Source organism: Ferruginibacter sp. HRS2-29 (assembly GCF_024343615.1).
Lineage (GTDB): Bacteria > Bacteroidota > Bacteroidia > Chitinophagales > Chitinophagaceae > Ferruginibacter.
Genome location: NZ_RJUB01000006.1, coordinates 57,672 through 110,752, shown reverse-complemented (window position 1 = coordinate 110,752; position 53,081 = coordinate 57,672). Strand labels below are relative to the sequence as shown.

The following is a 53,081-nucleotide window of genomic DNA, read 5'->3' as shown; positions in this document are numbered from 1 at the left end:
GAATTACGAAGTACGAATTACGAATTACGAATTACGAATTACGAATTACGAATTGAAGGTCGCACGATCAGAATTCGGACTTAGACTTAAGAGAACGCCATTCGTAATTCGTAATTCGTAATTTACAGCGACGCTGTCAGCGTATCGTCGTTCCAATCGTTATTCAGCAGCATAACCTTTTCAATCACTTCCCTCACACATCCTTTTCCGCCATTGATATAAGAAATGTACTGGCTGATATTTTTTACTTCCGTAGCCGCGTCTGCAGGGCAGCAGGGAAGCCCGGCGAGCTTCATCGGCGCCACATCCGGCACGTCATCGCCCATATACAACACCTGCGACCAATCCAGCTGATGCTCCGCCACAAAGGCTTTCAGCACCTCCTGCTTGTTTTTTACAGTCATGTGGATGTTGGTGATCCCCAGCTTTTCGAGCCTTGCCTTTACGGCATCGGAAGTGCCCCCTGAAATAACAAGTATGTGATAACCTTTTTTTACCGCAAGTTGCAGCGCATAACCATCTTTAATATTCATTGTCCGTGCCATCTGGCCATCATTCAGCAAAATGAGCGAACCATCGGTCAATACGCCGTCGACATCCAGTACGAATGCTTTGATGAGCTTAAAATTGGCGAGAACATTCATAGTGAATGGTGAATGGTGAATGGTGAATGGTGAAACTTTCGAAGTTTTTCACAAAAAAGTCAAGTTTAAAAATCCGCCAACTTTTGTTTCAACCTACAACCGGAAGAATTCTTAATTCTTAATTCTTAATTACTTCTGAGCATCTCTCCACTCATATACCCACGTACTCTGGATCATTTCCAGGTGGCCTTCGGTACTTTCTTCCGGCTTGCCGGCAAAATGAGGAAGTTCCAGCACCCACTTGTGCAGGTCGGTGAAGCGGATACGATAGATCTTGCTTTCATCGAATGAGTCGCCGAATTTTTCGTATAACTTGATAGCGATATCCTCGTAATCGTTCCAGTAAATAGGAGGTTCAAATGTCATGATAGTAATTAATGAGCAAATATGCTGATATGCAAATATGCAAAATTAGAGTGGAAGATTTTTATCTATTTGCAGATCCGCCCATGGGCACATCTGCACCTTCTTTCTTTATTCTCCGAGAAATTGAGTCTGGTCGGGTAAAGTCACTTCGATGTTTCCACTGCCGCCGCTATTGAGGATGCATTGACAGCTCAACCTCGAGTTCAACCTTGGGTTTACCGCCCTGTCGATGAAATCTTCTTCCCTGTCGCTCAGCTCTTCTACCAAATCATCCCCTTTTTCGATATATACATGGCAGGTGCTGCAGGCACAAACCCCGCCACAGTTATGATGTAAATCGATATCGTTTTTTAACGCGACTTCCAATATTGATTGATCTGCTTCTACATGCTCTATAGTGATCGGCTCCAATCCTTTCTGCTCAAACTTAAACGTGATATTGTACATAATGCAAATTTCGGACTGCAAAACTAGTGCAAATTACCAATTAAGGAAAATATCAATTTTATTGTACCGTCTTTTGCGACTGATATTTCCTTTTATTGCCCTCCAAACGATTTTTATTGATACAGAATGGCTATATTGCTATACACCCTCATACAACATTTATTATCTTAATATCCCCCGATGCGACAACCTCATTTTACCTATATACTTATCTTGTCTTCCCTCGCTGCAGGTTTGTTTTTTAGTTCCTGTAAGGGTAAGGAGGAAAAAAAGCCTGATAAACCGGTCGCTTCAAAAAAAGAAGATAAAAAGAAAGACAGCCAGGAAAAACCGGCCGATATTCCTGCAAAGCGTCCGCCCGTGATCAATATAACCGATACGGTGGCACAACGCTTTACCATATTATATGTAAAAGACAGTGCTGTCACCAGCGATCGCATCAGCGAAAAACTGGCGAATATCTACGGTTTCAAATTGCCGGAATTCATTTTAAAGAATAAACTCAGGATCACCGGCAGGCCCGTCGCGTGGTACAAAGCCCAGCAATCGCCCTTCTTTTTTGAAGCCGGTTTACCCATCGACAAAAAACCCGCGAAACTCCCCAAAGGTTTTTTCATAAAAACCATCGGCGGCGATAGTGCTGTGGTAGCCCACTTCTATGGCCCTTACGACCTCACCCCTACGGCCTACGAAGCACTCAACAGCTACTTCAAATCGCACAAAAGAAAGCGTACTGCCCCACCTTACGAAATCTATGTAGGCGAACTTTTTGATAAAAAAGGAAAGAAAATAGATCCGTACAAGGTGCAGACGGATATCATATTTCCATACAGATAAAGGTCAATTACGAATTGATAATTACGAATTACGAATGTGGCACTTTCATAGTAATGATCATTCGTAATTCGTAATTGTCAATTCGTAATTATCTACGGGTTCATTATACTATCCGTCAGCCTCATGTAAGTGGTCCTCAATTTTGGATGCGTGCTCAGCGTGCGGAGATGTTTGTCCAGCGTATGGATATCTTTGCGGACTGCAGGGCCGGTCTGCACTTCCATTGGAGATGCATGTTGGATCCGATGGGCGGTTTCCATGATCAATGGCTTCAAAAGATCAAAATTCACGTGTTCTTTTCCGCAGAAATCTTCCGCGATAGCATATAAATGATTGGTAAAATTGCTCACGATCACGGCCGCCGTATGCAGTTTCAAACGTTCTTCATCAGTGGCTTCGCTGACGTTATCCGACAGGGTCTGGGCAAATTCCTTCAGCCACACACGCGTGCCGTCATTGTTGCCATCTACCAGGAATGGTATCGGAGGTATTTCTTCCAGCTCTTTGCGAAGCGATTGCAACGGGTACAAAACGCCATAATTGGAAGACATTTTTTGCAACACATCCCTCGAAACAGAGCCTGCTGTATGCACCACCAGCTTATTTCCGGTCTGGAAATTAGCAAAATTGTCGGTGAGGCTGGCATCCGTAGTAGCAATAATGAAAAGATCGGCGGTGAGGTCAAATTCGCCGGCAAAATCGGTATAGGTAGCGCCAAATCTGTCTGCAAGCTCCCTGGCATGATTGATATTGCGGCTGATCACCTGCGAGATCACATGGTTATTTTGAGAGATCAACCTGCCCAATATCGTAGCCACATTGCCGGCTCCTACCATAACTACCTTCATAAGTTTATATCTTTGTTTGGATGAATATAAAGAAAAAGCTGGCTTTTTTAGCGATACGGATAAAGTTGAGATTCTTGTCTCTCATCAGTAAACGCCTTGCCGGCAAAGCAGCCTTTAAAGTTTTTTGCACACCTTTTCCTGCCGCAAATAACAACAAAAACAGCATATTCAATAGCGGGGAATCACTTGAATTTACCGTAAATAACACACTGGTAAAGGGTTTTCGGTTCAATAAGGGCGGCAGCAAACGCCTGCTGATCCTCCATGGCTTCTCCTCTACCTGCCGCAATTTCCATTGGTACATTACTACTTTTATACAAAAAGGGTACGAAGTGCTGGCGTTCGACGCCCCTGCGCATGGGGCCAGCAGCGGCAGGCAGGTCAATGCGTTAGATTATAGTGCCATGATACAGGAAACCAACAGGTTATACGGGCCGTTCAACGGTTATATGGCCCATTCTTTCGGCGGCATATCGGTTTCACTGGCATTGGAACAGATACCACACAACGAGATGACCAAACTGGCGCTGATAGCGCCTGCAACGGAGACGGTTTCGGCCATAGATGACGCATTTATCATGCTCAGACTGAAAAGCGAGCGTATAAAGAATGCACTGAAAGATGAGATATTCATACTCAGCGGACATAAGGCGGAATGGTTTTCCATTCGCAGGGCGATGAAAAATATCACCGCGGATGTATTATGGATACACGATGAAGATGATGATGTGACGCCGCTCCGCGATGCGCTGAAGGTAAAAGAAGATGCGCACGCAAATGTGCGTTTCGTGATCACAACAACACTCGGGCACCGGAAAATCTACAGGGATGAAGCAGTAAAAAAACAGGTCGTCGATTTTTTTCAATGGGCATAAGTAGTCAGTTTTGCTACATATATATATGTATGTTCAAAAAATCTTCTGAGCCTTAAAACCCTGATTTTCGCCACTTTCATGTAAAATCTTTTTTAAGTGATTCAAAGAAAAATGTCGATTTTTTATTTTTAAACTAATATTGCATACTTGAATTAATAATTAAGAATTAGGAATTAAGAATGCAAAGCAGTTTTCAGTTCTTGTAATTCGTGTTTAAAATTCGTGTCTTTAACCAATAAAAATTCGTGTAATTCGCTAGAATTCGTGTAATAAAAAATATGGCAAAAAATTTATTGATAGTAGAAAGTCCGGCGAAAGCAAAAACGATCGAGGGTATCCTGGGAAAAGATTTCGAGGTAAAGAGTTGTTATGGCCATATCCGTGATCTGGAAAAGAACGACATGGGGATTGATATAGCCAATAATTTCACTCCTAAATATATTATATCACCAGACAAGACGAAAGTGGTGAGCGAGCTTAAAAGCCTGGCGAAAAAAAGTCAGGAAGTTTGGCTGGCATCGGATGAGGACCGTGAGGGAGAGAGTATCAGCTGGCACCTTGCGGAAGTGTTGAACCTGGATCCGAAGACCACCAAACGGATCGTTTTCCATGAGATCACCAAACCGGCGATAGAAAAAGCGGTGCAGAATCCACGCACCATCAATATGGATCTTGTAAATGCACAACAGGCCCGCCGTGTGCTCGACAGGATCGTAGGCTTTGAGCTTAGCCCGGTGCTGTGGCGCAAGATCGGCCAGAAAGGCGGCCTCAGCGCAGGCCGTGTGCAAAGTGTTGCAGTAAAACTCATAGCTGAAAAAGAAAGGGAGATCAACCAGTTCAAGCCTGTCAGCAGTTTCAAGATAGAAGCTTCTCTTGCAGCAACGGATCTCAATAACCGTACTGTAGCTTTCAAAGCAGAAGGCGGCAAATACAACCAGGCAGAAGATGCAGAAAAATTTCTCGAAAGTTGCGTAGGCGCAAAATATACCGTTCGTGATGTACAGGTTCGCCCCGGCAAACGTACCCCTGCAGCACCTTTCACCACGTCTACTTTACAGCAGGAAGCCAGCCGTAAACTGGGATATGGTGTAAGTAAAACGATGTTGCTCGCCCAAAAACTGTATGAAAGCGGTAAGATCACTTACATGCGTACGGATAGTGTAAATCTTGGCGATACCGCGATGGACGCCATTAAAAAAGAGATCAGCAGCAGCTACGGTGCACAATACCTGCAGGTGCGCAAATACAAGAACAAGAATGAAAGCGCCCAGGAGGCGCATGAGGCCATTCGCCCGACTTACATGGAAAATCATTCTGTGAATGATCCCGAATTGAACCGTTTGTACGAACTTATCTGGAAACGTACGATCGCTTCGCAAATGAGTGATGCGGAATTTGAAAAGACCACTGCAAAAATAAATATCAGTACCAACAACGAAGACCTGACGGCAACCGGTGAAGTATTGAAATTTGACGGGTTCCTCAAAGTATACCTCGAAAGTACCGATGAAGATGATACCGAAGAAGGCGACGAAAGCAGGCTCCCGAACCTCACGGTCGGGCAATCGCTGGATTTCAATCACATGACCGCTACCGAAAAATTCACCAAGCACAGCGCCCGTTACACGGAAGCATCATTGGTGAAAAAGCTGGAAGAACTGGGCATCGGCAGGCCGAGTACCTACGCTCCTACTATCTCCACCATCATCAAAAGAACGTATGTGGAAAAGAAGGACAAAGAAGGGGTACGCAGGGAATACCGGGTAATGAGGCTCAAAGACGATGCGATCAAAAAGATCACTGAAACTGAAAATACAGGAGCTGAAAAATCAAAATTATTTCCTACCGATCTTGGATTGGTGGTAACGGATTTCCTCAATCAGCATTTTACGAATGTGATGGATTATTCTTTCACGGCCAACATAGAAAAAGAATTCGATGAGATCGCCGATGGAAAAATGGTGTGGAATAAGATGGTAGGCGATTTTTATAAGCCATTTCATAACGGTGTAGAACATACGCTGGAAACAGCCGAAAGAGCCGTTGGCGAAAGGATGCTGGGAGTTGCGGAAGATGGGAAACCCATCACGGCACGTATGGGACGTTATGGCCCGATGGTGCAGATCGGCGCTCAGAATGATGAAGAAAAGCCGAAGTTCGCCAAGTTGAAATCTACGCAAAGTATAGAAACCATCACGCTTGAAGAAGCGTTGGATCTGTTCAAGCTGCCGCTGATGCTGGGAGAATATGAAGGCCAGGAAGTTTCCGTGAACATCGGAAGATTTGGCCCTTATGTAAAATGGGGGGAACAATTCATTTCTTTGCCAAAAGGTGAAGAGCCCACAGATGTTGATCTTCCGCGTGCGATACAAGTCATCAGTGCCAAACAAATTGAAGATGCGCCGATTGGATTTTACCAGGATAAACCGATCACAAAAGGTAAAGGCCGTTTCGGCCCGTTCATCAAATGGAACGATCTTTTCATCAATATACCACGTGCTTACAATTTTGATGCGCTTACGCAAAAAGATTGCGATGAGCTCATCGAAAAGAAAATAGAAAAAGAGAGCAACCGCTTCATTCAACAATGGCCTGAAGAAAAGATAGCTATTGAAAATGGCCGCTGGGGGCCGTTCATCCGCTGGGGCAAAAAAATGCTGAAGCTCGGACTGAATGCAGAAAACAAAAAAATGACGGCGGAAGAAGCGGCCACACTCGATATTGAAGAAGTAAAGAAAATGATCGTGGCCCAGGAGCCGAAAGCTTTTGATAAGAAAAAAGCACCTGCAAAAAAATCAGCCGCAAAAAAGGCTGCCCCCAAAAAAGCGGCGGCTAAGAAAGCAGCACCTAAGAAGAAATAGATCTCCCGCAAAGAAGCAAAGAGAAAAGCACAGGCGCAAAGACATGATCTTTGTGCCTTTGCTTTTTTGCGCCTGTGCGTGATTTTAGCGCTGACATCCGGCATCTGATAACTGCAACTTGTTATTGCCAACCAATTAACTTTGCCCCATGAACATCAGTATAAGAAACATACATTCTTCAGACAATGCCTCTCTCGCTGTCATCATCCGCAAAGCGCTGGAAGAATTTGGCGCCAATCATCCCGGCACTGTATATTATGATGCCAGTACGGATGCATTGTTTGAGTTATTTCAACATCCCGGTGCTTTTTATCTGGTAGCAGAAGATGAAGGGATATTTTTGGGTGGAGCTGGAATTTTTCCTACAGAAGGATTGCCGGCAGGCACCTGTGAGCTGGTGAAAATGTATCTTTCGCCAACTGCACGTGGCAAAGGGATTGGAAAACTGCTGATCGATGATTGTCTTGCAAAGGCAGCAGCCATAGGCTATACACAGGTTTATCTTGAAACGATGCCGGAGTTAAAAAAAGCTGTAACAGTTTATGAAAAATTCGGATTCGAATACCTGGAAGGGCCGCTGGGAAATACGGGGCATTTCGGATGCGACATATGGATGCTGAAAAAACTATAAACCCCGGAGGTTTTCGAAACCTCCGGGGTTTGTTTTTGCACGCCTGTGGAAAATTTTAACGTGCTGTTTATTTTTCCTGTACGAAATTGAACCCCTAAACCCGAAAGGAAAACATATTGGAAGAAAACAAAGAGATATCAGCATTATTACATCTCATAGATGATCCGGATGAAGAAGTGTATAATACAGTAAGTGAAAGGATCGTTTCATTTGGGAAAGCGATCATCCCCAACCTTGAAGGGCTTTGGGAAACGATCAGTAATGAAGATACCCAGGAGCGGATAGAACTGCTGATACATCGCCTTCATTTTCGCGACCTCACCGAAGAATTCATTGCCTGGCGGGATGGTGATGCCGACCTGCTGGAAGGTGCCCTGATAGTGGCGAAATACCATTATCCTGATATGCAGAAAGAAAATACGCTGAAAGAGATTGAAAAGATCCGTCGTAATATCTGGCTGGAACTGAATACCTACCTCACTCCCATTGAGCAGATCAATGTAATGAATAGCATCTTTTATAATTATTACAAACAAAAAGGTGTGGAGATCAGTTATGATAGCCCCGACAATTTCCTTGTATCAAAAGCGCTGGAAGCAAAAAAAGGAAATGCCATCAGTAATGGCATCCTATACCTGGTACTTTGTGATCAACTGGATATTCCCATCAAAGCGATCAACATTCCGAGGCAATTCATATTGGGTTATTTCGATCTGCAATACGAAGCGCTGAACCCGGTAAAACATTCTTCGGAAAAAATAAAATTTTATGTGGATGCCCTTACGGGGCAAATGTATTCGCATAAGGATATTGAAAATTATTTCAAGAGGCTGGCCGTGCCGCCGGTGACTTCTTATTTCAGGCCGCTCGACAATAAACGCGTTATACAATTCCTGCTGGAAGAACTGAGCAAATGTTTCGACAACGACCGTAACCATTATAAAATGCAGGAATTATTATCACTTGCAGCCCTACTCGATCCATGATCTATCACGTAACTACCAAAACCGCCTGGGAAGCAGCTTTGCAGCATGGGTTTTATGAAGCACCATCGCTTCATACGGAAGGATTTATCCATAACAGTACCGCGGGGCAGGTTTCGGGTGTGCTTGACCGTTATTATAAAAACGCCACCGGCCTGATCCTTTTGCATATTGATGAAAGCAAACTTACATCGCCCCTGAAATATGAGCTGGCACCTTCGGTGAATGAAGAATTTCCCCATATATTCGGCCCGATCAATCTTGATGCTGTTGTAAAAACAGAAGACATCCGGTAAATTTTCTTGCATATTCATACACTGGAAATATTGATCGTGCTATTTTTGGGATTCATTGGGGTTACTATTTATCTTATTGCAGGAAGAAAATCAATTATAAATAAATCAATATGATCACCTGGGAAGATTTTGAAAAGGTAGATATCCGCGTTGGGACTATCCTTGAAGTAGCGGATTTTGAAAAAGCGAAGAAACCGGCTTACCAGTTGGTGATAGATTTTGGCCAGTTGGGTATCAAACGTTCGTCAGCGCAGATCACGACATTGTATACAAAAGAAGAATTGAAAGGACGGCAAATAATCGCGGTGGTGAATTTTCCTCCAAAACAGATCGCTAATTTTTTCAGCGAATGCCTCGTGCTGGGGGTTTATAATGCGGATAAGCAGGTGGTACTGTTGGAGCCGTCGTTGAAAGTGGGAAATGGGGATAAGATCGGGTAAATGTATGATGTGAGATGTATGATGTATGATATCTTTCAAGCAGAAAATACTTTGTGAAACTGGATTTCGTAACAACCGAAAGAAATCATACATCTCACATCATACATCATACATTTGAGAATTTCTCAAAATAACTCCCCAGCTTCTTAAAATTTTCCCGGTTGATGGTAATGAAATTATTCCGACCTTCTTTACGGCATTCGATAAGTTCGCTATCCGACAATAATTTGATATGATGCGAGCAGGTAGGCTGAGATAAACCTGTAAGCGAAACCACATCGCAGCAACGCAACGAACCTTTTTCCAGTATTTCATGCAGGATACTCATGCGGTAAGGATCGGCCACTGCAGCCATCGCTTTTTCGATAAATCCGGTATCGGCACGTTTTAAAGTAGTCATTTCTGCTGCAAATATAGACCCATTGTGGCTTTGCAAAAACATTTTTGTAATTTTATTATCTTCCATGAACGAAACGATTTTTTATAACAGCCCCTTAGGAATACTCAGGCTTTCCAACAACGGGAATGCCCTCGCCGGGATGAGTTTCGTGCAAACCGGGAAAAATAAGCACCTTACAGATGAAGAAATAAAATTTATATCCCCGCAAACGGGTATCCTGCAAAAATGCATCACCCAACTCGACGACTATTTTGCCGGACGCGAACTGAATTTCGATCTACCGCTTCTCCAACCCGGAACTGAATTTCAGCAAAAAGTATGGGTAGAGTTACAGAATATAAGCCCCGGCAAAACCATCAGTTACCTGCAGATGAGCAAGAACCTGGGAAACGTAAAAGCCATCCGGGCCGTGGGCACGGCCAATGGAAGAAATAATATCGCCATCATCGTTCCCTGCCACCGCGTGATCGGCAGCAACGGAACATTGGTAGGTTATGCCGGCGATCTCTGGCGCAAGCAATGGCTGCTGGATCATGAAGCGAAATTTGTGAATGGGGTGAGGACATTGTTTTAGTCAATAGTGAATAGTCAATAGTCAAATCTTCAAAGAGTATTTAATTTATCAGGTCCACTCTGCGTGAACTCTGTTAACTCATGTTCTCTGCGGTAGAATATCCGTGTGGCTAAAGTTATTGGCATAGAATTAGAACATTCCAACTAAATGATCTACTATGGTAAAAATTTTTATTTCGCTTTTTGCAGTTTCGTGTTTCACATTATCTTCCTGCAACAATCTGCAAACCAAACAAACCGAAACCGTTTCTGCCGATGATGCCGCCCTCAACAAAAAATACCATCTCGATAAGATCACCTTACCGGCCGGCTTTAAAATTTCGGTCTATGCCGAAGTACCGAATGCAAGGAGCATGACACTTTCCCCGTCCGGCATTTTGTATGTAGGCAATCGCGGGGAAGAAAATGTGTACGCGGTGGTGGATGAGAACAAGGATGGCAAAGCGGATAAAGTATACAAGATCGCCACCGGCCTCAATACACCCAACGGTGTTGCGTTTAAAGATGGTAACCTGTATATAGCGACCATCAATTCTATCCTGCGGCTCGACAATATTGAAGCACATCTGCAGGATCCGCCGAAGCCGGTGATCGTGTATGACAAATTTCCGACCGATAAACAACATGGCTGGAAATTCATCGCTTTCGGGCCTGATGGAAAATTATATGTTCCGGTTGGTGCCCCTTGCAATATCTGCGAAAGCAAAGATCCGATCTATGCATCCATCACAAGAATGAATCCGGATGGATCGGCGCCGGAAATATTTGCTCATGGTATCCGTAACAGTGTCGGTTTTTCCTGGCATCCGCTCACAAAAAAATTATGGTTTACTGAAAATGGCCGCGATGAAATGGGCGATGATGTTCCCGGTGATGAGCTGAATACTGCTCCTGACAGCGCTATGCTCTTCGGTTACCCCTATTGCCACCAGGGAAATATATTAGATCCTGAGTTTGGCAAAGGAAAAAACTGCGGCGACTACACTTCACCGGTGCAAGTGCTTGGGCCACATGTGGCGGCCTTGGGTATGCGTTTTTATACAGGTAAAATGTTTGACAGCAGTTATACTAACCAGGTATTCATTGCCGAGCATGGCAGCTGGAACCGGAGCAAAGCTGTCGGTTATAAAATATCGCTGGTGAAACTGGATGCCAATGGAAAATCATTGGGTTATGCCCCTTTTGCAGAAGGCTGGTTGCAGCCGGATGGAAAAGTCCTGGGCCGCCCTGTGGATGTAGAAGTGATGCAGGATGGAGCGTTGCTGGTAAGTGATGACTACAGCGGAGCCGTTTATAAAATCACGAAGTGATTTTTAGTGAATAGTGAATGGTCAATGGTCAAATCTTCGTCTTTTTTTATGAAAACTGGAGTTTTCTATTTCAGAACTTTTAAAAATATAAACTTTCAATTGTGATACACACTTCGGAGATTTAACTATTCACCATTCACTGCTATCAATCTCCTGAAATAACAAACGTTATCGGCTGACGTCTGTAAGCTTCTACTGTGATGCCAAAAAAATTTGCCGGGGTCCATTTTTTTGCTTTTCTAATAATTCGGAGGCCTTCTTCTTCCATTCCATATCCAAAATTTGTTTCTGCAGAAATATCGGTCAGTTCTCCATCCGTTTTTACTTTGAACCGAATGATCACCTGGTATATTCCATTTTTCGCCTTATTGTCTACCGGCACCATAGCATTAAGATTTTGCCGGATATAATTCGTCCATGACCTGTCTCCTCCGGGATATTCTGCTTCATTCATTTTTCGTGTATGTACGGGCGAAGACTTTGTAACTCCATTTGAGTCTGTTATATTCAAAACACCATCTGTGCCTGTAAAGAAGGCGTCATACTTTAACCTTAGAGAGTCATACATTTTATAGGTATAAGTGTTTTTTATGGAATCTGTTAGTTCATAATTCCGCAACATGCCGCTTTTAGTGTATTCATATTTTGCGTAGATAAATTTCACTCCTTCCTTATAAAGGATCGAATCTGTCATACGTCCGGATGTATCAAATTTTTTCCAAACCCCGGTTTCCAACCCTTTTTTATAATCACCTTCCGTTTCAACACGCTGATTGAAATAATAAGAGCGAAAATGACCTTCCATTATATTTAGTGCGGAATCTGTAAAGTGCGCAGTCATTAAGCGACGGCCATTCAATTTGTAGAAAAATTCTACTTTCACGAGATCGTTTTCCTTAAAACCCTTTGCTGTAAAAAAAGCATCTTTTGATGGGGCAGCATTCAGGTTCTGATCGAATGAGTAGGAATATTGCGGAGATTGAGCAGTTGATGCAAAAATTGAAATGTACAAACAAGTTGTCAGGAGTATTCTTTTCATAAAAAAACAAATTGGGCACGAATATACAAGTCGAATGATCACAAATCCGTTCATTTCTGAGATTATAAACCAGATCTGTATTAAAAAAACTTCAAAGGTTTCACCATTCACCATTGACTATTTCATGTCATCCCCACCAAAGCTCATCGGCAGCAATAACGTAGACTTTTCCAGAACAATGATCTTCCCATCCCTTCCGGATAAGATGAGGCGGATCGGCTGCTGTGTCCTGTCTTCATATTCACGCAATGCCTGCCGGCACATGCCGCAGGGGGAAACGGGCTTGCTGCTATCTCCGTTAAGATTGTGGTAACTCACTGCCAGCGTATCGATGGGCACATTGGTATGCAACATGGCCGCGGTGGCCAGCAAAGAACGTTCGGCGCAGATGCCTACCGGAAAAGAAGCGTTCTCCTGGTTGGTACCCATTACTACTTCACCGTTGGCTAATTTTGCGGCAGCACCCACCAAAAAGTTGCTGTAAGGGGCATATGCTTTCGCGGTCACATCCCTTGCGGCCTGCACCAGCTTCGCATCTGCTTCATCCAGTTCGCTGATATCATTATATGATTCGTATTCAAATTTTATTTCTTCTTTTTTCATTTGGCAAATTTTGCTGGGATAAAAAATCCTCCCTGTATTACTACAGGGAGGACAATTATATAATGTTGAAGTTACTGAATTATTGGCAGTAAACCTATTTATTTTATAGAACGGAAAAAACGTTTCCACCTTGGGCCGTGTTCCCAACTGAACCATATAAGCGATGCTTTACCTACCACATGATCTTCCGGCACGAAGCCCCAGTAGCGGCTATCCAGCGAATTATGGCGGTTATCACCCATCATCCAGTAATAATTCATTTTAAAGGTATAACTGGTAGCATCTGCATCATTGATCTTGTATTTGCCGTTATTTTCTTCAAATTTATTGCCTTCGTAAACTTCGATACAACGACGGTACCTTATCACATTATCCGGCGTAAGCTGAATAGTACCGCCTTTTTGAGGGATCCACAACGGACCGTAATTATCAGCAGACCATTTACTGTTGGCGTTATAATAAGGGAATAAAGAAGACTCAGGTTCCGAGATATATTCCACAAGCTCAACGGTAGCAGGCAATTTCGCGTTCGATATTTCCTCGTTCGATACATTCACTATATAAGTACCATCGTTCCTTGCCATAAAATCTTCGTCATTATGCGGATCTATGCCCCAGCTCTGCAGGATGTCTTTGTCTACGTACAATGGTTTATCAGCCGCTGATTTATTTCTCAGGATATACATCCTTTCCATCTGCGGAAACAATTGCTGCGGCTGACCGTTTACATGTACACGCCCATTGATCACCTGCAGGCTATCGCCACCGATCGCCACGCAACGTTTGATGAAGTTCTCCCTTTTATCGACCGGCCTGGTGATGATCATGCTGCGATAACTCTGCAACACGGCATCACGGCCTAATTGCCGCACGGCCTGGTAATAAGTTACCTGGCTGCCGAATTTCTGTTCGGGATCGTTGATCAACGTATCATTTACCGGAAAATTAAATACCACCACATCATTTCGTTTTACATCGCTGGCAAACCACCGTTTGTAGGGCAATGAAATGATCTCGGTGTAGGATTTTGTATTGATGATGGGCAAGGTATGATGCACAAAAGGCACTGCCAGCGGGGTATTCGGGAGGCGCGGCCCATAACTGAACTTGCTCACGAAAAGAAAATCGTTTACCAGCAAGGTCTTTTCCATGGAAGGTGTGGGAATGGTGTAAGCTTCAAATACGAATGTGCGTATGATGGAAGCCGCTACTACCGCAAAAGCCGCCGCATCGATCCATTCCCGGGCGCCTGATTTTTTATAGTTATCTACCACTTTCTTGCCCGCGTAACGTTCGTTCGGCGAAAAACCCATGTACGGGAAATAAATGAACGGGACCAAAACGGTAGCCGCGTGGTGCAGGAAACTGAAACGGCCGAAATATTCTACAAATTTTATCGTGATCCAGATAGTGATGAACTGCCCGGCGATGGGGATGAATTGCAGAAAAAACCAAACTTTTTTAAGTTCCATCTTTTCTACCATGCACCAGGTATTGTAAAAAGGAATGAACGCTTTCCAGCCTTCTATACCTGCTTTCTTAAACATTCCATACAGACCAACGTGCCAGCCAATGGTAGCTACAATAAAAATGATCCAGCCAATACTCATATAAGATTTTATTTAAACGGGGCAAAAATAGTGATCCCAATCTGTTATTGGATGCAGAGGGCATTAATTTGTTACAGAATAGGTTAAAATCAAAGATTTTAACAAGTAAATAGAGAATAGTCAATAGTCAAATCTTTGAAGTTGATATGACCAATGAAAGGCTATAGTATCAGAACTTCTGATATATCAAACTTCAACTTGTGTAAAAAACCTCGAAGGTTTGACTATTCACTATTGACTATTCACCACGTTATACCTTCGGTATAACATAACTCTTCACATCATCCAGCGAAATTGTTTTGTCTGAAAGGATGATCAAACGTTCCACCACATTCCGTAATTCACGGATATTCCCCGTCCAGTCGTAATTTTTGAGGGCTTCCATGGCATCCGCCTCGATCACTTTCTTGGTCTGGCCATATTCTCCGGCAATGAGTTCGAGGAAATAATCTACCAGTAATGGAATATCATCTCTTCTTTCGTTCAGCGAAGGCACATGGATGATGATCACTCCAAGGCGGTGATACAGATCGAGCCGGAAATTCTTATCGTCTACTTCTTTCAGCAGATCCTTATTGGTAGCGGCTACCACCCTTACATCCACGTTGATATCCTTATCTGCCCCCACGCGGGTGATCTTTCCTTCCTGCAGGGCCCGCAGCACTTTCGCCTGGGCATTTAAGCTCATGTCGCCGATCTCATCCAGGAAAAGCGTTCCGCCGTTGGCCTGCTCGAATTTCCCGATGCGCTGTTTGATAGCGGAGGTAAACGAACCTTTTTCATGCCCGAACAATTCGCTTTCAATCAGTTCGCCGGGAATGGCAGCGCAATTGACTTCCACCATCGGCCCCGAATTACGGTTGCTTTTTTCATGTATCCAGCGGGCCACCAGTTCTTTACCGGCGCCATTTTCACCTGTAATGAGTACACGGGCATCGGTAGGCGCCACTTTTTCAATCGTATCTTTTATTTTGGAAATAGGCTTGCTCTCCCCCACCATTTCGGCCACTTTGCTTACTTTACGCTTCAGCACTTTTGTCTGGGCAACGAGTTCCTGCTTTTCCGTAGCATTGCGCAGCGTTATCAGGAGGCGGTTAAGATCCGGCGGTTTGCTGATGTAGTCGAAAGCGCCTTTTTTCACCGCTTCCACAGCCGTATCAATGTTTCCATGTCCGCTGATCATGATGATCGGAACATCCCCGTTGACTTGTTTCGCTTTTTCCAAAAACTCGATCCCGTCCAGTTTCGGCATTTTGATATCACACAATACCAGGTCGTAATTTTTTTCGCTGAACCTTTTCAGCCCTTCTTCGCCATCGCTGGCCTCATCTATCTTGTATCCTTCAAAACTAAGTATCTCTACCAGTGTCTTACGGATCGCTTTTTCATCATCAATGATCAGGATATTCGTCATTCGTTAATATTTAGTATGGAATCGATGCGCTTTTGCATCCTGTTTCTTATTCAGGTCAAAAATAATGATTTATGCCCGTTAAACCGTTCAAAGCTGTTTTATTGCTCGTTTTAATTTCCTGTAATAATCCGCCTTCCGGAAAAGCATCTGAAACAGGGCCGGCCCACCCCAAAGATACCGTCGCCACTTATTTTTCAACTATCTCAGCCATCCCGCTGCCCGATGGATATGCCCGCATAAACGCCACACAGGATTCTTTTACTGAATGGCTGCGGAGCCTGCGGCTGAAAAACTCCACTACAGTTTACCTTTTCAACGGCCAGGAAAAAAAGAACCAATCGGCACAGTTTGCCGTACTGGATATTTCTGTCGGCACTAAAGACCTGCAGCAGTGTGCCGATGCAGTGATGCGGCTGCGGGCCGAATATTTGTGTGAACAAAAAAAATACGACGCTATCCTTTTCACGGATAATGAAGGCACTGATTACCGCTTTAAGCCTCCGTATTCAAGGCCGGCATTTGACAATTACCTGCAGCGGGTTTTTGGAATGTGTGGCAGTGCTTCACTGGCCAAACAGCTAAAGCCGTCCTCCCTGTCTGCGATCAAACCGGGTGATGTGATCATCCGCGGCGGTTTTCCCGGCCATGCCGTAATGGTAATGGATGTGGCGCGGGACGATGAGGGTAAAAAGATATTTTTGCTGGCGCAAAGTTATATGCCCGCACAGGATATCCATGTGTTGAAAAACCCAATGAATGAAGGGCTTTCTCCGTGGTATGCGGCAGATGAAATGACGGAGATCATCACGCCGGAATATGCTTTTACATTAGATGAAGTGAGGCAATGGTGAGTGGCGATGGGATAAAACATCTTTTATTTGTTGACCTACATCAACATTTTAAATTTAAACAGGCTGTAGTTTAGCAGGGTAATTATTTTATGCCCCTTCAAAAAAAAATCGGATGAACACTGCTCAAATTAATGAACTGCAAAAAATACACGTTGCTGCCTGGAATGAAAAAGATCGGACAAAACGCTATGAGTTGTTGCAACAGATATATGCTGAGGATATTAAAATGTATGACAGGGATTTTATCCTCAACGGCCTTAAAGAAGTATCTGATTTCATAGGAAAATTACTGGCTGAAGATGAGGCATTTAATTTTGCGGCAGCAAAACCGATCGAGCCGCTGCAAAATAGCGCCAGATTTTTCGGACATATCAATACAAGTAAGGGCCTATTGAACAGTATGGACTTTTTTATTCTTGAAAATGGAAAAGCGAAGCACTTATATGCTTTCATGGAACCGGCTGGCTGATGGGGATGGCCGGGAAGACGGGAAGAAACAAAAAATCAAATAATTTTCTTCCCATCTTCCCGGCTAAAATATAATTACTTTATATTTATCTGCATGCTCACTCCATTGATACAATATATTACCCGTCAATCGCAAACCCCGCTTTCAGAAGAGGATATTCAACTGATTGAAAAGGCGTTTATACCAAAAAAATTAAAAAAGCGGGAATTTCTGCTTCAGGAAGGAGAAATATGCCGTTACATTACTTTCATTGCCAAAGGCGCCACTCGCCAATACGTGGTGGATGATAAAGGAAAGGAACATATCACCAACCTTTCGATCACCAACTGGTGGGTGTCCGACAGGGAAAGTTTTCACGAAGAAACCCCGTCGATCTACAACATAGATGCGTGGCAGGACTGTGAAGTATTATTGCTGCCGAAAGCGAATGGATGGTATGATAAAGTAAATACTATTCCTACCTTCTGCGAAATGAGAAAACGACTGGATGATACACATCATATTGCTACGCAAAAACGGTTACATTCCTCCATTGTAGAAACAGCGGAACACCGCTATCGCGAACTCGAAGAAAAATACCCGGAATTCTTTCTTCATTTTCCCTTACACATCATTGCATCTTACCTTGGCATTACTAAAGAAACACTCAGCCGGATCAGGAAACACGGGATGAAAAAAGTTTGATATTCAGATTAAATCTTCCCGTTTAAATCATGGCACTGCATTTCCATTAAGCTCTTTTGATCTCGCTAAAAGTTCTTTCGAATCAGCCAGGGAAGCTTCATAGTCATTTACATCCCAATCTTTTTTATATTCTTTCATAGGCGGGAGCCCCCTTGATCTTCGCAGTGTGTCCAGGTTTTTAAGATCGGCTAATGGATAAATATATTCTTTTTTTTGTTCCGCATTATAATAGATCTGGCTGCCATACTTCTGCTCCCTTCCTTCACGCACAGCGATCCTGTCTTCCAATATCGCCACATTGCTGGATAACATTTTACCGTCCTTTTCAGCCTGCAGAATTATGGGATAATATTTTTTTTGTGTCTGAAGATCGGCATGTTGTATGATCAAAAAAAGCGCCTGAACGCCCTGGAAGCCTACCTCCTGCGGGCCGGGCCAACCGTTTTTATCAATCCATTGTATCGCAAAAACAAGATTAGCATGATCTTTCTTTTTGATAATGCTCCGGATACTATCCAGTTGCTCCCTGGTTCTGCCTTCCTTTTCAAACTTTGTCAGTTCCAGCCTGTATCGCTGGTCTTCCCTGTATAATGAATCCATGGTTTGGCTCAATTGCTTGTCAATTTTATTGGGATCAAACTGGTAGGATGTAACCTGGCAAAATGCGGCATTAATCACTAATGTAAAAAAAATCAAAAAAATGGATTTCCGGTTCATAGTATCAATTATTCAGTTAACGTTTGCATACAAATGTACGAAACATTTCGCACATAGATCATTGCTTCATTTTACAAAAAATAAAAAACTTGAATTATTGACATTTGATGCCGTTGGCAAATCCATAACAGCCATGTATCTGCCACATGAAAGAGGTGATAGAAGTTGCGCTTAGCTGGTTGGATCAAACTTCGCGGTAACGGTACCTGATTCGATTCCTGAGCCACCGATGTTTTATTTTTGATTTTTTCTTAAATGCCGTTATTTTTGCCATCCGAAAATGTTTCGGGCGGTAGCGCAGCCCGGTAGCGCACACGTCTGGGGGGCGTGGGGTCGCAAGTTCGAATCTTGTTCGCCCGACTAAACTATCAAGGTTGCATTAAGCAGCCTTGATAATTTTTTTCAAAGATTGATCTTTATTTCAGGGTTTTAAAATTTTATCAGCCACTGCGATCAATTCGTTCTGTGTTCCCTGATCCGCTTCGTTTGCCAGCAAAACAATGCCTGAATTCGAATCAGGATATAATAACAGGTAACTGCTGAATCCAAGACTACCACCCGTATGTGAAATACTACGCCTGCCATCAGTTGTTTTTTTCACCTTCCAGTTAAGTGCTATTGCTCCCTCTTCCAGCTTTCCAAAAGTTGGCTGATGGCTTAATTTTACTACCGGGTTAGTTTCATCCAACTGAAATGCAATATATTTCAACATGTCTGAAGCAGACGAAGCTACACTCGCGGCCACCCGCAGATCTTCCCAATCGATAACAGGCATAATACGCCCTTTACCATCATACCCTTTTGCCATTTTTTTCGGTAAATTCCCGGGTTTTAAGAGAATGGTATTGTTCATTTTGAGTGGGCTGGAAAAATGTATTTTCAAAAGATTTTCATAAGAGTCGTTATAAACACCTTCCATAATGTACCCAAGTAATTGGGCGGCTGTATTGCAATGGCGGGCGACCGTTCCGGGTAAGACTTTTAATTTTACCTGATGAAGGTCCCTGTAAAGGTCTGCCCTGCTATAGCGCTTGTGAACCGAATCTAAAATAAAAGGTATGGAGTCCGGATCAGCCTTTCCAAATATATCTTTATCTGGCATCCAGTTTGGCAGCCCGGAAGTAAGGTTAGCAAGGTTGAGCAACGTAACCGGCGTTCCATTGTAATTCAAATCAGGATAGTCGCCCTTTAGATATTTCCGGATGTCATCATTCAGATCTACCTTTTTATCCATAACTGCTTTTGCCAGTAAAGTTGCCCCAAACGTTTTTGTAATGGATGCAAGTTCATAAACAGTATTTCCGGTCGGGAGTTCCGTTTTCCCTTTTTCGGCAGAACCGTAATTATAGAGATATGATTTTCCTTTTATGATGATCCCTATGGAAATGCCTACCCTGGAAGGGTTTTTCATAAAGGTTGAAATTGACCGATCTACTAAAGAATCCAATTCGGTGGTTAAGTTGTTATCGCTAGGTATTTGAGCGTTATTTATCTGGGCAGAGCAGATCAGCGTGTAAATGTGAAATAATAAAATTAGAGCGCTTTTTTTCATTTGTTTTATTTCTACCAATACGTTGCAACTGTAAAAATGTTACACCAATTTAAATGTGGAAACAATATGTAGTTTCCTGTTTCTCTTTTTAAACGCCCTTATCTTTCCCCGAACCATTTGGTATGTGCTTTGTATTATTTGTATAAACGAAGTATATGCAACCCTCACAGAACGATCAACTGGAAAAAATAAAAGATCTTATCAATGATGTCCGTATCAACATGTTCATCACCAAAGATGAAAACGGCAGGCTGACAGGCCGCCCGATGGGCACCATAAAAGTGGAAGAAGATGGTACATTGTGGTTTTTCACCAATGAATTTTCCTCCAAAACGGATGATATTTCTCACAACAATGAAGTGTTTCTTTCGTACAGTTCCCCATCAAAAAATTCTTATGTCTGCATAGACGGCATTGCCCGGTTAAGTGACGACAGGGAAAAAATAAAGGAATTGTGGAACCCCACCATGAAAGCCTGGTTTCCCGAAGGGCTCGATGATCCTAAGATACAGCTCATCGAAGTCACGCCCGTTTCGGGTGAATACTGGGATGGCACTTCGAGTAAAATTGTGCTCGCTTTTAATATGCTTAAAGCGGCTGTAACAGGAAAGGAATATTCCGAAGGTGAGCATGGAAAGGTTAACCTCTGATTTTTAATTATCACTTATGAGATGAGAAATTTTGCAATCCTGGCTCGCGTGATAAGTAACTCTACAAGAAATTAAAGCGGAGTTCAGCTGCTGTGGCATATTCGGCGCTACTGGAAACCTGGCGTATATAGGCCATACAAAAAGTTGCAAAACATTTTCTTCGCTTTTTGCTTTAGCGGAAATGGTATCACGTTCAGTTTAATTGCGGCAGAGATTTTGAAAGATACCATTATGGGGAAAAAACATTCCGCCGAAAAATAATTTGCATTCAGCAGATAATCATTCATAAATAAAAAAGAACCGACATGAACCGTTACCAGTTACCATTAGTTAGTTTCCTTTTGATCTTTCTCGCTACTACCATGAGCAGTTGCGAAGCAATCGCATCCATCTTTAAAGCAGGCGTCTGGTCAGGGATCATCATTGTAGTATTAGTAGTTGCGTTGATATTATACTTAGTAGGAAGAGGGAAGAAATAGTTTAGAGATTAGGGATTAGGGTTTCGGATCCTCTTCTACCTAAACCCTAATCTCTAAACCCTAATCTTTAATCCACGTATCTTCGCAACGTCCACGCCATTGTTTCATGCTGCCCCATCAGGTTGGTAAGAAAATCCGCCGTACCGGCATCCTTCAGCTTTTCATCACAATTCACCGATCTTTTCCCGTAGTATCTGAATCACGTATTCATCGTCCTGATAACGGAACATAAGAAAAAATACTCCCATAGTTACTTTTTTATCTAAAAGAGTTTTTACTGCCGGGTTGTGTAATATATTCTACAGTAGTCAACTCGCGTGAGTTGTCAACTCCGGGGAGTAGTCAACTAGTGAATTTCATCATTTCCTGTCAGTTTTTTAAGTAACTTCATCGGCACAAACCTTACTTTCATTCAATAACTAACCAGTCTGATGAAAAGCAAAGTGTTAATCCTGGTGTTGATTTGTGTACCATTTTTAGTTATTGCACAAAAGGATACCTCCACCAATGTAAACCGGCTGCTCAAATTATCCCTTGAGGACCTGATGAATATCCAGGTAGTGACGGCATCCGGTTATCTGCAGACCACTGACGAAGCCCCTTCTACCATTACTGTTATTTCTGCCAAACAAATTGCCAAACGGGGATACGAACAACTCGAAGACGCACTCCGCGATATTCCGGGCATCGATATGATCCATGTAAATGGTTATGCGCCTACCCTCTTTTATTTCCGTGGCATGTATGGCGCCGAAAACCTGCGTGCACTGCTCATGGTAGATGGCATCCCCGAGAATAATATCATCGGTTCCAACGATATGGCCGGGCCGGTATACAGCCTGCACAATGCCGAACGCGTAGAGATCATCTGGGGGCCGGCATCGGCGCTCTATGGCGCCAACGCTTTTGGGGGCGTGATCAATATCATCACAAAAAAAGGAGCTGATATCAACGGATTTAAATTTGAAAAAGGATTGGGCACCTTCAATACTTCCTTTCAAAAAATATCGATGGGCATTAAAAAAGGGAACTGGGATCTTTCTCTTGCCGGAACCTTATACAGTACGGATGGCCCGGTATTCAAAAACAGGGATCCCAATTATGCCGCATCTTATGTAGATAAAGCATTTTCACTCAATGCCGCCATTTCTTACCAGGCAAAAAGATCGCTTACAACACTCGGTTTCCGCAGTTATAATACCCCGATGGGCTGGGGCACTTTTTTAAACAGTCCCACCGTATTTCTGGGTTTGCCCCCACAGGGAAATATGAACCAGGGGGTGATCGGGTTGGTTACAAGAGATATCCGGGGTGAAAAATCCGGGCTGAACAATTCCTACCTGCGCACTTTTTACCTGCAGAATGAATTTAAACCGAATGATAAATTCAACCTGCTTTCCCGGGTAGTTTACCGCGAAACCGGCACTTCCGATGATTCTTATGCCTATCTGACGTTAAGCGGGAATAAACTTATCCGGGCCATCCTCGCTAATTCATCCAACCGCGTTTCCGGCGAGTTCATTGCCAACTATTCGATCAACAACAAACAGAAATTTTCCGCCGGCATACAATATTTCAGGGATGATGTGGAAAGGGGCGACCGCAAAGCCACCATCGATACCGTCAACGATATCTATCTCATCGATGGCAGGGATACGCTTACCAATCTCAATTCCACCTTCCTGCCGAGGGTAAGCGATATCCGCAATAATTTTGGCAGCTACCTGCAGTATGTGCACCAGACCAACCTGTTTAAAAGCACCAGCTTCACCATAGGGGCAAGGTATGATTACAACAGCTATTTCGGCAGCGCTATCAGTCCGAGGATCTCTGTGGTAAATAAACCTACAGACAAGCTCACGTTGAAATTTCAGTACGGGCGGGCTTTCAGGGCTCCTACCAATACCGAAATATACCAGGCCCCGCCAAATTTCACTTTGGAAACAGAAAAGATAAGAACGTACGAAGTGAACGTGATCTATGCTTTGTCCGGCAGTATGCGTATGCAACTGAATGGCTTCCGCAATTCACTCACCGATGTCATCGTGCTCGGAAATCTCTCCGGGCTGGAACCTGATAAAAACCCTGCCGAGCAAAAAACGACCGGCCTTGAAGCGGTGGTAGATTTTAGTCCTCTTGCCAATACCACTTGTTTTGTAAACCTCACTTACCAGGATGCCCGCGGCAAAAACCTGCTTACTGGCTTATCCCGGCAGAGTTCCGGCGTAGCCCGTATCAAAGGGAATGCGGGTATCACCGTTACCGTGGGGGAATTGTTTGACATCACCCTCATCGGCAACTGGATCGGCAAAAGAAATGTACCGAGAACCGATCCCTACGGCCCGGTAGATGGGTATTTCCTGGCCAACTGTGTACTGAGCACAAAAGAATTATTCAATAAAGGAATTACGGCAAGCATTAATGTCCGGAACATATTCAACAGTACATGGCACGATCCCGGTTTCCGTACTGCCGACGGTTATTTATATTCAACAGTACTTGAGCAGCCCGGTATCAACGGGATGTTTAAAATTGGCATCCGATTTTAAGAATAATTTGAGTTAGTATATGATACGCAAATGCTTTTTCCTGCTGCTTATGCTGCTGTGTTCCGGCTGGGGCGCTGCCGTTGCGCAATCCGGAGACAGGCAGGCAGATCTCAAAGCCGTATTCATATATAATTTTACCCGTTATATCGATTGGAGCATGGATGCCGAAGGTTCCGATTTTGTGATCGGCGTGATAGGTCCTTCCCCGGTATCCATAGCACTCAATGAAATTGCCCTCACAAATGCTGTAGGCAAAAGGCGGATCGTAATTCAGACGTATAATAAACCCGAAGAGATACAATATTGTAACATTCTTTTCATTCCCCGTACAACAACATTTCCGCTGCAGTCCATACTGGACAAGGCCGGACGTGGCGTGCTGACTGTAAGTGAGGAAACGGGGCTGGCAAAAAAAGGAACGGCATTTAATTTTGTGATGATCAATGACAAGATAAAATTTGAAACGAACCTGAAAGCGATCGATGCTGCGGGGCTCAAGGCGGGTTCGCAGTTGCTGAAGCTGGCGATATTGGTAGATTAACTTTAGCCGCGGAGAAAAAAATGGAACGGGTTTGGCAGATAAAAATCTCCACGGTTAAGAAAATATGGAATATTCATGTTGATAAAATTGCGAGGCATATCTATAAGGAATAAGCTGATACTGATGCAGGTGTTTACCAGTGTGCTCGTATTATTGATCGTGTTCACTGTTTTTATAATTACGGATATCAGGGGATACAAACAACGCAAGATCGACAGTATGCTGGGGCTGGCGCAGGTGTTGGCGGCCAACAACGTTTCTACTCTGCAATTCATGGATAACGAAGCGGCACATCAGATCCTCTCCGAATTGCACGATGTGGCTCCGGATATCCTTCATGCGGCCATCATCGACAGTACGGGAAGAACATTTGCGAAGTATGTAAAAGACACCGCAGTCGGGATGGCAATTCCGAAGGATCTCCCCAACAATGGTTATGTGCTGGAATATGGACGATTGTATGTGACAAGCCTCATCGTTGCCGATAAAAAGGTACTGGGCAAAGTGATGCTCGAGGTTGAATTGAGTGAACTGGAAAAAATAAAACGGGAAAAGTTCGAACTGGCTGGAATATTGCTGGTAATTGCGATCGCCTCTTCTTTCCTCATTGCATTACTCATTCAGCCGTATATCTCCAAAAGGTTGCTGATGCTGGTGAATACGATGAAAGACGCAGGCAGCACCGGTGACTACAGTAAACCGTTGGTAGACGAAGGGAAAGATGAAATCAGCACATTGGTGAGGGTGTACAATTCGTTGATGGTGCAGGTGAAGGAATCGCAGCGGCGAAAAGAAGAATTCATCGGGATTGCCAGTCATGAGTTGAAAACACCACTCACGACGATCAAAGGGTACATCGACCTGATAGATTCGATGGAAGACCAGCAGCCTAAGAAACAGTTTGTACAAAAGGCTTTGGAAAATGTACAGAAGCTGGAGCGGCTGATAAAAGACCTTCTCGACGTTTCGAAGATGCAGAGCGGGCAACTGGAATTGAATGTGCAGGAATTTGACATGGGAACATTACTGGAAGAGTCGATCGCGGGATTCAGGATGGTCTCGGGCACACATAAGATCACCTGGAACGGAGATCATTCACCTGGAATGATCCGGGCAGACAGGCAAAGGATAGAACAGGTGATGGTAAACCTGCTTTCCAACGCCATCAAATATTCTCCCGGAGAAAAAGAAGTGTTGGTAAACAGCAGCAGCGATGGAGAAGAGATGTTGATCATGGTACAGGATCATGGCCCGGGTATTCCGGCGGAAGAACTACCGAATATATTCGACCGGTTTTATCGTACAAAAGATACTTCGATCCATATTTCAGGGTTCGGGCTGGGGCTTTACATCTGCAAGGATATCATCGACCGTCATCATGGAAAGATCTGGGTGGAATCCACGAAGGAAGGCTCGGCATTTTATTTTTCATTGCCGATGAAATATGACAAAAGCAGTTTGACGAATGTCAAACCCGTTTAATTTCTTTTTGATTTAAATTAGCAAAGGTTTTAATTCAAGCATATGAACAAGATTCTTGTCGTAGACGACGACCTTGATATATTGACGCTGGTAAAAATAGCCCTCTCCATCAACAATTTTTCAGTAGAAGCGATCTCCAGGTGGGAAGACATACCGGATAAGATCCGCAGTTTCAAGCCTGATCTTGTACTCCTGGATGTATCGCTGGGCGGCGCCGATGGGCGTAATATCTGCAAAGACCTCAAGCATACCGATGATACCAGGCACCTGCCTGTAGTACTTTTCTCCGCCAACGCCGAAATGGGAAATTATCTGGAAGACTGTAAAGCGAATGATTTTATCGCGAAACCGTTTGAATTATCGCACCTGGTGAAAACATTGCGGCAGCATTTGAACTGACGACAGACGAGAGACCACAGCGACCACAGACAACCGTACGTTCATTATAATTTCAATTTTATTAAAATATCGGGGATACTTTAACTATTTACACTTTAATGACCAGCGGTAGCGGGTATTCGGTCATCCGTTGTCTTAAAAAAAATGCATGTCTTAAAAATTGAGCGCCATACATTGGTTCAATATTTTAAGACATGCATTTTTTGCGCCAGCAAAAATCTGCGAAATCCATAAATCAATCAGAAATCTGCGTTTATTTTTCGTTGCCCCAACTTAATGAACCAGCGGTTGTCCGTCGTCTGTCGTCCGTTGTCTGTCGTCGTCTTACATATTTTCAATCACCATTGCGCTTGCTCCCCCACCGCCGTTACAGATTCCGGCAGCGCCATATTTTCCCCCGTTTTGTTTCAGCACGTTTATCAGAGTCACAATGATCCTTGCGCCACTGCATCCTAATGGGTGACCAATGGAAACCGCGCCACCATTGACGTTCACCGTTGCCGGATCGAGTTTCATGCGGCGGGTATTTTCAATGCCTACTACGCTGAACGCTTCATTGAGTTCCCAGAAGCTGATATCTTCCATTTTCAATCCGGCTTTGGCTACGGCTTTCGGAACCGCTATAGAAGGAGTGGTGGTAAATAATTCAGGTGCCTGTTCAGCATCGGCGTAAGCAACGATCTTCGCGATCGGCTTCAGTCCGAGTTCCTCCGCTTTTTCTTTGCTCATCAGTACCAGCGCAGCCGCGCCATCGTTGAGTGTGCTCGCGTTGGCGGCAGTAACGGTACCATCTTTTACGAAAGCGCCTTTGAGTTCAGGTATCTTATCAAATTTCACGTTATAAGCTTCTTCATCTTTCGCAAACACGATCGGGTCTCCTTTGCGCTGCGGAATGCTTACCGGAACAATCTCATTTTCAAATTTGCCGGCTGCAGTAGCGGCCTGGCTGCGTGTGTAACTCTCAATGGCAAAAGCATCCTGCTCTTCCCTCGTTATACCGCAGGTGGAGGCACAAAGTTCGGCCGCATTTCCCATCGCTTTTCCGTCATATACATCTGTCAGGCCGTCTTTTACCAATCCGTCTACAAGAGATACATTACCATATTTATTTCCCCAACGCAGGTTTTCCGAATAAAAAGGCACATTGCTCATGCTTTCCATCCCCCCCGCCACCACGATATCCGCGTCGCCGAGCATAATGCTTTGCGCTGCCTGCGAAATGGCTTTCATACCGCTGGCGCAAACTTTATTGACGGTGGTACAATTCACTTCATTGGGCAAACCCGCAAACTTTGCTGCCTGGCGGGCAGGCGCCTGTCCGAGATTCGCCTGTATCACGGATCCCATCAGCACATCATTCACCGCCGAAGGCTGGATGCCGGCTTTTTCAATAGCGCCTTTAATGGCCAATGCCCCCAGCTGTGTAGCAGAAAAATCTTTTAACGAACCTCCAAAGCTTCCGATTGGCGTACGGACAGCGGAAATGATATATACTTCTTTCATGGGCGCAAGTTAGTTAAAAGCGACACTTTTTGCCGCCCAATTAAAAATTAAGAATTAAAAATTAAGAATTCTTTTATGGCAGGTCTGAAATATAAAATGCCCTCTAATAAAGAGGGCATTTTATTGATTATTTTTAAGAGATTGCTTGCTTCCGCAATAACCGGATAAACCTGTCAGTAAAAATAAATTGCCAATCAGTACAACCTTCGAAGGTTTCACCATTGACTATTCACTATTGACTTATACGCGCCACAGGCACGTACCTACTAAAATTGTTCCAGTTTGCTGAAGAAGAAATCACCTTCGATCTGCGCATTTTCGTCGCTATCGCTTCCATGAACAGCGTTTTCGCCGATAGAAGTAGCATATTTCTTACGGATGGTACCTTCTTCTGCCTGTGCAGGGTTGGTAGCGCCGATCAGTTTACGGAAATCTTCCACTGCATTGTCCTTTTCAAGAATAGCGGCAGTGATAGGGCCACGGCTCATAAATTCTACCAGTTCGCCGTAAAAAGGGCGTTCTTTATGCACAGCATAAAATTCACCAGCTTTTTCTGAACTTAAATGGGTCATTTTCATCGCTACAATCCTGAAGCCTGCAGCATTGATCATTTGTAGGATACCGCCGGTGCTCCCTTTTTCTGTAGCATCAGGCTTTATCATCGTAAATGTTCTGTTAGTCATTATATATCAATTTTGGGCGCAAAGATAAGAACCAATTGCCAATTACAAATTACGAATTACGAATGGTTCCATAAAATCGTCGCCGGTAACAGATCAGGAACACTGAAATGTGGGTGGATTCTTAATATTTGTAAACAATTCGTAATTCGTAACTCGTAATTCGTAATTCCCCCCCTTTTCCCTACTTTTGCGCTCTTTATGCAGCAGATCGCCAATTTATACCCCCAGTTTACCGGTCCTAAAAAACAGGTGGTCATCACCATGCATCAGAAACCGGATGGTGATGCAATGGGCTCTACCCTGGGATTATATCATTTCCTGAAACAATTCGGGCACGACGCCACCGTGATCTCCCCTACCAACTGGGCATCTTTTCTCAATTGGATGCCGGGCTGCAAGCAGGTACTGGATTACGAAAGGCAAACGGAACAATCCAACCAGCTCATTGAGGCGGCAGACTGGATATTTTGCCTCGATTTCAATACGCTCGGCCGTACCAAAAATATGGAGCCCGCATTATTGGCTACCAATGCACAACGCATCCTGATCGATCATCACCAGCAGCCGCAGACGGAAGTTTTCGCCTATGGCGTAAGCGATACCGACAAAAGCTCTACCGCCGAAATGGTGTTTGATGTGATCATTGGTTCGGGACATGCTGACAAGATCAACAAAGACATCGCAGAATGTATCTATACCGGAGTGATGACAGATACCGGATCTTTCCGTTTCCCCTCCACCTCGGCCAATGTACACCGGCTGGTGGCTACTTTGAAGGAACATGGATTGGAACACGGCATTGTTCATGAAGCCATCTATGATAATTTTTCCGAAAGCCGCCTGCGCTTCATCGGCAATGTGCTGCTGAACAGGATGGAAGTTTTTTATGAATACAATACGGCGCTGATAGCGATACCGGCTGCCGACCTGGTGAAATATGACATCAAGACCGGCGATACCGAAGGGCTGGTAAACTATCCTTTGAGCATCGAAGGCATCAAGCTGGCTGCCATCGTGATCGACCGGGGCGAAGAAAGGAAATGCTCTTTCAGGAGTAAAGGGGATTTTGATGTAAATACCTTTGCACGTAAATATTTCAATGGTGGCGGGCATTTTAACGCGGCCGGCGGACAAAGTAAAGAAACACTCGAAAACGTTGTGGTAGCATTCAAAAAGGCCATGATGGAAAACAGGGACCAATTAAGCACTTATAAATTTTAAAATAAACAAATCACCACACAATGAGAAAGATCTCTTATTTATTGATACTTGCAGTTGTAGCTTTTTCTGCATGTACCGAACCTTTCAAAAAAGCCAAAGATGGTACTGAATACAAGATCATTTCTGGCAAAGGCGGAAAACTGGTTATGCCGGGCAACACCATGGAAATGAATGCCGTTGTAAAATACAACGACAGCCTGCTGTACAGCAGCGTTGAACAAGGTATGCCACAGTTTGCGCCATACGATACTGCCAATTTCCCTCCGTTGTACAAAGAAATATTCAAGACAATACATGTAGGCGATAGCATCATCATCAAGTTGTCTACCGACAGCCTCATGAAGAGCGGCCCTGCTGCTCCATGGATGCAGAAAGGAAAATTCATCGTTCAGACCTACAAGATCACCAACACTTATGCAACCCAGGCTGAAGCTGATAAAGCAAGGCAGGCAGCGATCCCTGTTGCTGAAGCAATTGCAAAAAAGAAAACGGAAGAACTGGTAAAGAAAGATGATAAGACGCTGACTGATTACTTCGCAAAAAACAACATCAAAGCAACCAAAGCTCCTTTGGGAACTTACTACGAAGTGATCCAGGCTGGTGCTGGTCCGTTGGTAGATACTTCTAATGTTGTAAAAGTGAACTACACCGGTAAAACAATGGCAGGTGTTATGTTTGACAGCAATACCGATCCGTCAAAAGGCCCAAGCGAACCACTTACGGTAAACTTCACCAATGACCCATCTTTAGGTATGACAGTTATCGCCGGCTGGAAAGATGCGATCACTCAAATGAACAAAGGCACAAAAGCTAAATTGTACATTCCTTCAGCATTGGCATATGGCGCCCAAAGCCCGTCGGAACTTGTTCCGGCAAACTCGATCCTCGTTTTCGATATCGAAATATTAGATGTGTTGAACAAAGCAGAGGCTAAAGCAGACGTGGAGATCAGAACCAAAAAAATGCAGGAAATGCAGCAGAAATACATGGATAGCATCAAAAAAGCTAACCCGGTACCCGCTACAAAATAAGCAGAACTTTTTAAGACAGGAAGGCCGTACGAAAGTGCGGCTTTTTTTTTAATCTATGATCTATGATGTGTGATCTATGATCTTTAAACTGAATATCGTTAGTTGAATTGAATGAAATCTGGTTCAAAAGGGATCAGATCATAGATCATACATCCTTATATTCTTCCATCAGCTTAACCGCTTCCACCGCTTCCTTCACATCATGTACCCGAAGTATGGCTGCTCCATTTTGCAGCGCCAGCGTGTTCAGGATGGTAGTGCCATTCAGGGCTTCTCCGGCAGTAATGCCGAGTGTGCGGTAAATGGTTCCCTTGCGGGAAAGGCCCGCTAACAAAGGCTTTTCGAAGATCTGGAATGCTGAAAGGTTTTTCAGCAGCTGAAAATTATGGCGGGTAGTTTTGCCAAAGCCAAACCCCGGGTCAAGGATCAGGTCGTTGATACCGGCGGCTTTACATTCCGCTGTTTTATTTACAAAAAACTCAAGCACTTCCTGTACCACATCTTCATATTGCGGCGAATCCTGCATGGTGGCAGGTATTCCTTTCATGTGCATGCAGATGTATGGAACTGCTGATTTTCCTACGGCCGGTATCATAGCCGCATCCAGGTTGCCCCCACTGATATCGTTTACAATGGAAGCTCCGGCTGTAACAGCCGCTACCGCCACTTTGCTGTAGTACGTATCGATCGACAGGACCAGTTCCGGAAACTGTTGCGACAACAGTTCAATCACCGGCACTACCCTTTCCAGTTCTTCTTCGGCGCTTACAGCAACGCTGCCGGGCCGGGTACTTTGACCACCTATATCGATGATCGCCGCACCTTCGCCGATCATCCGCTCTGCCTGCTGAAGGATCGCTGCCGTACCATCGTTGAGATAACCTTTGTAAAACGAATCGGCCGTAATGTTGAGGATGCCCATCACCACCGGTTTTTCAATCGCCAGCAATTTTCCTTTGCAGTTAAGTGTAAACATTTGATATACTAATTGTATTTTTGAAGAGATACACAAATTTGCATCAATTATAAATAATTCACGGGATAATAATGACAACCAGCGAACAGTATGACAAAGTGATTGGCGGATGCCAGGAAACGTTTATCCGGAAAACCAGTGATTACGGCACTTCGTGGCGTGTATACCGCACCATTTCGGTGGCCGACCAGATCTACATCAAAGCAAAAAGGATCAGGACGATACAGGAGAAAAAAGAACAGCGCATCGGCGATGATATAAAAAGCGAATTCCAGGGCATATTGAATTATGCGGTGATCGGGTTGATACAACTCGATATACAGAATGATGAAACCGAGCAACTGCCGGTACAGGAAGTGAATGAACGCTACAGCCAGAAGGTGTTGATGGCAAAAAAACTGATGGAAGACAAGAACCACGACTACGGCGAAGCATGGCGCGATATGAGCCAGGAAAGTTTTGTTGACCTGTCGCTGGCCAAGATACTCCGCATCAAGCAGATACTGGCCAATAAAGGCAAAACGATCGCCAGCGAAGGCATCGATGCCAACTTTTTTGATATTCTCAACTATGCAGTCTTTGCACTGATCCTGATCAGCGAAGGCAAACACTAAAATAATCATTGATGAAACTAACAGTTACTATTATACGAATACTGACAGGAGCCCTATTCATATTTTCCGGATTGGTGAAGGCGATCGATCCACTCGGGCTTGCCTACAAGATGCAGGAATTTTTTGAAGCCTGGGCCAATGCCGGCATCATGAAAGGGCTGATGTCTGCGTTTGATAAGTATGCTGTAAGTTTCTCCATCATCATGATCACGCTGGAAGTGGCTGTAGGGCTGGCGTTGCTGCTGGGCTGGAAGAAAAAACTCACCACCTGGATATTGTTGTTGCTCATGTTGTTCTTTACATTCCTTACAAGTTATGTATTGTTCAGTGGCAAGATACGTGCCTGTGGCTGCTTTGGTGATTGTATTCCACTCACGCCCATCCAGACTTTCACCAAGGATATCATTCTCTTGTTGTTTGTGATCTTCCTGCTGATCAATACAAAATATATCACCCCGGTGTTGAAACCGCTGTCAAATACGTTGGCTGTTGTACTCGGAATAGCGCTCACACTTTATCTCCAATTCCACGTGTTAAAACATTTGCCGTTGAAAGATTGCCTTCCTTACAAGGTTGGCAATAATATATTGGAATTGCGCAAAATGCCCGCCGATGCTGTACCCGATGTGTTCGACTATAATTTTGTGTATGAAAAAGATGGTACGAAGAAAAACTTCACAGTTGCCAGCCTTCCGGACAGTTCCTGGAAGTTTGTAGAAAGAAAACAAGTGTTAGTGTCACCCGGTAAAAATAATATCCCGCTGATCAACGATTTTTCATTGACGGATGAAGATGGAATAAAGGTCACGGATAGCGTATTAAATACGAAAGGCAAATACTACCTTTTTTTTGTAAAGGAACTGACTGTTGATACCGCTCAATGGAGAAAGAAATTTTTTCAACTAAATGAAAAGGCTCAGCAAGAAGGAACGAAAGTATATGTCATCACCGCACAGCAACAAGCTGTTTATGATTATCTGCAAGACCATAAAATTTTTACCAATGGAGTATTATCTTCAGACGGAATTGCCATCAAAACAGCAGCCCGGGTGAATCCTACGCTGTTTGTGATGGAAGGGCCGGTGGTGAAAAATAAATTGAGCTGGAGAGACATGAAGAACAATTAAGAATTAAAAATTAAGAATAAAGAATAAAGAATAAAAACCTTTGAAGGGTGAACATGCGTTAAACCTTTAAACCTGATCAGCGAAATCCGCGTAATCATCTTTAATCTGCGATTATCATGCGATACATCTTACAAAAACTATTTTACGCTACCCTCGTCCTCATTGGCGTGGTGGTGCTCGTTTTTGTGATGTTCCAGGGATTTGGCGATCCGGCAAGGCTCATTGTTGGCCAGACCGGCGATAAGAAGACGATGGAAAACATCCGTAAAGACCTTTACCTCGATAAACCAAAGTGGCAACAATTTGTCCTTTATCTCAATGATGTTTCTCCATTATCCATACATACCCGTGAAGAAATAGAGCAAAAAAAACTGCGGGGGCTTTTCGTTGGAAGTGGCACCAGGATCGGCATCAAGATACCTTACCTGCGCAAGAGTTACCAGACAAAAAAAGATACCATCGATGTATTGTCCGAAGCGCTGCCCGGCACCATTGTATTGGCGCTGGCCGCCATGCTGCTCGCTGTCGTAGGGGGCATCATGCTGGGGGTGGCAGCGGCTGTAAAAAAAGGTACCTGGCTCGATACCAGCGCCATCTTCAGCAGCATCGCCGGGATTTCAGCGCCCTCATTTTTCATGGCCATCATCATCGCTTATCTCTTCGGCGTAATACTACATCCTTACACCGGCCTGAATCTGACAGGTAGCTTATTTGAGATTGACGAAGTAACAGGGGAAAAATATCTTGTATTAAAAAACCTGATCCTGCCGGCATTTACATTGGGCATCAGGCCCCTGGCCATCATTACACAACTTACCAGGAGCAGCATGCTGGATGTACTCGGACAGGATTACATACGAACCGCTTATGCAAAAGGGCTTAGTACACGCACGGTCATCTTCAAACATGCGCTTCGAAATGCACTTAACCCGGTGATCACCGCCATCACAGGCTGGTTTGCGGAATTACTCGCCGGGGCATTTTTCGTGGAATATATTTTTGGCTGGAAAGGCATCGGTAAGATCACGGTTGCGGCGCTTGAAAAGCTCGACTACCCGATCGTAATGGGCTCCGTATTATTCAGCGCTTTCATTTTCATCCTGATCAATATCCTGGCTGATATACTCTATACCATCATTGATCCACGCATACGTTTAAATAATGGATAACGGAAAAATGGATAATGGATAATATCTCAAACCAGAGACATTACCCATTATCCATTACCGTATTATCAATTAAATTTTAGTCTTTGCCCAATACCACTATCAGTGCATAGATCACACCAGGGATAAAGAACAATAAAGTCAGCAGGAGGCTGATCCAGAATTTGCTGTTGATCTCACCTTCGTGAAGGTACACTGCCAATGGTGGCAACAGGATAGCAAGGATCACCAATAAAAGTGTGTTGGTGCTTGGTTCGTTGCCATTTCTTTTTTCTTTCTTAAATTCTTTGAGCTGTTGTTTCGCTTCGCGAAGCCTTAATTTCCTTTCTTTACGCGAAAGGCTCTTAAATTCTTTCAAAGCGTCTTTGATAGATGTCTTTGGCACTTCGGCTGGGGCAACCGGTGTCGCTGGCGCGCTGATCGGGTTTACGGGTTCAGCTACAGTAACTACAGCAGCTGCATTTAGCGAACTTGCAAACAAGCTCACACCGATCAATAATAAGATTGATTTGCGGATAATTTTCTTCATACCTGAAATTTTGTAAATGTTGAATGTTTATATATAACCTATCATTTCTTATGCCAAATTTTAACATTTGTTAACATGTGTATAACTGGCATCAAATATAAAATTGCATTAATTTAATTCTTAAAGCGGGGCCGCGATTGTACATTGCGCAAACAATATGACAACTTCACTCACCATCGTTCGGTATAAAAAAAGATTCATACCATTCGCTTTTTTTTCTATGGCTATATTTCATCTGCCCTTGCGGACGAAAAAAAACATTTCTTTTTACAAACTGATGGGCAGCGGAAAAAACGGGACATTCGATAAAGTGCCGGATCTGCAGCAATGGGCTATACTTGCGGTGCATGATAAACCGGGGGGATCATCGGATAACCGTTCATTGTACGGTAGCCTGGTAGCAGGCTGGTGGGCATTCTTCGGTTGCGAAACATTCACGCTCCTGCTTGAGCCGCTCGAAAGCCACGGCAGCTGGAGCGGGAAGAAAGCATTCGGCGAGCTTCCGGCCAAATCTGCGTACGACGGGCCGGTAGCAGTACTTACAAGGGCTACCATCCGGATGAATAAATTGAAATATTTCTGGCAAAATGTAGCAGGGGTCGCCAATAAGATGGCAGGTGCAAAAGGCTTTATCTGTTCGTTCGGTATAGGCGAAATGCCCTGGATCCGGCAGGCCACATTCAGCATCTGGCAAAGTAAGGACGATATGAAAGCTTTTGCCTACGGCATGAAAGAACATGCTGAAGTGATACAAAAAACGAGAAAACAACGCTGGTACAGTGAGGATATGTTTACCCGTTTCAGGATCATCGCCCGCTCCGGAACAGTCAAAGGCGAAGACCCTTTGGCCGGAATGTTGTAAATTGCCGCTTCGAAAGCCATTGCCGCAGCCACTTCAGGCGAACCGGCCTTACTAAATAATTGCTGATGAAAAATATTAAACTGATAGAAGTGCCCTCCGAATTGGGCGCAGGACCACGTGGAGCAAGCCTTGGTATAGATGCGATCAAGATCGCCGCACTTGATTTCATGAGTAATTTTTTCGTGCATTTCCCTTCCGAAAAAGTAGAGACTTCCAATGATCTTTTATTTGAACCTATCCAATCGCCCTACGCAAAACGCATTCACGGCGTATTGAGCATTTATGAGCGTATAAGCAAGGCCGTTAGTGACAGCATTAAAAGTAATTTTTTTCCCGTGATCCTCAGCGGCGATCACAGCACCGCAGGCGGTACCATTGCCGGAATTAAGATGGCAAAGCCAAAAAGCAAGCTGGGCGTGATCTGGATAGATGCCCATGCCGATCTTCATACTCCCTATACTACCCCTTCGGGCAACATGCATGGTATGCCTTTGGCCACTGCCATCGCCGAAGACAACCAGGAAATGAAAGCGCATGAGCTGGACGAAAAGACCACCAGGCTTTGGAACCAGTTGAAATCGCTGGGAAAAATTGAACCGAAGGTTTTGCCGGAAGATATCGTATTCATTTCCCTGCGGGATTATGAAAAAGAGGAAAAACACCTCATCGAAAAACACGGCATGAAAGTGATCACTACTGCTGAAGTAAGGCGCATCGGTGCCGAAAATGTGAGCCGTAAGGTGATCCGTTACCTTAGCGATTGTACAGATATATATGTAAGCTTCGATGTAGACAGCCTTGATTCATCCCTGAGCAAAGGAACCGGCACGCCTGTAAGCAACGGCCTTCGCGAAAGGGAAGCCGAAGATCTGATCAGTAAATTCATGCAAAACAGGAAGATCTGTTGCTTTGAGATCACCGAAGTAAACCCTACGCTTGACAAGGAAAACCTGATGGCCGAGATCGCCTTCAATATTTTACAACGCAGCGTGAATGTGCTGATGATGAACTGATGAAACAATGAAAAGATATTTTACCCTTCTCTTGTTAATGGTAATTGCCGGCTTTGCGAATGCGCAGACAAAAAAAGCCTATGCCGACTCCATCCTGCGTTACCAGAAAAATTATGCTGATGCACATGAAGTGGTGAAAGGTGCCGATAAAAAATACTTTCGCTTTTTTGCACCCGATGCTAAATACAAGGTGGTGGCGAATTTCATACAGCTGAATGACACCTCAGGTTTCATCATGAAAACAAGCGGTACACGCACATCGCGTTATTTCAAATACGGGATCTTAAACTTTGATATCGATCGCAAACCTTACCAGTTAAGGGTTTACCGCAGCCAGGACCTCATGGCCACAAAAGAATACAAGGATTATCTTTTTGTTCCTTACACCGACCTCACCAGCGGCGAAGAAAGTTATGGTGGTGGAAAATACCTGGAGTTTTTTATCAAAGATATCGTGAACACTACGGTTATCCTGGATTTCAATAAAGCCTACAATCCTTATTGTGCCTATGCTTCAGGGTACAACTGCCCCATACCTCCAGGAGAGAACAATCTCGATGTGGCCATTAAAGCGGGGGAAAAACAGTTTGGAAAATCCCATTGATCCAACCTCTGGTGAAATTCATCCATTCGATTTCGGCCTGACCGAAAATAATCCATTTGTCCCCAACCGTTGCCGGTAACGCTCCCGTTTCCATTTATTCGATAAACCCTTTGTCAGAAAGGCTTTGATTGCGCCGCAAACGCTCCCGCCCTTCAATAATTTACAAATCATCCAACTCCCAAAAACAACAGGCTTCAGTATTTCAGTCTAATTTGAAGGTTCGATGAATGCCATGGTAACGACAACGCCTACACGCTAAAGTAGTCGTGTGATATCTGTCCGGAAGCATTCTGCTCACAATCAACTTAAAGCCATATAACATGCGGACAAAACTACTCCTGCTTTTTTTATTGATGAATGCCCTGCACTCATTTTCGCAGACAGCATTACAAACTTCTTTTGAATCGCCTGTATACACGGCCGGCAACGTGAATGCCCAGAACGGCTGGACAGTCAGTTCGGGAACTGCTGTAATAACCACTGCAAAAGCCAAAACAGGCACGCAGTCGCTAAACCTGAGTGCAACTGCCGGTACTTTACTGGTCAACCAGGTAGCATACAGCGGCAGTGTGCCGGGTATAACCGGCGACGTGTATGCCGATTGCTGGGTAAACCCCGGAAGCTTTGCCACCAAAGGGATTGCCATCAATGGTATGGATCTGTGGGGAGGAAGTTCGAAACGTATATTCGTAATTGAATTCGGAACTGACGGCTCCATCAAAGGTTATAATTCCGGATCCGGGGTAAATGTTGGAACATGGGCAGCCAATAGCTGGGTGCGCATTTCCATCAAGGTAGATTTTGCGACAGAAAAATATAAGGTAGCGGTCAACGGTAATGTCAATGCAACTGATTTCGCCTTCAGGGAAGCGTATACACCCGCTGCCAGCGGCACGAGGGCTGCCAATGTAAAAGAATTTCATTCGCTGCGGTTCAATCATTTGGCTGATGCCACGGTAGCCACGTCGGATGCGGCATTCGATGATATCTATGTTGGCACTGCATCCATTCCCGACATCAGTTTTGGCGCATCTGCTACTACACGAACCATCACCGTCACGCAGCCTGCGTTCGGTAGTATCGGCTTGTCCCCGGCGGCGCCTTACAATGCTGGCCAACAGGTGACCGCCACGCTTACATTACCGCAGGGTTATATCAACAATGGCTGGACAGGTGACCTTTCGGGCACAGAACCGGTAAAAATATTTACCCTCAATAACAACATGACCATCGGTGCCGATGTTGGCATAGACAACAATAATCCACCGCCCAAATACCTGGTAAATGTTACACAACCAGCCAACGGCACTATCACACTCTCGCCGGCTTCGGCAGACAATATGTATTATAAAGAAACGAGTGTAACCGCCACCGTTAGTTATGAAGCGTGCTATCAATTTGATGGCTGGACAGGTGGCCTTTCCGGAACACAACTCACAAAAACCTTTACAGTAACGGATAATATCGTCATTGGCGCCGTCATCAGCCTTAACACAACGGTACCGGTTAAACGCAGTGTAAATAATGTGACTGCCTTCAAAGCCGCTCTGGCAGCTATGAATCCCGGCGATACGGTGGAAGTGGAAGACGGCAGTTATAACCTCAGCAGCCTTACCATCACCCGTTCAGGATGCGAATTACAACCGATAGTGATCACGGCCAAAAACAAAGGGCAGGTGATCCTGAATGGTGCGACGGCGCTTGTTTTCAGGAATATGAAATATGTAACACTGAAAGGGTTTTCCTTTCAAAGTACGGGGATCGGGTCTGGCATCAAGCTGGAAAATTGCAGCAAATTCCGGATCACGGAGAACGAGTTTGCTTACACCGAAACTTCATCCTGCACCTGGATCACGATCGGCGATACCTATGCCAGCCCGATACCATTGCGCAGCGGATACAACAGGGTTGACCACAACAGTTTTTCCGGAAAAACCCAGGCTGGAAATTATATCCGTATGGATGGAAATATCAACCAGCAGACGCAATATGATACCATCGACCATAACCATTTTAAAAATAACGGCCCGCGTGCAGATAATGAAAAAGAATCCATCAGGGTTGGTGTGAGCACGCTGTCGAAAAGCAGCGGATTCACATTGATCGAATACAATCTCTTTGAAGATTGCGATGGTGACCCGGAGATCGTTTCTATCAAATCCTGCGACAACACCGTACGTTACAATACATTTGTCCGCTGCCTTGGAACGGTCTGCCTGCGACAAGGGTTCAGGAGCACGGTGGAAGGAAATTATTTTTTCGGAGATAACAAAACAGCCACGTTCAACGGGGGCACGATCGGTTGCGGGGGGGTGCGGGTGTATGCAAAAGACCACCACGTGATCAACAATTATTTCTCCGGGCTTACCGGATCGAAATGGGACGCGGCCATTACCATTACCAACGGAGATGTGACGAATTCCTCTACAAGCGTAGCGGATCATTATCTCCCCGAAAACCTGAAAGTAGCTTTCAATACTTTTGTCAACAACAAATCCGATATCGAGATCGGGTTTGATAACAATGGAAATTATCCGTTGAAGCCTGTCAATTGCAGTATTGAAAACAATGTAGTGGTGCAGAATACCAACCCGATCATCAAATCTTACAGTGCGGCATCCTTAGCGGGAGTGACATTCAACAACAACATCATGTACCCTACGGGTTCGGCTACAGTTGGCATCACGGCAACAGCCACGGCCATCAATGTGATCGATCCTAAACTTGCAGCGCCTATCTGCACAGCCCCGGCAAATTGTTTGCAAAGCAATGCATCCAAAGTGCTGCGCCTTTCATTCGGCAGCCCGGCCATAGATGCCGCTTCGGGAACTTATGCGAATGTGTTGCTGGATAATGAACGGCAGGCCAGAACAAGTGCAAAAGATATCGGCGCAGATGAGTATAGCAGCACATGGCCGCTTACAGTAAACGTTACCGCACTGGATGCCGACAACGTAGGCCCTTCGGCTGTTTCACAAACTTACACTTATATACTTACCGGCGCTTTGCCTTTAAAAATTCTTCAGTTCAAAGCGGCGAAAGAACAGCAGCAAACCAAACTGGTATGGACAACTTCAGGCGAAATAAACGAAGACCGTTATGAGGTAGAATGGAGCGCAGATGGTAATTCATTTACCAAAATCGGCAGCGTGGGAGCAGTTGGTAATAGTGCCCTGCAGGTTTACACATTTTATGATGCGGCACATCTCAAAGGTAAAAGCCAATACAGGCTGAAGATATTTACAAAAGATGGCCGTTATACTTATTCATCCATTTGTACGATCGGTTACGGAGCTTCCATACAAGCCTATCCCAATCCTGTGACTGATAAACTAACTATCAACCTCGACAGGCCGGCAACGATTGAATTGTTTGCTGCGGATGGCAGGAAAGTGAAAACCTTGTCGGCCCGCCAGGGTGGAACGATACAAATCGAGCTGAAAGGTATTGCAGCCGGTATCTACCTGTTACGCATACACGAAGGCAATGAGCTTCTGCTGACGCAAAAAATGATCATGCAGTAAAATTCCCAGCAGATTTTTGCTGATTAACACACGCAGATGATCGCAGATAATATCAGCGGAATCTGCTTGCCTTTCATCTGCGAAAATCTGCGGGAAATCTTTTGCAAAAAAAACGCGCCATCGGCGCGTTTTTACATTCTTAACTCTTAATTGAACTAATTACATTCCCGCCATTTCTTTTTTCTTTCTCAAGCCATCCAGTGACGGATCCATTTCGATCGCCTTATCACACATCTGCTGCCCGCGATCTTTTTGTCCCTTTTTCATAAAACAAAGTCCTGCCTGGTACAATGCTTTGCCGTCTTTAGCATCAATTTCCATCAGCTTCTGGCAGTATTGCAATGCTTTGTCATATTGTTTTTTCTGGTAAAGAATTTCAGCCATATCACGCAGGATGTCTTTATTCCCGGGCTTGCGGCTCCACACTTTCATCAGGAGCGTTTCACCTTTTTCAAATTCTTCGCTATATAAAGATGCATAGCCAAGGTTTTCGTTGAAATCATTTGACTGTACGTAACCATTTGCAGCAGCATTGTTGAACGAGGCTACAGCATTTTTATAATCGTTGTTGTTATAATACAAAAGGCCGAGTTCGTACATCCAGGTATTTTTGGTAACATCCATCTTTACTGCCTTCTCGTAATATGGAACTGCTTTTTTGTATTCTTCCATATCAAGATAAGTGCGGGCCAATGTATAAGTTGCTTCAGCATCTGCACTGTTTTTCGCCAATGCATCTGTAAGTGCTTTCACTGCAGCCGGATAATCTTCCTGTTTATAATAGCTGATGCCGATAATGCGTGCTGAGTTATCGCAGGTTTTGCATTTCTCCGCAAACTCTACCGCTTTCGCATATTGGCGATAGCTAAAATAAAGATTGGAAAGTTCTTTGATCGCCGCAGAATTGGTTGGCTGCAATTCGTACGCTTTCGTGAAGCTGGCAATCGCAAGATCGGTTTTCCTCATTTCAAGAGCAGCATAACCACTTTCCAAATGGGAATCGATAAAGCCGGGATTGAACTTGACTGATTTTGCAAAATTGTTGTAAGCTACAAGATACCGTTTAGCTGCTTTTTCCGTCAGGCCGGTCTGGTAGTAGAATTGGGCACTATCATACTGCTGCGCCTGTACGTTACCGCACACAGTAATTGCGAGGATGGTAATCAGGTTTTTCATTTGTGGATTTCTAGGAGGTGATGAAAGCACTAAAGTTAGCGAAATATCATAGCTCCAAACGCCGGAACATTCAGTTTTATTTCAATAATTTTCCTCCTTTTATCAACATTAACAAATGGAATATTCTCATTTTTATAATTACCACTCCCCCAATACTTTACATCGTCACTATTAAATATTTCCTTCCACTGGAATTTGCCCTTAATTTCAATTTTGTAGTCATTCTGAGGGAAGTTTGTCATATTCATAACTACAAGGATATCGTCATTTTTCGATTTCCCTTTTCGCATAAATGCAAGTATCCCTTTTTCTTGGTTAGAAATGTTCACCCATTCGAACCCCTTGGGATCAAACTGGAGTTCAAACAACGCCGGTTCCGAGCGGTAAAGATGGTTCAGGTCGCGGACACATTCCTGCAGATCGTTATGAGCAGGATAACGCAGCAATTCCCAATCGAGTTCGGATTTATAATTCCATTCGGAAGTCTGCCCGAATTCATTGCCCATGAACAACAACTTCGCTCCCGGATGCGTGTACATCCAGGTATACAAAAGCCGGAGATTGGCAAATTGCTCCCATTCATTTCCCGGCATCTTATAGATCATCGGACTTTTGCCATGCACCACTTCATCGTGGCTGAGCGGCAGCATGAATTTTTCATTGTAGAAATACATCATGCTGAAAGTAAAATCATTCTGAACTTTTATCCTTTCGGCAGGAAGTTTTTTAAAATAGCGAAACATATCGTGCATCCATCCCATCATCCATTTCATTCCAAAACCAAAACCGTCTTTACTGAGCGGCCCGGTGATCCCCGGCCAATCGGATGCTTCTTCCGCGATCGTCTGTACGTCAGGGAAATCGCGGTAGATGATGCGGTTCATTTTCTTTAAAAAATCAATGGCTTCAATATTTTCATTTCCGCCATATTCATTGCGTTCCCACTCCCCTTCCTTACGGCTGAAATCGCGGCGGATAATAGAGTTCACAGCATCTACCCGTATACCATCCACATGATATTTGTTTAACCAGAAATGGGCGCTGCTGATCAAAAAAGACACCACTTCACCTCTAGAGTAGTTGAAAATATAACTGTTCCAGTCGGGATGAAAACCTTTACGCATATCTGCATACTCATAAGTATGTGTGCCGTCAAACATGTATAACCCGTGTGCATCATTGGGAAAATGAGATGGCACCCAATCGAGGATCACGCCGATATCATGCTGATGAAGTGCTTCCACCAGCTTCATGAATTCTTCGGGTAGCCCAAACCGTGAGGTGGGGGCAAAAAAGCCTGTGCCCTGGTAACCCCAGCTGCCATCGTACGGATGTTCCATCACCGGCATGAATTCCACATGCGTGAACCCCATATTTTTTACATAGGGAACAAGACGATCAATCAGGTCGAGGTAAGATGTGTAGGCGTTCTCATCATCTTTCACCGGCCGCATCCAGCTACCCAGGTGTACTTCGTAAACACTCCATGGCGCCTGCAGGGAATTGGCCCGTTTTCTTTTCTGCATCCATTGCGCATCATTCCATTGCCAGGTGATGCTGCGGGTGATAGATGCCGTGCCCGGCCTCAGTTCTCCATGAAATGCAAACGGATCTGCTTTGAAAGATTCGATACCATCAAAACCTTTGATATGATATTTATAAAAAGAACCAGGATGCATCCGCGGAACAAAACCTTCCCAGATGCCCGAGGAATCCTGGCGCACAAAAAGTTTATGGATATGTTCTTTCCAGCCGTTGAATTCCCCAACGAGCGACACAGCGGTGGCATTGGGCGCCCACACGGCGAAATAAAATCCTTCGGTGTTTAAAACCGTCAGTTGATGGCTGCCGAATTTTTCATACGCATCATACATATCACCGTGCTGAAAACGCTGTATGTCTTCATCTGTGAAGAAAGAATAATTCCACACCATCTTTGTTGAATCGATAAAATGTTCGTCTTCATACGCCATAACATGTGTGTTTTTTACCGCCTGTAAAATATTGATTTAACGATAATTTAGTAATCCATACTTTGCGGTCAGTCGATTAAATTTAATATTTGACAAACCTAAAACTAACTGCATGAACAAAAGCCTTCTTACCCTATTGTGCTTTTTATTCCTATCACATTTTTCCTTTGCCCAGAAAACGACCGTTACCGGTGTACTGAAAGATACGACTTCCAAATCTGAAATCAAGAATGCAGTAGTGGCTTTGTTGTCGGTAAAAGATTCAGTGCTGATCGATTTCACCCGTACCGCCGCCGATGGCTCTTATCAGCTTACCAAAGCTGTGCCGGGAAAATATATCCTGATGGTGATGCATCCGTTGTTTGCAGATTATGTGGAAGACATCGAAATTAAAAGTGAAACTCAGCAACTGTCACCAATATCGGTGACCGCAAAAAGCAAATTGCTGGAAGCGATCATCATCAAAAGTGGCAGCCCCATGAGGATCAAAGGTGATACTACTATATACACAGCCGACAGCTTTAATGTAAGCGCCAACGCAAATGTGGAAGAGCTGCTGAAAAAAATGCCCGGTTTCCAGGTGGATAAAGACGGGCAGATAAAACAGATGGGGGTAAAAGTGGAAAAAGTGCTGGTGGATGGTGAAGAATTTTTTGGTGATGACCCGGGAATGGCCGTAAAAAACCTTCGTGCCGATGCGGTGAAAGAAGTGCAGGTATTTGACAAAAAAAGCGACCAGTCGGAATTTACCGGCATTGACGACGGGAAGTCCCAGAAGACCATCAACCTGAAATTGAAAGAAGATAAAAAGACGGGCTACTTCGGAAAGATTGATGCCGCCGGTGGTTTGCTGAAAGACAAAGACGATCGTTATAATAGTAATATCCTTTTCAGCACTTTCAAAGGCAAAAGAAAACTAACTGGTTTTTTCCTGACGGGCAACACCGGACAGGATGGACTGAGCTGGCAGGATAACGAAAAATTTGGCGGCGAAAGTGATAGTTACACCATGAGTATGGATGAAGACGGTGGTATGATGTATTCCTGGCCTGGTGGCACTTCCGATGATGAACCCTATGTGAACACAGAAAACGGGTTCATCCGCAACATCAATGCCGGCGTGCAATACAGCAATAAATGGAATGATAAAAAGACATTCAATTTTTCTCCGAAATTCAACAGCCAGGATTACCGGAACATGCAGAGCACTTTCACAAGGTCTACCATCAGGGAAGATTCGGTGTTATATGAAAACTCTGTCAACAACAGCCATATCAACCGCAATAACATAAAGCTGAGTGCTTCTTACGACATCAAGCTTGATTCAAATAATACCATCAAGTTTACCGCGAAAACAAGTTTTTATCACACCGAAAGTGAGGGTATCACCATCGCCGACAGGTCGATAGAAACCGGTGGCGTGAAACAATTGAATTACACCAGCGATATCCGGAACAACACGAATTCTGATAAGCAGGCATTTTCCGCGAATGTTATTTTCAAACATAAATTTAAAAAAGCAAGAAGGACATTGTCTGTAACTACAGACTGGAACAGGCTTCACAGCGATGGGACTAATTACCTTACATCACAATACACCAGCTTCGACCCGGGCGTTCCCGCTCCTGCTTCTACCGATCGTATGATCGAAAGCGATAAGGTTACGCAGAATGTGTCGGCAAGGGTGGTGTATACAGAACCGCTCTCCAAAAAATATTCACTGGAGATCGGCCATGAGCTTACACTCAACAACGGAACCAACAACAGGGACCTGTACAACTACACCCCTGCTACCGCAAAATATGATGAGATCGTGGATTCCCTTACGAACGATTTCAAACAGAATATCGTAGTAAACAAACCATCGGCGAAGATCAGTTACAACTTCAAAAAGATCAAGTTCAACTTTGGTGCAGGTGTTGGTATCACTCACTTCGATCTGCTCGACAGGAGTTCAGACATCAGCTACAAAAGGGATTACACCAACTTCTTCCCTTCCGCATCCTTCACGTATAATTACAAAGCGAACCATTCATTGCGTGTAAACTACAATGGATACAACAAGCAGCCAAGTATCAGCCAATTGCAGCCGCTTCGTAACAATGATGATGAGCTGAACAGGTACATCGGTAATCCGGACCTGAAACCGTCCTTCAACAACACACTCAACATCAGCCACAACAGCTATAACTTCCTGAAAGATATCTGGACATACCAATCCGTTTATACTTCCCTGACAAATAATTCTATCACGGATAGCCGCACGTATACATCGGATGGTAAAACCATTTCCCGCCCGGTAAATACTGACGGTAATGTGAACGCTAATTTTTATGGAGGCTTCGGTTTTAAAGCCAAAAAGATCGACACCCGTTTCAACCTCAATGTAAATGCAGGTTTCAACAGGTATGCCAATATCATCAATAATGAACTGAGCCATTCCAATAACAGTAATATTGGCTTAGGATTCTGGATGTCAAAATCAAAAGACAAAAAATACGATGTGTCTCTTGGAAACGATTTCAACCTGAACAAAAGCAAGACCAACAACAGCGCGGGCAATTACAGCTACAGCACCAACACGCTTCAGCTGGATGCAACGGTTTATTACAAAAAAGTATGGTCGATACAATCGGACTACCAGTTCTACTATCGCCAGAAACTCAACAACAATACCACCGACCTCAACAACAATATGTGGAATGCGAAATTGCAGCGAACATTCAAAAACAATGAATTTACCGCATATCTGAAAGTGAGGGATATCCTGAACCAGAACATCGGTATTGAAAGGAACTTTTATCAGAACACTTACACGGAGCAAAGGAATGATCGTCTGAAAAGGTACTTCCTGCTTGGGTTCCAGTGGGATTTCAAAAACAAAGGTTCTAAAACAAAATAACTACTTAAACTTAAAGGATGAAAACAATCATATCAATAGTTGCGCTGTTTTGTTGCCTGCAGGCAAATTCGCAGCAATTTATTTCCAAAGGGGTGATCGAATACGAAGTGAAGACAAATGTTGTAAAAACGCTGGGCACAAGTTCCTGGGCGGAAATGCTCAAAGAGAATATGACCTCGCAGTTCAAGACAGGTTTTTATACACTTACATTCGCCGACAACAAAAGCATCTTCAAATTTGACCACTGGGAACCCGGCGCCAAAGTACCTGAATTCCTTCGCAAGAGCGATGAAGAAAATTCCTGGTATTTTGATCATAACACCGGGAAATACATCATGCAGAAAAATGTGTATGGTTCTAATTTCAATGTAGAAGATTCCGTTCGCAACATTCAATGGAAATTATCCAACGAAAGCCGCATCATAGCGGGTTATAATTGCCGCAAGGCTGTTGGTGTGATCATGGACAGCGTATACGTATTCGCATTTTACACCGATGAGATCACGCTTTCAGGCGGGCCATGCTCTATCAGCGGCTTGCCCGGAACCATACTGGGGCTTACCATTCCGAGGATGTATACATCTTATATCGCTACTAAGATCACTACACAAAATGTAGACGAAAAAGTGATCAAGCCGGCATCTGCCAAAAAATATATGACCAATGCCGTTCTCAAATCTACACTCAAAGAAAGGGTGAAAGACTGGAGTTCGGATGAAGATGAAGATTCGAAACAATGGATCGCACAGTTGTACTGGAGTACGCAACTGTAAGTCAAACACAACGGCACATGGACACGGCGAACACAGCATTTCAGGTTAATTCCGGATGTTATGTTCGCCGTTTCGCTTTGATCTTCATCACCTGTATGGGCCTTACCATCAGTTACAAAGCATTGAAAGTATCGATGACAAATCCTGCTCAAAGTTTGCGTGCAGAATAAGGAGAACCACAAAGACACATAAAGACACAAAGGGACACAGAGGGAGAATTAATATATTCTATTCTTAGCTCTGTGCTACTCTGTACTACTCTTGGTCCTGTGGTTCAATAAATTTACACTTCTCTGACAATAGGCTTTCCTACACCGCCTTTTACCGCATTCGTAAACATTTTTCCCGATTACAACGTCGCCACCACCCTGGTGCAGATACATTTGCGCCCGTATCACTTCGGTATGCAATAAACATTGCGCCAGCTTGAAATTTTAAAAAAGATAATTAAAAGACCTTTCATTTAAAACACATATAAACCAGACCATACATGAACATTATGAAGAAAACAGCGATGCTCTTAATGCTGCTCGGAATGATCTCTGCCAACCTCTTTGCACAGCAATCAACAGGATCAATTTCCGGGAAGATCATCACGGCCGACAAACAACCTGCGGAAGGTGTGACCATCCTTTTAAAGAATACGGCTAAAAATGCTACGGCTGACAACCGGGGCGCTTTCCAGCTAAAAAATATCGAAGCCGGGAAATACACGGTATTGGTCAGCCTTGTGGGTTATAAAGACCTGGAGCAGGAAGTGACTGTTACCCCGGGAAAAACAACAGATATATCTTTTGAACTGGTGCAGACCAACAAAGAACTGAACGAAGTGGTGGTGGTTGCCAATAAGAATAGTTTCAAGACCAACCGCGTTTCTTCTTCCATGCGCCTGCAAAGTTCCATTCTCGAAATCCCGCAGAACATACAGGTAGTAACTGCAAAGCTGATCAATGACCAGCAGATATTCGACATGCTTGAAGGTGTTACCCGCAACGTAAGCGGCGCTACAAGGATCGAGCACTGGGACAACTATGCACGTATCACCATGCGGGGCAGCAATGTGGGCGCATTCCGCAATGGGATGAATGTATCTACCACCTGGGGGCCGCTTACGGAAGACATGAGCATGGTAGAACGCATTGAATTTGTAAAAGGCCCGGCAGGTTTCATGCTGGCAAACGGCGACCCGAGCGGCTTCTACAATGTTGTTACAAAAAAACCAAGCGGTCGTACCAAAGGTGAGATCGGTTTATCTATAGGAAGTTTTGATATGTACCGTGCCACCATCGACCTTGATGGAAAGTTATCAAAAGACGGAAAATTATTATACCGCCTCAACGTAATGGGCCAGGAAAAAGGTTCTCACAGGCAATTTGACTTCAACAACCGCTACTCTATCGTGCCGGTATTGAAATACCTGGTGGATGACAAAACCGCTATCACGCTGGAATACACCCAGCAATATTCTGAAGTGAACGTGATCGGCTCCAATTATGTTTTTGCAAAAACGGGGTATGCTACCGTTCCAAAAAGTTTTACCAATACGGAAAACAATATCCCCAAAACTAAAATGAACGACCGCAGCATTCTCGCGATATTCGATCATAAGATCAACAACGACTGGAAATTCACGGCACAGATGGCTTATTTCAATTACCAGCAGGAAGGCTCATCCATGTGGGTTGCAGGATTTGATCCTACCAACGACAGTATTGTACAACGCACCAATGGCATCTGGGATATCCTTGGTACCAGCAAAATGGGACAGATGTTTTTGAATGGTGAAGTAAGGACCGGCGCTGTTACACAAAAGATACTCGGCGGACTGGATATCAGCAATAAAGATTATTACCACGACTTCAGTCAGAGCGGAAACCTCGGTGGCCCGTTCAATATCTACGCGCCTGTGTACGGCCTGGCAACTCCCCCGACATTTGACCGTACCAAAAATGTACGCGACAGGGGTGTTCGGTATTACAACGCTTACTCCGGTTTTTATGCGCAGGATGAACTTGGTTTCCTCGAAAACAAACTTCGTTTAACCCTTGCCGGCAGATACACCACTTTGAAAGCGGGCGATGCATACAATGGTGATTCCAAAAACAGCAAATTCACGCCACGTGTAGGTTTGAGCTATTCGATCGATCAAAACACTTCTGCATATTTCCTGAGGGATGAATCGTTTGTAGAAAATTACGGCAGCGACTGGCAGAAGAAAGCATTTGACCCTATCAACGGAACCAATATGGAGGTTGGTTTCAAACGCGACTGGCTGAATGGTAAATGGAACTCAGCGGTATCTGCCTACCAGATCACCCGCAACAATGTACTTACTATTGATCCGGAACATCCTGTTTATGACAATAACGGAGATCCCACCGGACAATTTTATTACAGGCAGACAGGCCAGCAAAAAACCAAAGGTGTTGAAGTGGATATCCGCGGCCAGATCGTTCGTGGGCTGGATGTGATCATCAACTATGCATTCACGGAAGCAAAAACGACCAAAGATTCCGATCCTAAAAACGTGGGCAACCAGGTACCGGGATCAAGCAAACATGTACAGAATGCCTGGCTGAACTATCGCATAGACGAAGGCGCCCTCACCGGTTTCGGTATTTCCGTTGGTTATCAATACCAGGTAAAACGTTCTCCCTGGTATGTATTTGATGGCTCACAATACAGCCTGCCGGATTATTTCCGCATGGATGGTAGTTTGTCTTATCAGAAAGAAAAGATCGGTTTCAACCTGGTGGTAAATAATTTGCTGAATAAATATTTATATTCGGGCGGGCCTTATGCCGATCATTACTATTGGCAGGCTGAACCGGGCACCAATGCAAGGTTTAGCGTGAGTTATAAGTTTTAAGAACAGATGACGGACGACAGACAAAAGACGACCGCTACTTCGTTCAAGCTGAAGGTTAAAATACTATCATAGATAGTATAAATTTTCAACTTTAAAAAAGCATCGGTTGTCCGTCGTCGGTCGTACGTCGTCCGTATTTGAGTCGTTGCAGTATAAATAAAAAAGGTACATTTTTCAGGATATGACATTTAAAAAACTGGTACGCATCATTCATCTCTGGCTCGGCCTGGCTTCAGGGGTTATCGTCGTTATCCTGGGCATCACCGGTTGTATACTCGCTTTTGAAACCGAGATACGCAACCTCACCGAACCTTACAAAAAAGTACCCAAGGAAAATGTCGCCTATCTCCCGCCATCCGATATCCGTGTGATAGCCGAACAGGTGCTTGTTTCCAAAAAAGCGCTGGGCATCGAATATCCGGGCCCGGCAAAGGCCGCGGTGGTTTCTTATTATGATGCGGATCATTACGAGATCGTTTATGTAAACCCATACAACGGGCATGTTACAAAGCACAGGAACATGAAGAAGGATTTTTTCCGTTTCATACTCGATGGGCATTTTTATCTCTGGCTCCCGGATAATATCGGGCAGCCTGTCATGGCTTCAGCCACACTGATCTTCCTGGTGATGATGATCTCCGGGATCATTCTCTGGTGGCCCAAAAACAAAGCAGCACGCAAACAACGCTTTTCGGTAAAATGGAGTGCCAGATGGCGCAGAAAAAATTACGACCTGCATAATGTACTCGGATTTTACATGACCTGGGTGGCCATCTTCCTGGCTATTACCGGGCTCGTATTCGGTTTTCAATGGTTTGCCAAAACGGTTTACTGGGTAAGCAGCGGTGGCAAAACTCCCGTAGAACATGCGCATCCCCTATCCGATACCACCAAAGTAGCCATCAGCAAAAACATGGCGGATGTGATCTGGAAAGAACATTTGTTAACCTTAAAAGACAATGAAAGCCTCGGCATCTACTTCCCGTCCACCAACACCGACCCCATTGAAGTAGGTATCAATCATCGCCCTGGTACATATTATAATACCGATTTTTATCACCACGATCAATACACCGGCAAAGATCTCCCGGCAACAGGCAGTTACGCCGGGGCATTCAGGGATGCAAAAGTTGCTGATAAGATAGTACGCATGAATTATGATATCCATGTGGGTGCTGTGCTGGGGCTGCCGGGCAAAATACTCGCTTTCTTCGGAAGCCTGATCGCGGCGAGCCTGCCGGTAACGGGATTTATCATCTGGTGGGGAAGAAGGAAGAAAAAAAGGGGATCACAGATTTTAAAGGGATAAAGGGGATTGCACAGATTATTTTTCACTGCGTGAAAAACTAAATGCAGTTTGTAAGAACTTGATTTACTTTTATGAAACCAAGTTCTTATAAACTGCATGTTGGTTTTCTGCAAAGCAGAAAATAATCTGTGCAATCCCCTTTATCCCTTTAAAATCTGTGATCCCTTCTCCCCGGTACGCAATCTTCATTTTCTGCAAGCAGAATATAATCTGCGAGATCTGCGTAATCAACTATAATCTGCGTTTATCCTTCCTTGGTACGTGTTTTGTACTTTTTTTCCAAAACCACCTTATGGCAAAGACAGTAAAAAAATCAGCCCCGCTAACAAAAGATAAAGAAACAAACTTCCGTTCGGCAAATCATGATAACAATGACAAGGAATCCATCACCAGCATCAAAGCGGCTAAAAAGCAGAATGAAGTCATTGAAACTAAAGCCAGTAACGATAAGCCGCTGAAAAAAAGAAAGTGACCGACGGGCATTATTATTTTTTCTTTAATCCTTTTCGGCTCCTGTTATATCTCCGATTATTTTGTAAATTGTGTGCCTACACCTGGCTATACCGGTATACCCGGTAAAGTCCTTTCCGGCTGCTTTCCACATCATTTATTTCATCACGATAATTAAATCAACACACATGAGCAAGATCACTGTCAAAGATGGTACTGAAATTCA

At 44.1% G+C, this 53,081-nt stretch carries 51 protein-coding genes and 1 tRNA gene (1 of these 52 only partly in view); 35 read left to right on the top strand and 17 right to left on the bottom strand.

Going from position 1 to position 53,081, the window contains the following annotated elements; all coding sequences use genetic code 11:
* Positions 1-122 precede the first annotated feature (122 nt).
* From EGI32_RS03825 to EGI32_RS03815, 3 genes are all read right to left on the bottom strand, one after another.
* Positions 123-644, bottom strand: a complete 522-nt coding sequence (locus EGI32_RS03825) for an HAD family hydrolase (protein WP_255154045.1) — start codon at positions 642-644, stop codon at positions 123-125.
* Positions 645-773: 129 nt separating this feature from the next.
* Positions 774-1,010 (bottom strand): Fe-S cluster assembly protein IscX, encoded by a 237-nt coding sequence (gene iscX, locus EGI32_RS03820; RefSeq protein WP_255154044.1) that lies wholly within the window; start codon positions 1,008-1,010, stop codon positions 774-776.
* A 108-nt stretch (positions 1,011-1,118) separates the two neighbouring features.
* Entirely contained in the window at positions 1,119-1,457 is a 339-nt protein-coding gene (locus tag EGI32_RS03815) for a 2Fe-2S iron-sulfur cluster-binding protein (RefSeq protein WP_255154043.1), read from the bottom strand.
* Positions 1,458-1,637: 180 nt separating this feature from the next.
* Between EGI32_RS03815 and EGI32_RS03810 the strand changes: the two genes are divergently transcribed.
* Positions 1,638-2,294, top strand: a complete 657-nt coding sequence (locus EGI32_RS03810; RefSeq protein WP_255154042.1) for a GyrI-like domain-containing protein — start codon at positions 1,638-1,640, stop codon at positions 2,292-2,294.
* Positions 2,295-2,386: 92 nt separating this feature from the next.
* On the opposite strand, the gene EGI32_RS21265 is transcribed toward EGI32_RS03810, so the two are convergent.
* Complete coding sequence (locus tag EGI32_RS21265) at positions 2,387-3,214, bottom strand: Rossmann-like and DUF2520 domain-containing protein (protein WP_255154047.1); 828 nt, start codon at positions 3,212-3,214, stop codon at positions 2,387-2,389.
* A gap of 2 nt (positions 3,215-3,216) precedes the next feature.
* On the opposite strand from EGI32_RS21265, the gene EGI32_RS03800 reads away from it, so the two are divergent.
* The 6 genes from EGI32_RS03800 (at position 3,217) to EGI32_RS03775 (ending at position 9,228) form a co-directional block, all read left to right on the top strand.
* Positions 3,217-4,017: an alpha/beta hydrolase gene (locus tag EGI32_RS03800; protein ID WP_255154041.1), complete on the top strand. Its 801-nt coding sequence runs from the start codon at positions 3,217-3,219 to the stop codon at positions 4,015-4,017.
* A 278-nt stretch (positions 4,018-4,295) separates the two neighbouring features.
* Positions 4,296-6,878 carry a type I DNA topoisomerase gene (topA, locus tag EGI32_RS03795; protein WP_255154040.1) on the top strand — a complete coding sequence of 861 codons (2,583 nt, stop codon included), beginning with the start codon at positions 4,296-4,298 and terminating at the stop codon, positions 6,876-6,878.
* A gap of 148 nt (positions 6,879-7,026) precedes the next feature.
* Positions 7,027-7,509: a GNAT family N-acetyltransferase gene (locus EGI32_RS03790; RefSeq protein WP_255154039.1), complete on the top strand. Its 483-nt coding sequence runs from the start codon at positions 7,027-7,029 to the stop codon at positions 7,507-7,509.
* Positions 7,510-7,625: 116 nt separating this feature from the next.
* Complete coding sequence (locus EGI32_RS03785) at positions 7,626-8,495, top strand: transglutaminase-like domain-containing protein (protein WP_255154038.1); 870 nt, start codon at positions 7,626-7,628, stop codon at positions 8,493-8,495.
* The gene (locus tag EGI32_RS03780) at positions 8,492-8,788 is read left to right on the top strand and encodes a DUF952 domain-containing protein (protein ID WP_255154037.1); all 297 of its coding nucleotides are present in this window, start codon (positions 8,492-8,494) and stop codon (positions 8,786-8,788) included. Before EGI32_RS03785 ends, EGI32_RS03780 begins: the two co-directional genes overlap by 4 nt.
* A gap of 104 nt (positions 8,789-8,892) precedes the next feature.
* The gene (locus tag EGI32_RS03775) at positions 8,893-9,228 is read left to right on the top strand and encodes a tRNA-binding protein (RefSeq protein ID WP_369681623.1); all 336 of its coding nucleotides are present in this window, start codon (positions 8,893-8,895) and stop codon (positions 9,226-9,228) included.
* Between the two features lie 106 nt (positions 9,229-9,334).
* Here EGI32_RS03775 and EGI32_RS03770 read toward each other — a convergent pair whose 3' ends face one another.
* Positions 9,335-9,694: a helix-turn-helix transcriptional regulator gene (locus EGI32_RS03770; protein ID WP_255154035.1), complete on the bottom strand. Its 360-nt coding sequence runs from the start codon at positions 9,692-9,694 to the stop codon at positions 9,335-9,337.
* Here EGI32_RS03770 and EGI32_RS03765 point away from each other — a divergent pair.
* Together EGI32_RS03765 and EGI32_RS03760 are read left to right on the top strand one after the other, a co-directional pair.
* A complete protein-coding gene (locus EGI32_RS03765) occupies positions 9,693-10,202 on the top strand; it encodes a methylated-DNA--[protein]-cysteine S-methyltransferase (protein ID WP_255154034.1) in 510 nt (169 codons plus the stop codon). The two genes, EGI32_RS03770 and EGI32_RS03765, sit on opposite strands and share 2 nt — an antisense overlap.
* Positions 10,203-10,359: 157 nt before the next feature.
* Positions 10,360-11,511: a sorbosone dehydrogenase family protein gene (locus tag EGI32_RS03760; RefSeq protein WP_255154033.1), complete on the top strand. Its 1,152-nt coding sequence runs from the start codon at positions 10,360-10,362 to the stop codon at positions 11,509-11,511.
* A 145-nt stretch (positions 11,512-11,656) separates the two neighbouring features.
* Here the strand turns inward: EGI32_RS03760 and EGI32_RS03755 are convergent, their stop codons facing one another.
* The 4 genes from EGI32_RS03755 to EGI32_RS03740 form a co-directional block, all read right to left on the bottom strand.
* Entirely contained in the window at positions 11,657-12,604 is a 948-nt protein-coding gene (locus EGI32_RS03755) for a hypothetical protein (RefSeq protein ID WP_255154032.1), read from the bottom strand.
* A 63-nt stretch (positions 12,605-12,667) separates the two neighbouring features.
* Positions 12,668-13,153, bottom strand: a complete 486-nt coding sequence (locus EGI32_RS03750) for a cytidine deaminase (RefSeq protein ID WP_255154031.1) — start codon at positions 13,151-13,153, stop codon at positions 12,668-12,670.
* A gap of 98 nt (positions 13,154-13,251) precedes the next feature.
* Positions 13,252-14,763: a signal peptidase I gene (gene lepB, locus EGI32_RS03745; RefSeq protein WP_255154030.1), complete on the bottom strand. Its 1,512-nt coding sequence runs from the start codon at positions 14,761-14,763 to the stop codon at positions 13,252-13,254.
* Positions 14,764-15,013: 250 nt separating this feature from the next.
* Entirely contained in the window at positions 15,014-16,177 is a 1,164-nt protein-coding gene (locus tag EGI32_RS03740) for a sigma-54 dependent transcriptional regulator (RefSeq protein ID WP_255154029.1), read from the bottom strand.
* A 71-nt stretch (positions 16,178-16,248) separates the two neighbouring features.
* Here EGI32_RS03740 and EGI32_RS03735 point away from each other — a divergent pair, with 71 nt between their 5' ends.
* The 3 genes from EGI32_RS03735 to EGI32_RS03725 all read left to right on the top strand — a co-directional run bounded on the left by EGI32_RS03735 (position 16,249) and on the right by EGI32_RS03725 (position 18,181).
* Positions 16,249-17,028, top strand: a complete 780-nt coding sequence (locus tag EGI32_RS03735) for a DUF4846 domain-containing protein (RefSeq protein WP_255154028.1) — start codon at positions 16,249-16,251, stop codon at positions 17,026-17,028.
* 112 nt (positions 17,029-17,140) lie between these two features.
* Positions 17,141-17,497 (top strand): hypothetical protein, encoded by a 357-nt coding sequence (locus tag EGI32_RS03730; protein ID WP_255154027.1) that lies wholly within the window; start codon positions 17,141-17,143, stop codon positions 17,495-17,497.
* Between the two features lie 93 nt (positions 17,498-17,590).
* Positions 17,591-18,181 (top strand): Crp/Fnr family transcriptional regulator, encoded by a 591-nt coding sequence (locus tag EGI32_RS03725; RefSeq protein WP_255154026.1) that lies wholly within the window; start codon positions 17,591-17,593, stop codon positions 18,179-18,181.
* Positions 18,182-18,208: 27 nt separating this feature from the next.
* On the opposite strand, the gene EGI32_RS03720 is transcribed toward EGI32_RS03725, so the two are convergent.
* The gene (locus tag EGI32_RS03720; protein WP_255154025.1) at positions 18,209-18,877 is read right to left on the bottom strand and encodes a DUF6624 domain-containing protein; all 669 of its coding nucleotides are present in this window, start codon (positions 18,875-18,877) and stop codon (positions 18,209-18,211) included.
* A gap of 307 nt (positions 18,878-19,184) precedes the next feature.
* Here EGI32_RS03720 and EGI32_RS03715 point away from each other — a divergent pair.
* A tRNA-Pro gene (locus EGI32_RS03715) sits at positions 19,185-19,258 on the top strand.
* 61 nt (positions 19,259-19,319) lie between these two features.
* Here the strand turns inward: EGI32_RS03715 and EGI32_RS03710 are convergent.
* Positions 19,320-20,450, bottom strand: coding sequence for a serine hydrolase (locus tag EGI32_RS03710; protein WP_255154024.1), 1,131 nt, complete (start codon positions 20,448-20,450; stop codon positions 19,320-19,322).
* 155 nt (positions 20,451-20,605) lie between these two features.
* Here EGI32_RS03710 and EGI32_RS03705 point away from each other — a divergent pair, with 155 nt between their 5' ends.
* From EGI32_RS03705 to EGI32_RS03680, 6 genes are all read left to right on the top strand, one after another.
* Complete coding sequence (locus EGI32_RS03705) at positions 20,606-21,100, top strand: pyridoxamine 5'-phosphate oxidase family protein (RefSeq protein ID WP_255154023.1); 495 nt, start codon at positions 20,606-20,608, stop codon at positions 21,098-21,100.
* Between the two features lie 305 nt (positions 21,101-21,405).
* On the top strand, positions 21,406-21,579 hold the full coding sequence (locus EGI32_RS03700; RefSeq protein ID WP_255154022.1) for a phosphatidate cytidylyltransferase: 174 nt from the start codon (positions 21,406-21,408) through the stop codon (positions 21,577-21,579).
* A gap of 431 nt (positions 21,580-22,010) precedes the next feature.
* Positions 22,011-24,128, top strand: a complete 2,118-nt coding sequence (locus EGI32_RS03695; RefSeq protein ID WP_255154021.1) for a TonB-dependent siderophore receptor — start codon at positions 22,011-22,013, stop codon at positions 24,126-24,128.
* 19 nt (positions 24,129-24,147) lie between these two features.
* Complete coding sequence (locus EGI32_RS03690; protein ID WP_255154020.1) at positions 24,148-24,669, top strand: YfiR family protein; 522 nt, start codon at positions 24,148-24,150, stop codon at positions 24,667-24,669.
* Between the two features lie 75 nt (positions 24,670-24,744).
* Complete coding sequence (locus tag EGI32_RS03685) at positions 24,745-26,151, top strand: ATP-binding protein (protein WP_255154019.1); 1,407 nt, start codon at positions 24,745-24,747, stop codon at positions 26,149-26,151.
* Positions 26,152-26,193: 42 nt separating this feature from the next.
* Positions 26,194-26,550, top strand: coding sequence for a PleD family two-component system response regulator (locus EGI32_RS03680; protein WP_255154018.1), 357 nt, complete (start codon positions 26,194-26,196; stop codon positions 26,548-26,550).
* 324 nt (positions 26,551-26,874) lie between these two features.
* Here EGI32_RS03680 and EGI32_RS03675 read toward each other — a convergent pair whose 3' ends face one another.
* Positions 26,875-28,053 carry an acetyl-CoA C-acyltransferase gene (locus tag EGI32_RS03675; RefSeq protein WP_255154017.1) on the bottom strand — a complete coding sequence of 393 codons (1,179 nt, stop codon included), beginning with the start codon at positions 28,051-28,053 and terminating at the stop codon, positions 26,875-26,877.
* A gap of 266 nt (positions 28,054-28,319) precedes the next feature.
* The gene (locus EGI32_RS03670) at positions 28,320-28,739 is read right to left on the bottom strand and encodes a nucleoside-diphosphate kinase (RefSeq protein WP_369681622.1); all 420 of its coding nucleotides are present in this window, start codon (positions 28,737-28,739) and stop codon (positions 28,320-28,322) included.
* A 195-nt stretch (positions 28,740-28,934) separates the two neighbouring features.
* On the opposite strand from EGI32_RS03670, the gene EGI32_RS03665 reads away from it, so the two are divergent.
* On the top strand, positions 28,935-29,957 hold the full coding sequence (locus EGI32_RS03665; protein ID WP_255154015.1) for a bifunctional oligoribonuclease/PAP phosphatase NrnA: 1,023 nt from the start codon (positions 28,935-28,937) through the stop codon (positions 29,955-29,957).
* Positions 29,958-29,977: 20 nt separating this feature from the next.
* Positions 29,978-30,988: an FKBP-type peptidyl-prolyl cis-trans isomerase gene (locus EGI32_RS03660; RefSeq protein WP_255154014.1), complete on the top strand. Its 1,011-nt coding sequence runs from the start codon at positions 29,978-29,980 to the stop codon at positions 30,986-30,988.
* A 145-nt stretch (positions 30,989-31,133) separates the two neighbouring features.
* Here the strand turns inward: EGI32_RS03660 and folP are convergent, their stop codons facing one another.
* Positions 31,134-31,964 carry a dihydropteroate synthase gene (folP, locus tag EGI32_RS03655; RefSeq protein WP_255154013.1) on the bottom strand — a complete coding sequence of 277 codons (831 nt, stop codon included), beginning with the start codon at positions 31,962-31,964 and terminating at the stop codon, positions 31,134-31,136.
* 71 nt (positions 31,965-32,035) lie between these two features.
* Between folP and EGI32_RS03650 the strand changes: the two genes are divergently transcribed.
* The 3 genes from EGI32_RS03650 (at position 32,036) to EGI32_RS03640 (ending at position 34,874) form a co-directional block, all read left to right on the top strand.
* Positions 32,036-32,578, top strand: a complete 543-nt coding sequence (locus EGI32_RS03650) for a DUF1599 domain-containing protein (protein WP_255154012.1) — start codon at positions 32,036-32,038, stop codon at positions 32,576-32,578.
* Positions 32,579-32,589: 11 nt separating this feature from the next.
* Entirely contained in the window at positions 32,590-33,705 is a 1,116-nt protein-coding gene (locus tag EGI32_RS03645) for a BT_3928 family protein (RefSeq protein WP_255154011.1), read from the top strand.
* Positions 33,706-33,821: 116 nt separating this feature from the next.
* On the top strand, positions 33,822-34,874 hold the full coding sequence (locus tag EGI32_RS03640; RefSeq protein ID WP_255154010.1) for an ABC transporter permease: 1,053 nt from the start codon (positions 33,822-33,824) through the stop codon (positions 34,872-34,874).
* Positions 34,875-34,950: 76 nt separating this feature from the next.
* On the opposite strand, the gene EGI32_RS03635 is transcribed toward EGI32_RS03640, so the two are convergent.
* Positions 34,951-35,400, bottom strand: coding sequence for a YqaE/Pmp3 family membrane protein (locus EGI32_RS03635; RefSeq protein ID WP_255154009.1), 450 nt, complete (start codon positions 35,398-35,400; stop codon positions 34,951-34,953).
* Positions 35,401-35,557: 157 nt separating this feature from the next.
* Here EGI32_RS03635 and EGI32_RS03630 point away from each other — a divergent pair, with 157 nt between their 5' ends.
* From EGI32_RS03630 to EGI32_RS03615, 4 genes are all read left to right on the top strand, one after another.
* Positions 35,558-36,262, top strand: a complete 705-nt coding sequence (locus EGI32_RS03630; RefSeq protein WP_255154008.1) for a spheroidene monooxygenase — start codon at positions 35,558-35,560, stop codon at positions 36,260-36,262.
* Positions 36,263-36,327: 65 nt separating this feature from the next.
* Positions 36,328-37,275 (top strand): arginase, encoded by a 948-nt coding sequence (locus EGI32_RS03625; RefSeq protein WP_255154007.1) that lies wholly within the window; start codon positions 36,328-36,330, stop codon positions 37,273-37,275.
* A 7-nt stretch (positions 37,276-37,282) separates the two neighbouring features.
* Positions 37,283-37,879, top strand: a complete 597-nt coding sequence (locus tag EGI32_RS03620; RefSeq protein ID WP_255154006.1) for a DUF1684 domain-containing protein — start codon at positions 37,283-37,285, stop codon at positions 37,877-37,879.
* Between the two features lie 320 nt (positions 37,880-38,199).
* A complete protein-coding gene (locus tag EGI32_RS03615) occupies positions 38,200-41,403 on the top strand; it encodes a chondroitinase-B domain-containing protein (RefSeq protein WP_255154005.1) in 3,204 nt (1,067 codons plus the stop codon).
* A gap of 159 nt (positions 41,404-41,562) precedes the next feature.
* Here EGI32_RS03615 and EGI32_RS03610 read toward each other — a convergent pair whose 3' ends face one another.
* Complete coding sequence (locus EGI32_RS03610; protein WP_255154004.1) at positions 41,563-42,579, bottom strand: lipopolysaccharide assembly protein LapB; 1,017 nt, start codon at positions 42,577-42,579, stop codon at positions 41,563-41,565.
* A gap of 35 nt (positions 42,580-42,614) precedes the next feature.
* Positions 42,615-44,552 (bottom strand): 1,4-alpha-glucan branching protein GlgB, encoded by a 1,938-nt coding sequence (gene glgB / locus EGI32_RS03605; RefSeq protein ID WP_255154003.1) that lies wholly within the window; start codon positions 44,550-44,552, stop codon positions 42,615-42,617.
* 112 nt (positions 44,553-44,664) lie between these two features.
* Here glgB and EGI32_RS03600 point away from each other — a divergent pair, with 112 nt between their 5' ends.
* The 7 genes from EGI32_RS03600 to EGI32_RS03570 form a co-directional block, all read left to right on the top strand.
* Positions 44,665-47,454, top strand: a complete 2,790-nt coding sequence (locus EGI32_RS03600) for an outer membrane beta-barrel family protein (RefSeq protein ID WP_255154002.1) — start codon at positions 44,665-44,667, stop codon at positions 47,452-47,454.
* A gap of 17 nt (positions 47,455-47,471) precedes the next feature.
* The gene (locus tag EGI32_RS03595) at positions 47,472-48,227 is read left to right on the top strand and encodes a GLPGLI family protein (protein WP_255154001.1); all 756 of its coding nucleotides are present in this window, start codon (positions 47,472-47,474) and stop codon (positions 48,225-48,227) included.
* Between the two features lie 17 nt (positions 48,228-48,244).
* Entirely contained in the window at positions 48,245-48,397 is a 153-nt protein-coding gene (locus tag EGI32_RS03590; RefSeq protein WP_255154000.1) for a hypothetical protein, read from the top strand.
* Between the two features lie 329 nt (positions 48,398-48,726).
* A complete protein-coding gene (locus EGI32_RS03585; protein WP_255153999.1) occupies positions 48,727-51,096 on the top strand; it encodes a TonB-dependent receptor in 2,370 nt (789 codons plus the stop codon).
* Between the two features lie 181 nt (positions 51,097-51,277).
* Complete coding sequence (locus EGI32_RS03580) at positions 51,278-52,405, top strand: PepSY domain-containing protein (protein ID WP_255153998.1); 1,128 nt, start codon at positions 51,278-51,280, stop codon at positions 52,403-52,405.
* Between the two features lie 292 nt (positions 52,406-52,697).
* The gene (locus EGI32_RS03575) at positions 52,698-52,877 is read left to right on the top strand and encodes a hypothetical protein (protein ID WP_255153997.1); all 180 of its coding nucleotides are present in this window, start codon (positions 52,698-52,700) and stop codon (positions 52,875-52,877) included.
* Between the two features lie 166 nt (positions 52,878-53,043).
* Positions 53,044-53,081 carry the beginning of an alpha/beta fold hydrolase gene (locus EGI32_RS03570; protein WP_255153996.1) on the top strand. Its footprint extends 784 nt past the window's final position, so the window shows 38 of its 822 coding nt (coding positions 1-38); the start codon lies at positions 53,044-53,046; the stop codon falls past the right edge of the window.

What these genes read in the sequence shown, in the direction of transcription:
- EGI32_RS03675 (WP_255154017.1), bottom strand. Translation starts at nt 28,053, where the DNA reads ATGAAAGAAGTATATATCATTTCCGCTGTCCGTACGCCAATCGGAAGC.
- EGI32_RS03755 (WP_255154032.1), bottom strand. Translation starts at nt 12,604, where the DNA reads ATGAACGGATTTGTGATCATTCGACTTGTATATTCGTGCCCAATTTGT.
- EGI32_RS03825 (WP_255154045.1), bottom strand. Translation starts at nt 644, where the DNA reads ATGAATGTTCTCGCCAATTTTAAGCTCATCAAAGCATTCGTACTGGAT.
- EGI32_RS03735 (WP_255154028.1), top strand. Translation starts at nt 16,249, where the DNA reads ATGCCCGTTAAACCGTTCAAAGCTGTTTTATTGCTCGTTTTAATTTCC.
- EGI32_RS03630 (WP_255154008.1), top strand. Translation starts at nt 35,558, where the DNA reads ATGACAACTTCACTCACCATCGTTCGGTATAAAAAAAGATTCATACCA.
- EGI32_RS03640 (WP_255154010.1), top strand. Translation starts at nt 33,822, where the DNA reads ATGCGATACATCTTACAAAAACTATTTTACGCTACCCTCGTCCTCATT.
- EGI32_RS03790 (WP_255154039.1), top strand. Translation starts at nt 7,027, where the DNA reads ATGAACATCAGTATAAGAAACATACATTCTTCAGACAATGCCTCTCTC.
- EGI32_RS03690 (WP_255154020.1), top strand. Translation starts at nt 24,148, where the DNA reads ATGATACGCAAATGCTTTTTCCTGCTGCTTATGCTGCTGTGTTCCGGC.
- EGI32_RS03750 (WP_255154031.1), bottom strand. Translation starts at nt 13,153, where the DNA reads ATGAAAAAAGAAGAAATAAAATTTGAATACGAATCATATAATGATATC.
- EGI32_RS03770 (WP_255154035.1), bottom strand. Translation starts at nt 9,694, where the DNA reads ATGGAAGATAATAAAATTACAAAAATGTTTTTGCAAAGCCACAATGGG.
- EGI32_RS03710 (WP_255154024.1), bottom strand. Translation starts at nt 20,450, where the DNA reads ATGAAAAAAAGCGCTCTAATTTTATTATTTCACATTTACACGCTGATC.
- EGI32_RS03575 (WP_255153997.1), top strand. Translation starts at nt 52,698, where the DNA reads ATGGCAAAGACAGTAAAAAAATCAGCCCCGCTAACAAAAGATAAAGAA.
- EGI32_RS03645 (WP_255154011.1), top strand. Translation starts at nt 32,590, where the DNA reads ATGAAACTAACAGTTACTATTATACGAATACTGACAGGAGCCCTATTC.
- EGI32_RS03700 (WP_255154022.1), top strand. Translation starts at nt 21,406, where the DNA reads ATGAACCGTTACCAGTTACCATTAGTTAGTTTCCTTTTGATCTTTCTC.
- EGI32_RS03615 (WP_255154005.1), top strand. Translation starts at nt 38,200, where the DNA reads ATGCGGACAAAACTACTCCTGCTTTTTTTATTGATGAATGCCCTGCAC.
- EGI32_RS03685 (WP_255154019.1), top strand. Translation starts at nt 24,745, where the DNA reads ATGTTGATAAAATTGCGAGGCATATCTATAAGGAATAAGCTGATACTG.
- EGI32_RS03665 (WP_255154015.1), top strand. Translation starts at nt 28,935, where the DNA reads ATGCAGCAGATCGCCAATTTATACCCCCAGTTTACCGGTCCTAAAAAA.
- EGI32_RS03760 (WP_255154033.1), top strand. Translation starts at nt 10,360, where the DNA reads ATGGTAAAAATTTTTATTTCGCTTTTTGCAGTTTCGTGTTTCACATTA.
- EGI32_RS03650 (WP_255154012.1), top strand. Translation starts at nt 32,036, where the DNA reads ATGACAACCAGCGAACAGTATGACAAAGTGATTGGCGGATGCCAGGAA.
- EGI32_RS03810 (WP_255154042.1), top strand. Translation starts at nt 1,638, where the DNA reads ATGCGACAACCTCATTTTACCTATATACTTATCTTGTCTTCCCTCGCT.
- EGI32_RS03625 (WP_255154007.1), top strand. Translation starts at nt 36,328, where the DNA reads ATGAAAAATATTAAACTGATAGAAGTGCCCTCCGAATTGGGCGCAGGA.
- folP (WP_255154013.1), bottom strand. Translation starts at nt 31,964, where the DNA reads ATGTTTACACTTAACTGCAAAGGAAAATTGCTGGCGATTGAAAAACCG.
- EGI32_RS03620 (WP_255154006.1), top strand. Translation starts at nt 37,283, where the DNA reads ATGAAAAGATATTTTACCCTTCTCTTGTTAATGGTAATTGCCGGCTTT.
- EGI32_RS03680 (WP_255154018.1), top strand. Translation starts at nt 26,194, where the DNA reads ATGAACAAGATTCTTGTCGTAGACGACGACCTTGATATATTGACGCTG.
- iscX (WP_255154044.1), bottom strand. Translation starts at nt 1,010, where the DNA reads ATGACATTTGAACCTCCTATTTACTGGAACGATTACGAGGATATCGCT.
- EGI32_RS03635 (WP_255154009.1), bottom strand. Translation starts at nt 35,400, where the DNA reads ATGAAGAAAATTATCCGCAAATCAATCTTATTATTGATCGGTGTGAGC.
- EGI32_RS03585 (WP_255153999.1), top strand. Translation starts at nt 48,727, where the DNA reads ATGAAGAAAACAGCGATGCTCTTAATGCTGCTCGGAATGATCTCTGCC.
- lepB (WP_255154030.1), bottom strand. Translation starts at nt 14,763, where the DNA reads ATGAGTATTGGCTGGATCATTTTTATTGTAGCTACCATTGGCTGGCAC.
- EGI32_RS03660 (WP_255154014.1), top strand. Translation starts at nt 29,978, where the DNA reads ATGAGAAAGATCTCTTATTTATTGATACTTGCAGTTGTAGCTTTTTCT.
- EGI32_RS03580 (WP_255153998.1), top strand. Translation starts at nt 51,278, where the DNA reads ATGACATTTAAAAAACTGGTACGCATCATTCATCTCTGGCTCGGCCTG.
- EGI32_RS03610 (WP_255154004.1), bottom strand. Translation starts at nt 42,579, where the DNA reads ATGAAAAACCTGATTACCATCCTCGCAATTACTGTGTGCGGTAACGTA.
- EGI32_RS03740 (WP_255154029.1), bottom strand. Translation starts at nt 16,177, where the DNA reads ATGACGAATATCCTGATCATTGATGATGAAAAAGCGATCCGTAAGACA.
- EGI32_RS03600 (WP_255154002.1), top strand. Translation starts at nt 44,665, where the DNA reads ATGAACAAAAGCCTTCTTACCCTATTGTGCTTTTTATTCCTATCACAT.
- EGI32_RS03815 (WP_255154043.1), bottom strand. Translation starts at nt 1,457, where the DNA reads ATGTACAATATCACGTTTAAGTTTGAGCAGAAAGGATTGGAGCCGATC.
- EGI32_RS03730 (WP_255154027.1), top strand. Translation starts at nt 17,141, where the DNA reads ATGAACACTGCTCAAATTAATGAACTGCAAAAAATACACGTTGCTGCC.
- EGI32_RS03705 (WP_255154023.1), top strand. Translation starts at nt 20,606, where the DNA reads ATGCAACCCTCACAGAACGATCAACTGGAAAAAATAAAAGATCTTATC.
- EGI32_RS03765 (WP_255154034.1), top strand. Translation starts at nt 9,693, where the DNA reads ATGAACGAAACGATTTTTTATAACAGCCCCTTAGGAATACTCAGGCTT.
- EGI32_RS03780 (WP_255154037.1), top strand. Translation starts at nt 8,492, where the DNA reads ATGATCTATCACGTAACTACCAAAACCGCCTGGGAAGCAGCTTTGCAG.
- EGI32_RS03595 (WP_255154001.1), top strand. Translation starts at nt 47,472, where the DNA reads ATGAAAACAATCATATCAATAGTTGCGCTGTTTTGTTGCCTGCAGGCA.
- EGI32_RS03695 (WP_255154021.1), top strand. Translation starts at nt 22,011, where the DNA reads ATGAAAAGCAAAGTGTTAATCCTGGTGTTGATTTGTGTACCATTTTTA.
- EGI32_RS03725 (WP_255154026.1), top strand. Translation starts at nt 17,591, where the DNA reads ATGCTCACTCCATTGATACAATATATTACCCGTCAATCGCAAACCCCG.
- topA (WP_255154040.1), top strand. Translation starts at nt 4,296, where the DNA reads ATGGCAAAAAATTTATTGATAGTAGAAAGTCCGGCGAAAGCAAAAACG.
- EGI32_RS03590 (WP_255154000.1), top strand. Translation starts at nt 48,245, where the DNA reads ATGGACACGGCGAACACAGCATTTCAGGTTAATTCCGGATGTTATGTT.
- glgB (WP_255154003.1), bottom strand. Translation starts at nt 44,552, where the DNA reads ATGGCGTATGAAGACGAACATTTTATCGATTCAACAAAGATGGTGTGG.